General features: G+C 33.2%; 43 protein-coding genes. 36 read left to right on the forward strand and 7 right to left on the reverse strand.

All coding sequences use genetic code 11. The features are described from left to right. Positions 1 to 541 precede the first annotated feature (541 nt). The 9 genes from hemA (at position 542) to ACFSSE_RS10655 (ending at position 9,653) form a co-directional block, all read left to right on the forward strand. Positions 542 to 1,771: a glutamyl-tRNA reductase gene (hemA, locus tag ACFSSE_RS10615; protein ID WP_379045354.1), complete on the forward strand. Its 1,230-nt coding sequence runs from the start codon at positions 542 to 544 to the stop codon at positions 1,769 to 1,771. An 81-nt stretch (positions 1,772 to 1,852) separates the two neighbouring features. Continuing rightward, positions 1,853 to 3,445, forward strand: a complete 1,593-nt coding sequence (hemC, locus tag ACFSSE_RS10620) for a hydroxymethylbilane synthase (protein WP_379045350.1) — start codon at positions 1,853 to 1,855, stop codon at positions 3,443 to 3,445. A gap of 71 nt (positions 3,446 to 3,516) precedes the next feature. Then, a complete protein-coding gene (gene hemB / locus ACFSSE_RS10625) occupies positions 3,517 to 4,488 on the forward strand; it encodes a porphobilinogen synthase (RefSeq protein WP_379045347.1) in 972 nt (323 codons plus the stop codon). Positions 4,489 to 4,529: 41 nt separating this feature from the next. After that, the gene (hemL, locus tag ACFSSE_RS10630; RefSeq protein ID WP_379045344.1) at positions 4,530 to 5,900 is read left to right on the forward strand and encodes a glutamate-1-semialdehyde 2,1-aminomutase; all 1,371 of its coding nucleotides are present in this window, start codon (positions 4,530 to 4,532) and stop codon (positions 5,898 to 5,900) included. Between the two features lie 2 nt (positions 5,901 to 5,902). Then, positions 5,903 to 6,772 (forward strand): sensor histidine kinase, encoded by an 870-nt coding sequence (locus tag ACFSSE_RS10635; RefSeq protein ID WP_379045341.1) that lies wholly within the window; start codon positions 5,903 to 5,905, stop codon positions 6,770 to 6,772. A gap of 11 nt (positions 6,773 to 6,783) precedes the next feature. After that, positions 6,784 to 7,491 (forward strand): response regulator transcription factor, encoded by a 708-nt coding sequence (locus ACFSSE_RS10640; RefSeq protein WP_379045338.1) that lies wholly within the window; start codon positions 6,784 to 6,786, stop codon positions 7,489 to 7,491. Positions 7,492 to 7,494: 3 nt separating this feature from the next. Then, entirely contained in the window at positions 7,495 to 8,010 is a 516-nt protein-coding gene (locus tag ACFSSE_RS10645) for a tetratricopeptide repeat protein (protein ID WP_379045335.1), read from the forward strand. Further along, entirely contained in the window at positions 8,007 to 9,032 is a 1,026-nt protein-coding gene (gene hemE, locus ACFSSE_RS10650; protein WP_379045332.1) for a uroporphyrinogen decarboxylase, read from the forward strand. The genes ACFSSE_RS10645 and hemE overlap by 4 nt, the downstream gene beginning before the upstream one ends. An 84-nt stretch (positions 9,033 to 9,116) precedes the next feature. Next, on the forward strand, positions 9,117 to 9,653 hold the full coding sequence (locus ACFSSE_RS10655) for a CopD family protein (RefSeq protein ID WP_379045329.1): 537 nt from the start codon (positions 9,117 to 9,119) through the stop codon (positions 9,651 to 9,653). A gap of 200 nt (positions 9,654 to 9,853) precedes the next feature. On the opposite strand, the gene ACFSSE_RS10660 is transcribed toward ACFSSE_RS10655, so the two are convergent. After that, positions 9,854 to 11,506 (reverse strand): SUMF1/EgtB/PvdO family nonheme iron enzyme, encoded by a 1,653-nt coding sequence (locus tag ACFSSE_RS10660; RefSeq protein ID WP_379045326.1) that lies wholly within the window; start codon positions 11,504 to 11,506, stop codon positions 9,854 to 9,856. A 148-nt stretch (positions 11,507 to 11,654) separates the two neighbouring features. Here ACFSSE_RS10660 and porU point away from each other — a divergent pair, with 148 nt between their 5' ends. From porU to egtB, 4 genes are all read left to right on the forward strand, one after another. After that, complete coding sequence (gene porU, locus ACFSSE_RS10665) at positions 11,655 to 15,494, forward strand: type IX secretion system sortase PorU (RefSeq protein WP_379045322.1); 3,840 nt, start codon at positions 11,655 to 11,657, stop codon at positions 15,492 to 15,494. A 42-nt stretch (positions 15,495 to 15,536) separates the two neighbouring features. Continuing rightward, complete coding sequence (gene porV, locus ACFSSE_RS10670; protein WP_379045319.1) at positions 15,537 to 16,721, forward strand: type IX secretion system outer membrane channel protein PorV; 1,185 nt, start codon at positions 15,537 to 15,539, stop codon at positions 16,719 to 16,721. After that, positions 16,722 to 17,204 (forward strand): 2-C-methyl-D-erythritol 2,4-cyclodiphosphate synthase, encoded by a 483-nt coding sequence (gene ispF / locus ACFSSE_RS10675; protein ID WP_379045316.1) that lies wholly within the window; start codon positions 16,722 to 16,724, stop codon positions 17,202 to 17,204. It begins immediately after the preceding gene. 206 nt (positions 17,205 to 17,410) lie between these two features. Then, complete coding sequence (gene egtB / locus ACFSSE_RS10680) at positions 17,411 to 18,565, forward strand: ergothioneine biosynthesis protein EgtB (protein WP_379045313.1); 1,155 nt, start codon at positions 17,411 to 17,413, stop codon at positions 18,563 to 18,565. Positions 18,566 to 18,781: 216 nt separating this feature from the next. Here egtB and ACFSSE_RS10685 read toward each other — a convergent pair whose 3' ends face one another. Beyond that, positions 18,782 to 19,645 carry an OmpA/MotB family protein gene (locus tag ACFSSE_RS10685; RefSeq protein WP_379045310.1) on the reverse strand — a complete coding sequence of 288 codons (864 nt, stop codon included), beginning with the start codon at positions 19,643 to 19,645 and terminating at the stop codon, positions 18,782 to 18,784. A gap of 197 nt (positions 19,646 to 19,842) precedes the next feature. Here ACFSSE_RS10685 and ACFSSE_RS10690 point away from each other — a divergent pair, with 197 nt between their 5' ends. Genes ACFSSE_RS10690 through ybeY form a run of 3 tightly spaced genes read left to right on the forward strand, consistent with a single transcriptional unit; the run spans position 19,843 to position 24,037 of the window. After that, positions 19,843 to 23,175, forward strand: a complete 3,333-nt coding sequence (locus ACFSSE_RS10690) for a hypothetical protein (RefSeq protein WP_379045307.1) — start codon at positions 19,843 to 19,845, stop codon at positions 23,173 to 23,175. After that, a complete protein-coding gene (locus ACFSSE_RS10695; RefSeq protein ID WP_379045304.1) occupies positions 23,172 to 23,603 on the forward strand; it encodes an ATP-binding protein in 432 nt (143 codons plus the stop codon). The genes ACFSSE_RS10690 and ACFSSE_RS10695 overlap by 4 nt, the downstream gene beginning before the upstream one ends. After that, on the forward strand, positions 23,603 to 24,037 hold the full coding sequence (gene ybeY, locus ACFSSE_RS10700; protein ID WP_379045301.1) for an rRNA maturation RNase YbeY: 435 nt from the start codon (positions 23,603 to 23,605) through the stop codon (positions 24,035 to 24,037). The genes ACFSSE_RS10695 and ybeY overlap by 1 nt, the downstream gene beginning before the upstream one ends. On the opposite strand, the gene ACFSSE_RS10705 is transcribed toward ybeY, so the two are convergent. The 3 genes from ACFSSE_RS10705 to hflX form a co-directional block, all read right to left on the reverse strand. Beyond that, entirely contained in the window at positions 24,034 to 24,729 is a 696-nt protein-coding gene (locus ACFSSE_RS10705) for a peptidoglycan DD-metalloendopeptidase family protein (RefSeq protein ID WP_379045298.1), read from the reverse strand. The genes ybeY and ACFSSE_RS10705 overlap by 4 nt on opposite strands. Beyond that, a complete protein-coding gene (rbfA, locus tag ACFSSE_RS10710) occupies positions 24,730 to 25,098 on the reverse strand; it encodes a 30S ribosome-binding factor RbfA (RefSeq protein ID WP_379045295.1) in 369 nt (122 codons plus the stop codon). It lies immediately after the preceding gene. A gap of 142 nt (positions 25,099 to 25,240) precedes the next feature. Beyond that, complete coding sequence (gene hflX, locus ACFSSE_RS10715) at positions 25,241 to 26,443, reverse strand: GTPase HflX (protein ID WP_379045292.1); 1,203 nt, start codon at positions 26,441 to 26,443, stop codon at positions 25,241 to 25,243. A 147-nt stretch (positions 26,444 to 26,590) separates the two neighbouring features. Between hflX and ACFSSE_RS10720 the strand changes: the two genes are divergently transcribed. The 20 genes from ACFSSE_RS10720 to ACFSSE_RS10815 all read left to right on the forward strand — a co-directional run bounded on the left by ACFSSE_RS10720 (position 26,591) and on the right by ACFSSE_RS10815 (position 56,042). Beyond that, positions 26,591 to 26,743, forward strand: a complete 153-nt coding sequence (locus tag ACFSSE_RS10720; RefSeq protein ID WP_379045289.1) for a DUF2256 domain-containing protein — start codon at positions 26,591 to 26,593, stop codon at positions 26,741 to 26,743. A 46-nt stretch (positions 26,744 to 26,789) separates the two neighbouring features. Then, on the forward strand, positions 26,790 to 28,088 hold the full coding sequence (locus ACFSSE_RS10725; RefSeq protein ID WP_379045286.1) for a DASH family cryptochrome: 1,299 nt from the start codon (positions 26,790 to 26,792) through the stop codon (positions 28,086 to 28,088). An 86-nt stretch (positions 28,089 to 28,174) separates the two neighbouring features. Beyond that, positions 28,175 to 29,713 (forward strand): cryptochrome/photolyase family protein, encoded by a 1,539-nt coding sequence (locus ACFSSE_RS10730; protein WP_379045283.1) that lies wholly within the window; start codon positions 28,175 to 28,177, stop codon positions 29,711 to 29,713. A 67-nt stretch (positions 29,714 to 29,780) separates the two neighbouring features. Further along, on the forward strand, positions 29,781 to 30,662 hold the full coding sequence (locus ACFSSE_RS10735; protein WP_379045281.1) for a MerR family transcriptional regulator: 882 nt from the start codon (positions 29,781 to 29,783) through the stop codon (positions 30,660 to 30,662). Positions 30,663 to 30,780: 118 nt separating this feature from the next. Further along, positions 30,781 to 33,579, forward strand: a complete 2,799-nt coding sequence (locus ACFSSE_RS10740) for a 2-oxoglutarate dehydrogenase E1 component (protein ID WP_379045278.1) — start codon at positions 30,781 to 30,783, stop codon at positions 33,577 to 33,579. A gap of 24 nt (positions 33,580 to 33,603) precedes the next feature. Next, the gene (gene odhB / locus ACFSSE_RS10745; protein WP_379045275.1) at positions 33,604 to 35,139 is read left to right on the forward strand and encodes a 2-oxoglutarate dehydrogenase complex dihydrolipoyllysine-residue succinyltransferase; all 1,536 of its coding nucleotides are present in this window, start codon (positions 33,604 to 33,606) and stop codon (positions 35,137 to 35,139) included. A gap of 80 nt (positions 35,140 to 35,219) precedes the next feature. Then, positions 35,220 to 36,239: a hypothetical protein gene (locus ACFSSE_RS10750; protein WP_379045273.1), complete on the forward strand. Its 1,020-nt coding sequence runs from the start codon at positions 35,220 to 35,222 to the stop codon at positions 36,237 to 36,239. Positions 36,240 to 36,335: 96 nt separating this feature from the next. Further along, positions 36,336 to 36,878 carry a sigma-70 family RNA polymerase sigma factor gene (locus ACFSSE_RS10755; protein ID WP_379045270.1) on the forward strand — a complete coding sequence of 181 codons (543 nt, stop codon included), beginning with the start codon at positions 36,336 to 36,338 and terminating at the stop codon, positions 36,876 to 36,878. A gap of 74 nt (positions 36,879 to 36,952) precedes the next feature. Then, positions 36,953 to 37,951: a FecR family protein gene (locus ACFSSE_RS10760; protein WP_379045267.1), complete on the forward strand. Its 999-nt coding sequence runs from the start codon at positions 36,953 to 36,955 to the stop codon at positions 37,949 to 37,951. A gap of 123 nt (positions 37,952 to 38,074) precedes the next feature. After that, on the forward strand, positions 38,075 to 41,137 hold the full coding sequence (locus tag ACFSSE_RS10765) for a TonB-dependent receptor (RefSeq protein WP_379045264.1): 3,063 nt from the start codon (positions 38,075 to 38,077) through the stop codon (positions 41,135 to 41,137). Positions 41,138 to 41,140: 3 nt separating this feature from the next. After that, positions 41,141 to 42,409 carry a fibronectin type III domain-containing protein gene (locus tag ACFSSE_RS10770; protein ID WP_379045261.1) on the forward strand — a complete coding sequence of 423 codons (1,269 nt, stop codon included), beginning with the start codon at positions 41,141 to 41,143 and terminating at the stop codon, positions 42,407 to 42,409. 159 nt (positions 42,410 to 42,568) lie between these two features. Further along, positions 42,569 to 43,168, forward strand: coding sequence for an RNA polymerase sigma factor (locus ACFSSE_RS10775; protein WP_379045258.1), 600 nt, complete (start codon positions 42,569 to 42,571; stop codon positions 43,166 to 43,168). A gap of 72 nt (positions 43,169 to 43,240) precedes the next feature. Further along, positions 43,241 to 44,185, forward strand: a complete 945-nt coding sequence (locus ACFSSE_RS10780) for a FecR family protein (RefSeq protein WP_379045255.1) — start codon at positions 43,241 to 43,243, stop codon at positions 44,183 to 44,185. 117 nt (positions 44,186 to 44,302) lie between these two features. Beyond that, the gene (locus tag ACFSSE_RS10785; protein ID WP_379045252.1) at positions 44,303 to 47,806 is read left to right on the forward strand and encodes a SusC/RagA family TonB-linked outer membrane protein; all 3,504 of its coding nucleotides are present in this window, start codon (positions 44,303 to 44,305) and stop codon (positions 47,804 to 47,806) included. 16 nt (positions 47,807 to 47,822) lie between these two features. Beyond that, positions 47,823 to 49,409, forward strand: coding sequence for a SusD/RagB family nutrient-binding outer membrane lipoprotein (locus tag ACFSSE_RS10790; protein ID WP_379045249.1), 1,587 nt, complete (start codon positions 47,823 to 47,825; stop codon positions 49,407 to 49,409). 32 nt (positions 49,410 to 49,441) lie between these two features. Continuing rightward, on the forward strand, positions 49,442 to 51,028 hold the full coding sequence (locus ACFSSE_RS10795; RefSeq protein WP_379045246.1) for a DUF5689 domain-containing protein: 1,587 nt from the start codon (positions 49,442 to 49,444) through the stop codon (positions 51,026 to 51,028). Between the two features lie 67 nt (positions 51,029 to 51,095). Beyond that, on the forward strand, positions 51,096 to 52,511 hold the full coding sequence (locus tag ACFSSE_RS10800) for a calcineurin-like phosphoesterase C-terminal domain-containing protein (RefSeq protein WP_379045243.1): 1,416 nt from the start codon (positions 51,096 to 51,098) through the stop codon (positions 52,509 to 52,511). Between the two features lie 234 nt (positions 52,512 to 52,745). Next, the gene (locus ACFSSE_RS10805; RefSeq protein WP_379045240.1) at positions 52,746 to 53,657 is read left to right on the forward strand and encodes a glycerophosphodiester phosphodiesterase family protein; all 912 of its coding nucleotides are present in this window, start codon (positions 52,746 to 52,748) and stop codon (positions 53,655 to 53,657) included. Between the two features lie 37 nt (positions 53,658 to 53,694). Then, complete coding sequence (locus tag ACFSSE_RS10810; protein WP_379045237.1) at positions 53,695 to 54,894, forward strand: T9SS type A sorting domain-containing protein; 1,200 nt, start codon at positions 53,695 to 53,697, stop codon at positions 54,892 to 54,894. After that, positions 54,894 to 56,042: a phospholipase D-like domain-containing protein gene (locus tag ACFSSE_RS10815; protein WP_379045234.1), complete on the forward strand. Its 1,149-nt coding sequence runs from the start codon at positions 54,894 to 54,896 to the stop codon at positions 56,040 to 56,042. The genes ACFSSE_RS10810 and ACFSSE_RS10815 overlap by 1 nt, the downstream gene beginning before the upstream one ends. A gap of 179 nt (positions 56,043 to 56,221) precedes the next feature. On the opposite strand, the gene ACFSSE_RS10820 is transcribed toward ACFSSE_RS10815, so the two are convergent. Both ACFSSE_RS10820 and ACFSSE_RS10825 read right to left on the reverse strand, forming a co-directional pair. Continuing rightward, entirely contained in the window at positions 56,222 to 56,881 is a 660-nt protein-coding gene (locus ACFSSE_RS10820; protein WP_379045231.1) for a hypothetical protein, read from the reverse strand. A 228-nt stretch (positions 56,882 to 57,109) separates the two neighbouring features. Next, entirely contained in the window at positions 57,110 to 57,394 is a 285-nt protein-coding gene (locus tag ACFSSE_RS10825; protein WP_379045228.1) for a hypothetical protein, read from the reverse strand. Between the last annotated feature and the right edge of the window lie 208 nt (positions 57,395 to 57,602).

Raw genomic sequence — 57,602 nt, forward strand, 5'->3', positions numbered from 1 at the left:
TATAAATCTAATTAATGCTACTCAAAAAACAATAATCTGACAATAAAAAACCTCTAATAAACTATTGCAATTCCAAATTGACGATATGGACTTTACACAACAACAACAACAACAACAACAACAACAACAACAAATTTCAGCAATCTTTGACGATGTAGAATCGGAAGGAACGGCTATCAAGAATTATTAAGAATGACTTTTGAGGCTACTATGTGCTCCGAGCGAAAAGAGTTTAAAGAAGTTAACTCGTATATAGGCAACGGTAACTGTAGGAGCGGGCTGCTTCCTTTAAAATACTTACTCTCTGCGCTATCGTAAATTGTTTTTTTATTGTCCTCATTAGGTTTAGAGTTAAACCTTTGTCAGTATTCTGTCTAGTGATTTAGTGGTCTTGAACAAAAAATATGATTAAAATCATTGTAAATGATTTTAATCATAAAACACTTATTTATATTTCTTCTAAATTGGTTCAATTGACAAATGATTGACATAATCTATTAGTTGCAAGGTTACTTTTGTAACGGTTTAAAATTATTCATTTTTGAAGTATTTAAAGGTTATAGCGTTTACACACAAACAGATTGATTTGAAAGAATTAGGTTGTTTGGTGTTATGTAATGAGGCTATTGAAGAGCGACTTCATTTTGTGAAATCTAAATTTGATATTCCTGAAATTTTTTATTTAGCAACTTGTAATAGGGTTGAATTTGTATTTACTGCGGAACAGCATTTAGATAGAAAATTTGTAAGATCTTTTTTATCAACTTTACATGGTGAGCATTTGCTAACAGAGCAATTAGAATTAGTAGTTGAGAAGGCTTTGATTTTTGATAAAGAGGACGCATTGAATCATTTAATGCGTGTTTCTAGCTCTTTAGAAAGTTTAGTAGTTGGTGAGAAGGAAATATTAGCCCAAGTTAGGAAAGCTTACGAAGGTTGTAGAATTAAAGGTTTTACTGGTGATTATTTAAGATTGGTAATGGAGCGGGTTGTTAAAACAGCAAAAGAAGTTTATACTTATACCAATATTTCTAAACATCCAATTTCTATTGTTTCTTTGGCTTACAGGAGATTGCGAGATTTAAAAGTATGTTCCAATTCTCAGGTATTAATTATTGGAGCAGGAGAAACAAATCAGAATATTGCAAAGTATTTGAAAAAGCATACTTATACTAATTTTTCTGTTTTTAATAGAACTTTAAGCAAAGCGCAAGCATTAGCTAAAGATTTAGGAGGTGAGGCCTTTGAATTACACGAATTGCAATCATTTAAAAAAGGTTTTGATGTTATTATAACTTGCACAAGCGCTACAGATCCTATTATAACTGAAGAATTATATACTAAATTGCTTAATGGTGATAACTCACCAAAAACAATTGTTGATTTAGCTATTCCGAATGATACAGCCGCTGAGGTATTGGTTAATCATAAAGTTCAATACATTGAAGTAGAATCTTTAAAAGAAACTGCTGAAAAGAATTTACAAGAGCGCTATCAAGAGTTAATTAGTGGCGAGGCGATTATTGAGCAAAACATTAAAGAGTTTAGGCCGATATTAAAACAAAGAAGAGTGGAACTAGCAATGAGTGAAGTTCCACAAAAAATAAAGGAGATAAAAAGCAGGGCATTAAATGCTGTTTTTGTTGACGAGATAAATGGTTTGGATGAAAATTCTAGATTGGTATTGGAAAAAGTGATGAATTATATGGAGAAAAAATACATCAGTGTTCCGATGGTAATGGCCAAAGATATTTTGGTAAACAACGACTAAATCATCTCGCTTTATCAAAATAATTAAATATTTTGGCATCTGTTTCTTAATCCTATTTTTGCATTTTAATAGCATTGTATTTTGGATAGAATAATAACTATAGGAACAAGAGGAAGTGACCTTGCTTTATGGCAAGCTAATCATATAAAAGATAAATTAGCTAAGATTAATATTAAAACTGAGTTAAAAATAATTAAAACTCAGGGTGACAATATTTTAAATCTTAGATTAGACAAATTAGAAGGAAAAGGTTTTTTTACTAAAGAGCTTGAAGAACATTTGTTAGAAAAATCTATAGATTTAGCCGTACATTCTCATAAAGATTTACCCACTGTTAATCCCCCTGGATTAATAATAGCTGCAGTTTCTGAAAGAGAAAACCCGTCTGAGATTATTTTAATTTTAAAGGATTGTGTTGATAGTTCAAAAAAACTTTCCGTAAAACATAATGGAACCGTTGGCACATCATCTAACCGTAGGCAATCTCAATTATTAGCTGTACGTCCTGATTTGGAGTTTGAAAACTTACGTGGAAACGTGAACACTAGAATTCAAAAGTTAAGAGATGAAAATTATGATGCTATAATTATGGCTAGAGCTGGAATGAGTAGATTGAAATTAGACTTGTCTGAATTCTATATCGAAGAAATTGAACCTACAGCAGAATTAGTTCCTGCGCCTTCTCAAGGTGTCTTGGCAATTCAAATTAGAGAAGAAGACAAAGAATTATTTGATATTTTGCAGTTGATTAATGATGCTGACGTTGCCGAGCAAATTGCTGTAGAGCGTAAAGTATTAAACCTTTTTGATGGTGGCTGCCACATGCCTTTAGGGTGCTATTGCAAAAAAGACGAAGAAAGTGTTTTTCATGTTTGGACTACAAAATCTATTGATCAGGACGAATTTCCAGATAGGTTATACATTACTTCTAAAACAACTGAGGATTTAGCAGAAAAGATATTATCAAAATTTGATATTGCAAATAGAAAGCTACCTAAAAAAGTTTTTATATCAAGAGAATTAAGTGAGCATAGTTATTTCAGAAGATCTTTAGATAAGCATGAGATTGAGGTTGAAGCTCGTTCCTTAATCAGAACAGTTCCAACTATTCATAAAATAGATCCTTATATCTTTAAACATGTAGATTGGATTTTCTTTAGTAGTAAAAACGGTATTGAGTATTTTTTCAGTTTGATGCCTCTTTTATCGAAAGAGATTAAATTTGGTGTAGTAGGCAGAGGTTCTGAAGAAGCTTTACGCCAATTAGGAAGGACTGTTTCATTTGTTGGAGAAAGCAGCGACACTCAAGAAATTGCAGAGGAATTTGCAGCAATAGCAAATGGACAGACTATTTTATTTCCGTCCGCTAAAGACTCTTTACGTACCATTCAAAACGGACTTTCTGCAGAAACTAAAATCATAGATTTAACCATTTACGAAACTATTTTAGAAGAAAATGTAAATGAAAGCTTTGCTGATGTTTTGGTTTTTACCAGTCCATCTAATGTGGATGCTTATTTTGCAGATAATTTGCTATCCCCTGGACAACAGATTGTGGCGATTGGAAAATCGACTGGTAAAAAGTTTGAAGAAATGGGAGTAGATTATATTTTACCAGCTTCACCTGATGAGATTGGATTAGCTGAGGTGGTTTTTGGGATAGATGTAAATTAGTATTGAGTAGAGTGTATTGAGTATTGAGACTGATTGAATAGTATAAAGCTCAAGACCAAAAAATTATAAAAATGTTAAACAGACCAAGAAGAAATAGAATATCGCAGGTGATTAGAGACATGGTGCAGGAGAATCATCTTCATGCTTCTGACTTTATTTTTCCATTATTTATAATCGATGGAAATCAGAAAAAAACCGAAGTGGCATCTATGCCAGGTATTTTTAGGTATTCTATTGATAATTTATTACATGAAGTAGAAAGTTGTTTAAAGTTAGGTTTAAAATCTTTTGATCTCTTTCCAAATTTGGAAGAATCTTTAAAAGATAAAACCGCTTCTGAAAGTTTAAATGAAAATGGGCTATATTTAAGAGCTATTAAAGAAGTTAAAGCTCGTTTTCCAGAAGTTTGTGTGGTTACAGATGTAGCTATGGATCCTTACAGTTCTGATGGACATGATGGATTGGTAGAAAATGGACAAATCATCAACGATAAAACATTGAAAATATTAGCCAATATGGCTGTGGCTCAGGCTCAAGCTGGAGCAGATATTATTGCACCATCAGATATGATGGATGGTAGGGTGCAGTACATACGAGAAGCTTTAGATGGTAATGGGTTTTCTGATGTTTCTATTATGTCTTATACAGCAAAATATGCAAGTGCATTTTATGGCCCATTTAGGGATGCCTTAAACTCGGCACCTAAATTTGGGGATAAAAAAACTTATCAAATGAACCCTGCAAATCAGCGTGAAGCTTTAATAGAGGCTACTTTAGATACACAAGAAGGAGCCGATTTTTTAATGATAAAACCTGCTTTAGCCTATTTAGATGTGATTAAATTATTAAAAGATAATTTTGATTTACCTATTGCGGCTTACAATGTTAGTGGCGAGTATGCAATGATTAAAGCAGCCTCACAAAATGGTTGGTTAAATGAAGAAAGAGCCACAGTTGAAACACTAATGGGAATAAAAAGAGCTGGTGCTCATGTGATTTTGACCTATCATGCTAAAGAAGTTTTAAAAAATAACTGGATTTAATATGCTTTCGGCTTTAAGCCTTAAGTTTTACGCTCAATAATATGTTTGATTCTATAAAAAATATCTTCAATTCAAATGATGAACCCAATTTGGTTTATGGTGAAAAACCAGACATCGTAAGAGAAAAATCTGCTGAATTGTATGAAAAAGCTAAACAATATTTTCCAGGAGGAGTAAACTCTCCGGTTAGAGCTTTCAAATCTGTTTTCGGTACGCCATTATTTATTGAAAAAGGAGATGGTTGTCGCTTATGGGATGCAGATGGAAACGAATTTATAGATTTCTGCTGTTCTTGGGGGCCACTAATTTTAGGGCATAACCATCCGAAAATTAGAGAAAAAGTGATAGAGGTGATGCAAAACGGAATGTCATTTGGCGCACCTACCTCTTTAGAAACTGAATTGGCAGAGCTGATTGTCAAAAATAATCAATTTTTAGAAAAAATAAGATTTACAAGCTCTGGCACAGAAGCAGTAATGTCGGCAATTAGATTAGCAAGAGGCGCTACTAAAAGAGACAAAATCATCAAGTTTGAAGGTTGTTATCACGGACACAGTGACTCGCTTTTAGTAAAAGCAGGTTCGGGGTTAGTTACATTTGGAGAAACTTCTTCAGCAGGTATTCCAAAAGCTTTTGCTGATGATACAATTGTAGTTTCATTGAACGATAAAAACGCTTTAAAAGAAGCTTTTAGTCAGTTTAAAGATCAAATTGCTTGTGTAATTATAGAACCAGTACCAGCAAATAATGGTTTATTATTACAGGATAAAGATTATTTAGAGTATGTACGTTCAATTTGTACAGAAAACGGCGCATTATTAATTTTTGACGAAGTGATTTCTGGCTTTAGAGTAGGTTTTGAAGGTGCTGCTGGTTATTATCAAATTCAACCAGATATCATTACTTACGGGAAAATAATTGGTGGTGGTTTGCCCGTGGGAGCTTACGGGGGATCTTCAGAAATCATGTCAAACATTTCTCCGGAAGGAAGTGTTTACCAAGCTGGTACTTTATCAGGCAATCCTGTGGCTATGGCGGCAGGAATTGCACAATTAACTGAATTGGCTAAATCTGGTTTCTATAAAGAATTAAATAACAAAACAGAAGAGTTCACCGCATCTATTCAGCGTTACGCAGCTTCAAAAAATTATAAATTTAAGGTTTTCACTATTGGGTCTATATTTTGGTTTGCTTTTACTGATATGGAAAAAGTTCAAACTTCGGAGGCTATTGACCCAGCAAGTATGGATAAATTTAAATCAATGCACCGCGAATTACTAAACAGAGGTATTTATTTTGGACCTTCTGGTTATGAAGTAGGGTTTATTTCTGCTGCACATAGTAAAATGGATTTAGAGAAAGCAAAAAGAGCTATATTTGATTGTTTAGACATTGTTTTTAAGAATAAATAAATATGTCTTTTAAACCCATAACCATATTTTACGCATTAGCTTTTTATGTTTTTGCCCAACTTTTTTGGTGGGCAACTTTGCTTGTAGAGTTAGAACCTGCTAGAAGAGGAATGGTGATGGGCGAGGGATTTGTTTTCTTATCTTTAATGACATTTGGTATTTATAAACTACATCAAGCAATAAACAAAGAGAAAAAAATTAGTTCGCAACAAAAAAACTTTCTTTTATCTGTTACTCACGAGTTAAAATCGCCTTTGGCATCTATAAAGCTCTATTTACAAACCATTAATAAAAGAGAATTAGATAAGGAACAACAACGTAGTTTTATTACAAAATGTTTATTGGATGTTGAACGTTTAGACGATTTGGTAGAAAATATGTTGCTGGCAACTAAAATTGAGAATAAATCTTATAGTTTTCCTAAACAAGAGTTAAATTTATCTGAAATGGTAGAAAAAATTGTAGCTCGCTTGCAAATACATGTTTGTAGCAAAGAAGCAATTGTTACCTCCATAGATCCTAATATTTACATTACTGGAGATCATTTTTCGATGGCATCAGTAATTACTAATTTGATTGAAAATGCTGTTAAATATTCTCCAGACTGTATGCCTGTTCATATAGGTTTACATCGTAAAGAAAACGGTATAGTGTGCTTTAATGTAACAGATTTTGGAATAGGAATTCCGGATATTGAAAAGCCAAAAATCTTTAATAAATTTTACCGAGTAGGAAGTGAGGATACGCGTAAAACAAGAGGGACTGGTTTGGGTTTATTTATTGTAAAACAAGTACTTGATCATCATCAAGCGCAAATTAAAGTTAAGAATAACCAACCAAAAGGAACGGTTTTTGAAGTTTCTTTTAATTAAATAAAAAGAACATGTCAGTAAAACAAAGAATATTATTGATGGAAGATGAAGAGCATCTTCTTGAGGCCATTAAATTAAACCTTGAATTAGAGGGTTATTTTGTAAGAGCCGTTACCGATGGTAAAAAAGCACTTAAAGTTTATAAGGAAGAAAAATTTAATCTTATTATCTTGGACGTAATGGTTCCAGAAATTGATGGTTTTCAGGTTGCAGAAACTATTCGTTTAGAAAACAGTGAAGTACCTATTATGTTTTTAACTGCTAAAAACACTTCAGAAGATAGAATTACAGGTTTAAAAAAAGGTGCAGATGACTATTTGACAAAGCCTTTTAATTTAGAAGAATTAATTCTTAGGGTTCATAACCTAATAAAAAGAAGTATGAAAGGAGATGATTTAAAAGAAATCAACTCTTATAAAATTGGAGATAAAACTATTTATTTTAATTCTTTTGAGTTGAAAAACGATGATGGAACTATAACTCCTTTAACAAAAAAAGAAACTATGCTTTTAAAGCTTTTAATTGAGCGTAAAGATGAAGCAGTTTCGAGAGAACAAATTTTAGAAACGGTTTGGAATTATGATGTTTATCCATCAACCCGTACCATTGATAATTTTATTTTGACGTTTAGGAAGTATTTCGAGCCAGATCAAAAAAATCCAATTTACTTTCATTCTATACGAGGGGTAGGTTATAAATTTACCGACGGGCATTCATAATTTATGTTTACTAACAAGGCGAGAATTGCTGTTTCATGTTTGTTATTTTTGGTAGCTGCTTTTGCAGCCTATTTAAAAGTTTATGAAATTGCAGCTCTTGCTTTAATGTTTATTGCCTTAGTAATTTGGGGTTATTTTAAAGAGGGCCCAATTATTTTAGCCGCAAAGCAGCATAAACTTAAAAATTACCAAAAAGCCAAAGAACTACTTTTAAGCATTAAAAGACCTGCTTTGCTAAATAAAAGACGCAAGCCTTATTATGAATTTATGTTGGGTTGTATTGCTGTACATCAATTAGATTTTGGTAACGCAGAGTATCATTTAGGTAAAGCAGCAGTTTTAGGTTTAAGAGCTAATGATTTAGGCGTAGCATTGATGCATTTGGCAAATATTAGTTTACGTAATAAAGATAAAGAAAAAGGGTTGGAGTGGATTAGACAATCCGAAAAACTACCGTTAACTGCTAAGTACAAAAGCATTTTAAATAATATTGAAAAAGAAATACAAAAAATTAGATGAACAATTCCTTATTTATAAAATCAGCATTTTCAGAACAAACAGAACGTCCGCCAGTTTGGATGATGCGCCAAGCAGGTAGGTTTATGCCCCAATATTGGGAAATCAAAAACAAATATTCTTTTTTGGAGATGTGTAAAACTCCAGAAATTGCGGCTGATGTAACCATGTTACCTGTAGATTTATTAGGAATTGATGCAGCTATTTTATTTTGCGATATTTTAGTAACAGGTGAGGCCATGGGAGGAGATTTAAGTTTTACCCAAGGTATAGGGCCAAAATTTGCTAACCCAATAAGAAACGCACAAGACATTGACAATTTACGTGTTGATGTAATGGGCGAATTGCAATATGTTGCCGATGCCATTAAAGTTATTCAACAACGTTTAAATGGTTCTATTCCATTAATTGGTTTCGCGGGAGCGCCATTTACAGTGATGAGTTATTTAATTGAAGGTGGGTCCTCAAAAGATTTTAAACTAACCAAACTTTTCATCCACAATCACCCAGATTTAGCGCATAAACTATTAAGCAAAATAGCTGCCGTTACTGCCGATTATTTGAATCTTCAAATTGCTGCTGGTGTTAATGCAGTTCAATTGTTTGATAGTTGGGCTTTGGCTTTATGTTGGGATGATTACAAAGAATTTTCTCATAATTATAACGCAGAAATCATTTCAAAATTAAACAGAAAAGATGTTCCGGTAATTTCTTTTTGTAAAGGAAGCTCAGTTTTTGCACCATTAATGGCAGAAGCCAAACCTGATGTAATTTCAATTGATTGGAATGCTGATTTGAAAGATATTAAACAACGTTTCTCATCAAATTTAGCGGTTCAGGGGAATTTAGATCCTCATATTTTATATGCAGAAAAGCATGTGATTAAAGATAGAATTCATCGTTTATTTGAGCGTATGCGTGGTGAAAATGGTTTTATATTTAATTTAGGACATGGTATAATGCCTGATATTCCTTTTGATAATGTGAAATATGCTATAGATGTAGTTAAAGAATTTAGGTATTAGTGGCCTCATCCTAAATCCTTCTCCGAAGGAGAAGGACTTTGACTTGCTAATTTTTTACTTTGCACTTTTAACTTTTCATTTAAAATGTATAAATATGTACTCGCCGTTCATATCATATTTGTAGTAAGCTGGATGGCAGGCTTATTTTACATTGTGCGTTTATTTATTTATCATACGGAGGCTAATCAGAAGCCAGAGGTAGAAAAAGAAATTCTCCAAAAACAGTTTCAAATTATGGAAACCAAGCTTTGGAATATCATTACCACACCAGCTATGGTTTTATCCGTTGCTGCGGGTGTTACCATGCTATATTTAAATCCATATTTAATTCAGGCGGATTGGATGCTGGTTAAATTAGGGTTTGTAGCAGGTCTGTTAGTTTATCATTTTATTTGTCAAAGAATTATTAATCAACTTAAGGTTGGTAAATTTATAATGACAAGCACTCAACTTCGATTATGGAATGAATTAGCTACAATATTTTTAGTAGCTATCGTATTCACAGTTATCCTTAAAAATGCTGTAGATTGGATTTATGGATTGATTGGTCTTATTGTTTTTTCTGCTGTAATTATGTTAGCTGTTAAAGCCTATAAAAATTCGAGAGAGAAAAAGAAATAGGAAGCTCTAAATATTAATAAATATTTGGAATTGATTAGGCTACTAATAAAAACTACCTTAATATGATTCTAAAAATAAGAATCGCCCTTAAATCAACATTGGAATATTAATTGGTAAAGCGCTACAAATAATAAAAAAAAACACCACAAAAAAAGGCTAAACCATAATGGTTTAGCCTTTTTTAAAATCTTTTTTAAATATTATTTACCTCTAAATCCAACTCTTGATTTTGGTTGTTTAAATTGAGGGGTACTCTTTTTATTTATTTGTGGATCACCAACACTACTCATTGCACATCTAAAACCAATTTCAGAACTTGCTTCGCCTTGGTCTAAATATCTTCTAGTACCTGGATTTAACCAATATGCTCTATCATTCCAAGAACCACCTTTATAAACTTTAGAACGGTCATTCACTAAAGTAATTTTACCGTATAAGTCCAAGTTTTGTTGATCTAAAGCACCTCTTTGATCTGCACTAAAAGTTGGTTTTAACATAGGCATTTTAGTAGTATCTATAGCGTCTGGTGTTGAAGGACTTAATTCTGTTACATTACCATACTTACTAGCTTGAGCGGCATAAGAATCTTTTTTACCAGATGTAGCGTTAACTTTAATAGGTACATTACTTTTACCTAAGGTTTCAATTTTACCGTTAGTATCGTATTGGTTATTTTCAAAATCGTTACCTCTAAATGGGCTAAAATCTTCTACTTTATCAAAAGACATTTGGCGGTATGTATCTAAAACCCATTCGCTCACGTTACCAGCCATATTATATAATCCAAAATCATTTGGCATGTAAGCATTTACAGGAGCTGTAATATCTGCACCATCATTTAAATAACCAGCAACCCCCATATTGTCTCCGGCACCTCTTTTAAAGTTGGCATATATTAAACCTCTTGTATTTTTATTTGCAGATCTAATTCCTAAACCATCCCATGGATATATTTTGCTATTATTAACAATATTATTGTTTGCAGTTCCAATTAAAGCTAAAGCAGCATATTCCCATTCTGCTTCAGTTGGTAATCTATATCTACCAGGTGTAAATACTCCATCCTCAATTTTAGCAAATCTTTGCTCTGCACCAGCTTTTTTTCCTCCTGCGGCAGGGGCATTCCCTGTTGGGTTTAATACTTTTGGAGCACCTTTTCCTTTATCATCATACTGGCCATTTAAATACATGTCTAAATTAAACGGATCAGTACTTACTTTTGCAGCACCAGCTTTTGGAGCACCTTTACCGGTAACACCACTTTTAGCAGCTGAATATGACTTCCAATCACTTAAAACACCTTTATTCCTTAATAAATTTTCGTTAACAACGTTAGTTCTCCAATCAGAATAGGCTACTGCTTGTTCCCAAGTAACACCAACAACTGGGTAATCTTGGTAAGCAGGATGTCTTAAGTAGTTATTTACGTAAGGTTCATTATAAGCTAAAGGGCTTCTCCAAACCAAAGTATCTGGTAAAGCTTCGTAATACCATCTTGGGTCTTGTGGAACTTCTCTTATCCAGTTTAAATATTCTAACCAATCAACGTTAGCTACTTCTGTTTCATCCATGTAAAATGTTGCAACAGTAACTCGTCTTTTTGGTGCAGCGTAATCAAATCCAATATCATCAATATTTGAACCACCCATCACGAAAGTACCACCTTCAATGTGTACTAAGCCTGGGCCTGGTGTTGGTTTAACTTTATTAGATACTTGAAGAGAGCCTGGTCTTTTAGCATTATATGCCGCTCCAGTTTTTTTAGAACCAGAACTACCAGATTTTTTGCAAGAAGATATCACCATAGTTAGGGCGACAAATGCAGCAAGTACAGGTAAAATAATTTTTCTCATGTGCTTTATTGTGTTTCCAAAGCTAAAAATAAAAAATTATGATTAATCACATTTGATTAATTAAAATTACACTAAGCTTCAATAATTTTATATATTCAAACGTTTAAAACTAACTAATAGTTACAATAAAGATAAATAAAATTTTATTTTGAAAAGCACTGTATATAAGCTAATTATCATAGTTAATGTTTTTTTTATCCATTTAGCTTCTGTTTTCGCACAAAATCAGCCAGAAAAATATATTATTAACTGGGCATCTGATAGTGTTTTGAGCAATAAAATTAAAAAAAACTCTAACACCAATTACTTTCCAAGATACCAACCTTCCCAATTTGCAGATTTTCCAATGGTTTATCTCAAAATCCCAGTAAGTAGTAAAAAAAACAGGGTTAGTGTTGTATTAAATGAAACCTCAGCGGCCATAATTGATAAAAATTATTCTCAATTATCAGTAATAAAAAATGATGTTCAGATAAATTACCATACAGTTTTAGAGAAAAAGCAGGCCTATTTATTGGTTAGTTTTCTGCCAATCGTTAAAAATACTGATGGAAGTTTTTCTAAAATAGATAGTTATAGCCTTTTAATTAATGCCTTAAGAGAAGATGCAAACATAAGTTTTTCAGCTAATACTTATAAGAATACCTCTATTTTGGCTTCTGGAAATTGGTTTAAAATAGCTGTTAAAAATGAGGGAATTTATAAGTTAAATAGCGATTTTTTTAGAAAAATGGGTATTGATGTAAATTTAATTAACCCCAAAAACATTAGAGTTTATGGTAATGGAGGTTACCTTCTGCCGCAAAGTAATAGTGCGGTAAGAGTAGATGATTTACAAGAAAATGCTATAGAAGTTTTTGGTGAAGCAGATGGTAAATTTGATAATACTGATTATGTGTTGTTTTATGCCCCAGGCAACACAAAGTGGGAATTAAAAAACAATCAATATTTTGAGCATAAGCAAAACTTTTATACTGATAGTTCTTACTATTTTATTAATGTTGATTTGGGTTTGGGTAAAAGAATTATTCAAAATTCCAGAATTACGCAAACTCCAAATTATACAAGCAACAGCTTCAATAATTATCAGTTGTACGAGCAAGATTTATATACTTTAATTACTTCTAGTATGAAATCGGGAAGAAATTGGTATGGCGAGGACTTTGAGTTTAACAGCAATAGAAATTTCGATTTCAATGTTTCGGGGTTGCAAAGTACAGCGCCATTTTATGTTAAAACCAACATGGCTATTAGGGCAAATGTAGTTTCAAATGCTACTGTTAAAGTTAATAATCAAAATTTGTATAATTTAACTTCAACAGCGGTGCCTCAAAATTTTGAAACAGATTTTGCAAAACCAATAAGTAGTATTTATAATATAACAGGAATAGTTGGAAATACTGCAACTGTAAATATAACTTATAATAAGCCTAACTCTACCGCAAATGCTTGGTTAGATTATATTGAGATTAATTGCAAGAGAGCATTTACAGATTTTAATGGTTATTTAAGGTTTAGAGATTTAGATGGTTTTGCACCGAATAACATCAGTCTTTTTAATTTAAATGTACTAACTACAGATGCTAAAGTTTGGGATATTACAGATTTTTATAATCCTAAAAATGACGTTTTAAATTTTAACGGCAACAGTGCTAATTTTGTTGCCAACACGCCAACTTTAAAAGAATATGTGGCTTTCAATCAAGTTGGCACTAAGGAACCAACATTTGTAGGTAAAATTCAAAATCAGAATTTGCATGCTTTGCCTCAAGCAGATTTTTTAATTGTTACCGCAGCACAGTTTTTTAATGAGGCTAAAAGATTGGCAGATTACAGAAAAGCAACACAAGGAATCAGCTACAATTTAGTAACAACAGAACAAGTTTTTAACGAATTTTCATCAGGTGGAAGAGATGCAACTGCAATTAGAGATTTTGTAAAAATGTTTTATGATAGGGCAGGAGTTAATACGGCATTAATGCCAAAATATTTACTGCTATTTGGGAAAGGTTCTTTTGATAATAGAATGCTAAAATTCAAAGAAAATAACTTTGTGGTTACTTATCAGTCAGAAAATTCACTATCACCTACACAAAGCTATACCTCTGATGATTATTTTGCATTGTTAGATGATAGTGAAGGTGCTTTTCCAGAAGATTTTGTTACTAACCCAGGTTTGTTAGATATTGCCGTTGGGCGTATTCCGGCAAAAACAATTACGGAAGCTAAAAATGTTGTTGATAAATTGATTGATTATGAGAAAGCTGGCAGTTTTGCAGATTGGCGTAACCAAATAACTATTGTTGCGGATGATGAGGATAATAATTTGCATTTAAATCAAGCGGAAGCAAATGCAAATTTAATAATGCAAAACTCGCCAAATCAAAATATTGATAAAATTTATTTTGACGCTTACCAGCAAGAAAACGCAGCCGGGGGTACAACTTACCCAAAAGCGAAAGAGGCGCTAAATCAAAAAATAAATTCAGGTACTTTTTTAGTTAATTACACAGGGCATGGAGGCGAAAGTGGTTGGGCACAAGAAAGGGTATTAACATTAAACGATATACATGAATGGCGAAATCCAGATAAATTAGCCATAATATTTACAGCAACTTGTTCTTTTAGCCGTTGGGACGATCCGGAAACCGTATCAGGAGGAGAGCTTTCTCTTATCAATAAAAGCAATGGAGTGCCGTCAATATTTAGTACCACTCGTATTGTATTTGCATCCTATAATTTTGATCTGAACCAGAGCTTTTTGAGGGCACTTTTTAACCCGGCAAACAGTACAAAAAAAGTTAGCTTTGGACAAATATTTTTGCAGGCTAAAAACAATAATGTTGGGGGTTTAAATATTAATTCAAGAAACTTTACGCTATTAGGAGACCCAACGGCATTGTTTCCAATTCCTATAAATAAAGTGATAACAACCACTTTGCCAGATACTTTGAAGGCAGGGCAAAAAGTAACTATAAAAGGATTTGTTGGAGATGAGAATGGTCAAATTAGATCTCAATTTAACGGGGTTGTTTATCCTACAATATTTGATAAACCATCAAAAATAAGCACATTAGGGCAAGATAATCAAGTTAATGGGAGCTTTGTTCAGGCGTTTGAGCTTCAAAAAAATATTTTATATAAAGGTAAAGCAACAGTTTCTGATGGCAGTTTTAGTTTCGAGTTTATAGTACCTAGGGATATTAATTTACAAGTTGGTAAAGGTAAAATTAGTTATTACGCTAATAATAATGTTTTAGAAGCAAGCGGAGCAAATTCAACTATAAATATTGGTGGTTTAGCTGCTAATGCAGATAATGATAAGCAAGGACCAACCATTCAGACTTTTTTAAATGATGAAAATTTTGTTTCGGGGGGAATTACAAACGCAAATCCAATATTACTAGTTAATTTGAATGATTTAAGTGGAATTAATACTACCGGTATTGGAATAGGACATGATATTGTTGCTACTTTAAGTGGCGTTGACATGAATGATAGAAGTATTATATTAAACGAATTCTATCAAGCAAATTTAGATTCTTACCAAAGTGGAGTGGTTAAATATCAATTTAATGGTTTAACCGCAGGGCTATATACCTTAAAAGTAAAAGCATGGGATGTTTTTAATAACTCGGCAGAACAAATTATAACTTTTGAGGTTAAAGAAACAGCTGCATTAGAATTGGCTCATGTTTTAAATTACCCAAATCCGTTTACAACACGTACAAGTTTTCAGTTTGAACATAATTATCCAAACCAAGATTTAGAGGTTCAAATTAATATAAGAACCATTACTGGGCGTTTAGTTAAAACCATCAATCAAACTATAAATACTGCAGGTAATAGGGTAAATAATATATTTTGGGATGCAAAAGACGATTTTGGAGAAAAAATTGCCAGAGGTATATACATTTATGAACTGAAAGTACGTTCTACAACCGGCGGTATTACTGCTAAAAAAACTGAAAAACTATTAATACTTTAACGTTAATATTTAAAATTCACATAATAATTTTAGTTTTACAATATGAAAATAAAGCTTTACTTGTATTTTGTTGCGATTACGTTTGTAGGAATAAACGTTCAAAAGGCTAGAGCCCAAGGTACAACACCAGATGGGAGAGACGGAAGACAAGGGAATACCATTACAACAGCGGTTCCTTTTTTATTGATTAACCCTGATGCAAGATCTGGTGCAATGGGTGAAGTTGGAGGTGCTATTTCACCAGATGTTAATGCCACACATTTTAATCCGGCTAAATTAGCGTTTGTTAAAGATCCTTACGGCTTTGGTTTATCATATAGTCCTTGGTTGCAAAGGTTAGTGCCTGATATTAATTTAGCTTACTTAAACGGGTTTTATCGTATAGATGATAGAAATGTACTTGGTTCATCTCTACGTTATTTTTCTTTAGGAAATATACAATTTGTTGATGTTAACCAAGTTGCACAAGGTGAAGCAAATCCAAATGAATTAGCATTTGATGTTTCTTACGCTCGTACTTTTGGTGAAAATTTCTCATTAGGTACGGCCATTAGATATATCTATTCTAACCTAACCGCAGGGCAAACATTTAGCGACCAGCAAACGCAACCAGGTACAGCGTTTGCTGCTGATGTTTCTGCATTTTATACAAAAGACGGAGAATTATTTGGAAAAAAAGCCACCAATTCTTTTGGTTTAGATATTTCTAATATAGGCACTAAAATGAGCTATTCTGATGGCGGTCCTAGATATTTTTTACCAACAAATTTAAGAATTGGAGGTTCATCAACCATTCATGCAGATGATTATAACGATTTCTCTTTTTCTTTAGACCTTAATAAACTTTTAGTGCCTACAGACCCAATAAGAGACATTGATGGAACAATTATAGCGGGTAAAGATCCAAACAGATCTGTGCCAGCAGGTATTTTTGGTTCGTTTTCTGATGCGCCAGGCGGTAGTAAAGAAGAACTTCAAGAGGTTAGCATTTCAACTGGTTTAGAATATTGGTACAACCAACAATTTGCAATTAGAGCCGGTTATTTTTATGAAAACCCTAATAAAGGAAACAGACAATACATAACATTGGGCTTAGGCTTAAAATATAATATTGTAAACTTAGATTTCTCTTATATACTAGCCAACCAGCAAACATCTCCTTTAGCAAATACACTTAGATTTTCTTTGTTGTTTAATTTTGCTGATGCTTCTAAAGTAGTAAGATAAATGAAAATTAAAGTCGGTTTCGGGTTTGATGTTCATCAGTTAAAAGCTGGGCATCCTTTTATTTTAGGCGGAGTGCATTTAGATCATCATAAAGGTGCATTTGGGCATTCGGATGCTGATGTTTTGGTTCATGCAATTTGTGATGCCTTATTAGGAGCAGCAAATTTAGGAGATATTGGGCATCATTTTAAAAATACAGATGAGCAGTGGCGAGGAATTAGTAGTTTAATACTTTTAAAAGAGTGCGTTAAAATGCTAAAAGAAAAAGGCTTTTCTATTAATAATATAGATGCGATGCTTTGTTTGGAAGCTCCAAAAATTAATCCACATGTGCCTGCAATGAAAAAGCATATTGCTTTAGCTATGAATATTGATGAAGAAGACATATCTATTAAAGCTACTACAAATGAAACTATGGGTTTTATAGGCAGAGAAGAAGGCGTTGTGGCTTATGCCGTTTGTTTAATTCAGAAAGAAAGATAATTTTTTACACAAATATTTTCAGAGCCTTGTTATTTTAAAATAATGAGGCTTTTTGGCTTAATATTGGTTGCGTTAGGTGGGCGGTTAAGGCTTTGGAAAAGCCTGTTCTTTTTTATGATTTTTCTTCATAAAAAAAACCGAAGCGTAGCGAAGTACAAAGTACACCGACCATTAGGTAACGCTCATAAAGCAACAAATTTGATAAAATGAACTTATTAGAAAAGTACCTTACCACAAGAAAACTTACAGAAAATATTTGTCAGCCTTTACAAACAGAGGATTATGTTGTGCAACCCATTGAAGACGTAAGTCCGCCTAAATGGCATTTAGGGCATACTACCTGGTTTTTTGAAACTTTTATTTTACAAGCTAATTTTAACTTGTATAAAGATTTTGATCCAAATTATAATTATGTTTTTAATAGCTACTATGAAACCGTTGGGGCAAGGGTTATACGTACAGATAGAGGCAATTTGAGTCGCCCAACTGTAATGGACGTTTATAAATATAGAGCTTATGTTGACGAGGCGATGGTTAAGTTTTTAGCCTGTGAGCCAAGTGAAGAGGTAAGCAATTTACTGCAATTGGGTATAAACCATGAGCAACAGCACCAAGAATTATTATGGTATGATATAAAGTATATTTTGGGTCATAATCCGCTTTTTCCTGCTTATGCTGATGAAAACATAGAAAGTGAATTAAAAATAAATGTTTTAAACAATGAATTTTCTTGCATAAAAGCAGGTGTTTATGAAATTGGTTATAACGGTGATGATTTTTGTTTCGATAATGAGTTAGGTAGGCATAAGGTTTACATTAATGATTTTGAAATTTCAAACTCTTTGGTTACCAATAAAGATTATTTGACTTTTATTGAGGCTAATGGTTACCAAAATTTTAAATATTGGCATGCAGAAGCTTGGGATTGGGTAAACAAACAACAAATTAAAGCTCCTTTGTACTGGCATTTGGAAAACGGAGAATGGTTTAGGTATGGATTATCAGGCTTAAAACCAATTAATTTGGACGAACCTGTTTGCCATTTAAGTTTTTACGAGGCTGCAGCTTTTGCATCTTTTATGGGTATGCGTTTGCCTACAGAATTTGAATGGGAAGTTGCTGCTAGCAATTTTGAATGGGGCAAGTTATGGGAATGGACAGAAAGTGCTTACTTGCCTTACCCAGGTTTTGAAAAAGCACCCGGAGCTATTGGAGAGTATAACGGAAAGTTTATGGTAAATCAAAAAGTATTACGTGGTGCTTCATTAGCAACATCGCCAGCACATGGTAGGCCAACATACCGCAATTTTTTTCATCCGCATTTAAGGTGGATGTATAGTGGACTAAGATTAGTGAAATAACCTTAAACTTTATAGCGTGTTAATATTAGCATAACAAAGCTAACTTACCTTTGTTGAATATATAAACAAGCATAATTTGTTTCATATAAATTGTTTAGGTTTAGTTAAGAATGAGCTATTGTAATGATAGCTCATTTTTTTTGCGATTTTTAACGAAAAAAAAGGACCAAAATCTGAGTTTTGATCCTTATATTAAATTTGTTATTTCTTAATTTATTATTTTTTTGGAGTTTCTAACAATTTAAAGAACTGATCTAATTGTGGTAAAATCACAATTCGTGTTCTTCTGTTAGCAGCTTTTCCATCAGCATTATCATTAGAACTTACAGGTACAAATTCACCACGACCAGCAGCAGTCATTTTTGCAGCAGGTATGTTGTATTGGTTTTGTAAAATCCTAACAACAGATGTTGCTCTTTTAACACTTAAGTCCCAATTATCTGTAATTGCACCGCTTGATTTATAAGGAACATTATCTGTATGCCCTTCTACCATAAACTCAATATCTGGTTGGTTTAATAATACTTTGGCAACTTTACCTAGAACTGTTTTAGCGCCATCGTTAACATCATAACTTCCGCTTTTAAATAAAAGTTTATCAGAAATATCTATGTAAACAACACCTTTATCAACCTTAATATTGATGTCTTTATCATCCATATTACCAATAGCACCCTTTAAATTCATAACCAAAGCCATGTTTAAAGAATCTTTTCTAGCTATGGCCGATTGTAAATTCATGATGTAATTGTCTTTAGCGCCAATATTTTCTAAAGATTTATTGATGCTTTCAGCTTGTTTTCCTGTAATTACAGAAAGATCTTTTAACTGACCAACCATTTGATTATTGTTGGTTTTGATATTAGAAAGTTGTTCATTAAGGTTTTTAATACGCATTTCATAATCAGCACTACTGCTTTTACTTGCGTTTTCACAAGCCATTAACTGATTTTGTAAATCTCTGTAAAGACTGTCTAATCTTACGTTTTCTGCTTGAGCTTCTCTTAATTTTCTTGGTGCCGAACAGGATGCCATAAATAACGCAATTCCTGCAAAGGCAAGTAATAATTTAATTTTCATGATGCTTATAATTTAATTAGTCAAAATTTTATTGAATTAAGCAATAATAGTGCAATCAAATAAATTGCCTGATAGAGCTAAGTTTAACAGATTTACAGTGTCCTTTTTTAGAGACTATTCTTCAAATTGTTTAAATAACTATTTTAAATTATAGGTTTGGGCAATAGCAAACAGTTTCTTATGTTTAAGCTTTATATATGAGCTCCGTTTATAATCAATTAATACACAAAATAGATGATTTTATAAGGAAGTACTACCTAAACAAAGTAGTGCGTGGGCTAATTTGGTGGACAGCTATTTTTTTGCTGAGCTATTTATTCATTATCGTATCTGAATATTATAGTTACTTCAATATTACTACAAGAAGTATTCTTTTTTATAGTTTCATTATATCTCAAGTTATTTTATGCTGGTTTTTAATTATTAGGCATTTAATAGGGTATTTTAAATTAGGGATAATCATCAATCATCAACAGGCTTCCTCAATTATTGGCAGCCATTTTCCAGATGTTAAAGATAAATTGCTGAATACTTTACAATTAAAACAGTTAGCAAATGAAAATCCCGCTCAGCAAGCTTTAATTGAAGCAAGTATTAATCAAAGAATTGCTAGTTTAAAACCCATTCCTTTTGTTGCGGCAGTAAATATAGCTGCAAATAAAAAATATATTAGTTATGCTTTAGTTCCAGTTGTTATATTGGTTTTAATTGCATTTACAGCTCCATCAATATTAAAAGATGGAACAGATAGAATAATAAATCACCAAGTTTATTATAAAAAGAAAGCTCCATTTGTATTTAAAGTACTCAACAAAAATTTAATTGCAAACCAAGGAGATGATTTTACATTAGAAGTTAAATTAGAAGGCAATGAAATACCTGATGATTTATATATAGAAGATGGTGTGAATACATTTAAACTCGATAAAAAAGACATCATTAACTTTAGTTACCAGTTTAAAAATTTACAACAAACTAAAAGCTTTAGGTTAATAGGTAACGAATTTTACTCGGACGAATATGCTGTGCAAGTAAAAAAGAAACCTCTACTATTAAGTTATCAAGTAAGTTTAATATATCCTTCTTATTTGGCTAAAAGTAAAGAAATAATCCAAAACCCTGGAGATTTAACCCTTCCAGCTGGTACAATTGCGCAGTTTACATTTAAAACCCAATTTGTTAATGAGGTTGCTTTGGCAATAAATGAAAACCTAATAATTGCTAAAAACCAAAAAAATGAAAGTTTTTTTACACAGGATAAAATTTTAAAAGGCGGTAAATATAATATTATATTAAGCAATCAAGAATCTTTAACAAAAGACTCTTTAAGCTACCAAATAAATGTAATTGTAGATGAATATCCAAAAATAGAAGTGGTACAAAAAGCAGATTCTGCAAACTCAAATGCGCTATACTTTATAGGCAATAGCAGTGATGATTATGGCTTAACAGCTTTAAATTTTCACTATCAGATATTAAAATCTGAGGATAAAAGCAGAGAAGGAAAAGCTTTTAAATTACCAGTAAACTTTAATAAAGGCGCTACAAAAAGTAATTTTTTGTATTTATGGCCAATTAAAGAACTCGGCATTAAAGCAGGTGAAGAGGTGCAATATTATTTTGATGTTGCAGATAATGACAGGGTAAATGGCTCAAAACACACAAAATCTGTTAAGTTGGTTTATAAGCTTGATTCTAAAAAAGAACAAGTTGAAAAAATTGAAGAGCAAACTGTTGCCATAGAAAAGAAAATGGAACAAGCTATTAAAAAGGCCGAAAAGATACAGCGGGAAACTAAAAAACTAAATCAAGATTTAATAGAACAAAAAACTTTAGGCTACGAGCAGAAAAAACAAATAGAGCAGTTAACTACAGAACAGAAAGCTTTAGAAAAACTAATTAAAGACATACAAAAAGAAGGAAAACAAAACTTAGAGCAATCAAAAGATTTAGAGAATCAAAACAAAGAGTTGTTAGAAAAGCAAAAGCAAATTCAAGATTTGTTTGACAATGTTTTGGACAAAAAGACCAAAGATTTATTAGAAAACCTGCAAAAAATGGTTGACAAAAACCAGAAGGAGTTAAGTCAAGAACAATTGCAAAAAATGCAAATGGATAATAAATCTTTACAAAAAGAGCTAGACCGAATATTAGAACTTTACAAGAAATTAGCTTTAGAGCAAAAATTAAATAACACTATTGACCAGTTAGAAGAGTTAGCACAAAAACAGGAGAAGTTGGGTGAAAACAATGCTAACATACCAAAGGATGAGCTTAAAAAAGAACAAGAGAAGCTTACTAAAGATTTTAATGATATTAAAAAAGATTTAAAAGAGCTTGAACAGAAGAATGAATCATTAGAAAAGCCTACGGATTTTAAAAACCCCGAAGAAGACCAAAAAAATATAGATAAGGACTTAAATGATGCGGATAAAAGCTTAGAAGATAACAAAAAGCAAAAGGCAGCTCAATCACAAAAAAGTGCTGCTCAAAAAATGCAGAATTTGGCTAAGAAAATGAAAGAGGCTCAGCAAGGTGGGCAGCAAGATGAAAATCAAGTAAATGAGCAAGAGTTAAGAATGATTTTGAAAAATTTACTTAAATCTTCTTTTGACCAAGAAAAAGTGTTGTTAGATTTGAAAAACACCAACCAAGACAGTCCTAGTTTTGTGAAACTTGGGCAAAAGCAAAGAGAAATTAAAGATAATTTAAAAATGGTTGAAGATAGTTTGTACAGTTTAAGCAAAAAAGTGCCTCAAATACAATCAACAGTAAATAAAGAAATACAAACTATTAATCAACAGATTAATAGTTCATTAGAACAAATTACAGAATTAAAAATTGCTGAAGCCAATAGAAGCCAGCAGTATGCGTTAACTTCTATAAATAATTTGGCTTTAATGTTGAGTGAGGCATTACAACAGTTGCAAAATGCGATGAAGAATGCAAAACCTGGAGGTAAAGGAGGTAAACCTAAGCCAGGTTTATCAGAACTTACAGAAATGCAGCAGCAATTAAATAAAAATATGCAAAAGGCAAAAGACCAAATGCAACAACAAGGCATAATGCCAGGGCAAAAAGGGTCTAAAGAGTTTTCTGAAAGTTTGGCTAAAATGGCGCAACAACAGCAAATGATAAGGCAAGCTTTACAAGAAGTTAACAATACTTTAAACAAAGATGGTACGGGTGGTTTGGGTAATTTGGAAAAAATAATTAAACAAATGGAACAAACTGAAACGGAACTCGTAAACAGACGTATCACTCAGGAAGCAATAAATAGGCAGCAAGAAATACAAACAAGAATGCTTGAAGCTGATAAAGCAGAACGAGAGCGAGAACAAGACAATAAAAGAGAAAGTAAAGCAGCTAAGGAGTTTTATCCAAATTATAACTTAATTTTGGAAGAGTATCAAAAACAAAAAGCGAAAGAGCTGCAACAAATAAAGACAGTATCACCAAATTTGAATTATTTTTATAAATCAAAAATTAGTGAGTACTTTAATCAATTAAATTTGGGAGGGCAAAAATGAACAATTTGACAGAAACTATTATGGATAACGGATTATATTCTTTACAACTTCCTTCTAACAGTGAAAGCGTTGCAGTTTTAGAAAACTTTGTTGATGATTTGGTAGCACAGCTAGAAATTGGCGAAGACGTTTATGCAAACTTAATGACTTGCTTAAACGAAGCTATTACAAATGCCATTTACCATGGTAATAAGCAAGATCCTACTAAAAAAGTGTATGTTAATTTAGAAGTTATTTTAAATAAGCGCTTGGTATTTACTATAGCGGATGAAGGAGATGGATTTGATTTTACGCAGATACCAGACCCTACAGATTTAGAAAACTTAGAAAAATTGACTGGTCGTGGTGTTTATATTATGAAAAGACTAGCTGATCAATGTATTTTTAATACAAAAGGAAATGAGGTTGAATTGCATTTTAAATATTAATGAGTAGTAACGTATCTATTTTTTTTTTTAGTGAACAAACAACATATAAACCCAAACAAATTAAAGCATTAAAAAATTGGGTTTTAAGTGTTATAAATGCTGAAAATTTTCAACTACAAGAACTAAATTTTATTTTTTGTTCTGATGATTACCTTTTAAAAATAAATAGGGAATACTTAAAACACGATACCTATACAGATACCATCACTTTTGATAACTCAGAAAATAAGGAAAACGTTTTTGGGGATGTTTTTATAAGTGTTGATAGAGTTAGAGAAAATGCAAAGCTATTTAAAAATTCTTTAGCAGACGAGTTACACAGAGTGATGGTGCATAGCACACTCCATTTGTTAGGTTATAAGGATAAGAGTGCAAAAGATAAAACCTTAATGACCGATAAAGAAAATGAGTATTTAGCCATCAGAAACTTCTAAAACCTAAGCAGCAAATTAGCGTCTGGTATTTTATTAGCCCACAATTCTTTCTCAGAAAATTTACCAACTCCTGGATAATCGCCTTGTTTCCCATCCATTGTTGTCATTAATTGAAAATGGAGATGCGGAGGCCAATGTCCGTTTTCATCTGGAACGCCAAAATCGCAGAAATGAGTTCCTTTTTTTATTTCTTTGCCTTTGTTTAAACCTGCTAAACTTTGTAAGCTTAAATGCCCGTATAAGCTGTAAAATTTATACTCATCTAACTCATGTTCTAAGATTATAGTAGCTCCATAATCTCCAAAATTGTTATTATTTGCAAAGCTGTGTATTTTAGCATCCATAAAAGAATACACAGGTGTTAAAGCATTGCCCCAAATATCAACACCTAAATGTAGTCGTCTGGGTTCTCCTTCTTCACCATCAAAGTGTTTACTCCGGGCATAAACCGTACGATGCTCTAAATAACCACCAACTCCAAACTTTGCATTATTTGCAAGAAGAGCGGCATTTATATATTCGCAAAAAAGGTGGGTATTATTAATTATTTCGGCTGTAAGCGATGTATTTTGAGCAGTAAAATCTAAATTTAAAACACTTTCATACTTTTTATCAAAATCAACAATTGATGCAAAAGTATGATTGTGTTTTATCAAAAGCTTATTAATAATTGAGGCATTTGTTATGCTCATTTATTCAGTTTTAGTTTCGTCGTCTTTTTGAATGCGAGTAAAAATTTTATCTATCCTGTCCACATACTCATTGGTGTCATCTAAAAAAAACTCTAATTGAGGAATGCCCCTAACATTATCTTTTATGCGTTTACCTAAATTGTATCTAATTTCAGATGTGTGTGACCTTATGGTTCCTATAGCTTCATCAGGGTTAGGAGCATTAAAAAAACTTAAATAAACCCTTACAATTCCTAAATCTGGTGTTGCCCTTACTTTGGTTACAGTTATCATAGCATTAGGCAAAAACGTATTTCCATCTCTCTGAAAAAGCTCTCCTAAATCCTTCTGTATCACTCTCGAAAATTTTTGCTGTCTTTTTGATTCCATTGTTTTAAAGTATAAGGTTTTAGTATTGAGTATTGAGTATTGAGTATTGAGTATTGAGTATTGAGTATCAAGTATCAAGTATCAGGAAAACTTAAACAACGTTTAGGTTTTATTACTTGATACTCTTTCTTGCGGCTAATTTCTAGTATAAAAAATTATTAAAAGGATAAATTTTCTGATTAACGGCTTTCACACTTTCGTAAATACGTTCTCTAAATTCATCAACATTTTCTTTTTCTGTAGCTGATATAAATATAGCTGGGCTGTTGTGTTTTGCCATCCAACTGTTTTTAAAATCTGCTAAAGTCATTTTAGCTTTTTCTTCGTTTTCAACTTCCCAATCTTGCTCAACTTCAACTTCTTGGTAATTATCTATTTTATTAAAAACAGTAATCATCTCCTTGTCAATAGCGCCTAATTCTTTCAAAGTTTCGTTAACAGTAAAAATTTGGTCTTCAAAATTTGGATGCGATATATCGACTACGTGTATTAAAATATCAGCTTCACGCACTTCATCTAAAGTAGATTTAAAGCATTCTACCAAATGGTGAGGTAATTTTCTGATAAAACCTACTGTATCTGAAAGCAAGAAAGGTGCGTTTTCTAAAACAACTTTTCTAACTGTGGTATCTAAAGTAGCAAACAGTTTATTTTCTGCAAAAACCTCAGATTTTGAGAGCATATTCATAATAGTTGATTTACCAACATTGGTATAACCAACCAATGCAACCCTTACTAATTCATTACGGTTTTTGCGTTGTGTTTCGTTTTGTTTATCAATCAGCTTCAATTTATCTTTAAGGATAGAGATTTTTTCTTTAATCATCCTTCTATCACTTTCAATTTGCGTTTCACCTGGCCCACGCATTCCAATACCACCTTTTTGACGTTCTAAGTGAGTCCATAATCTGGTTAAACGAGGTAGTAAATATTGTAGTTGAGCTAATTCTACTTGTGTTTTTGCTTGTGCAGATTGCGCCCTTTTAGCAAAAATATCAAGAATTAAATTGCTTCTATCTATTACTTTAACTTTTAATTCTGCCTCAATGTTTCTTATTTGCATTGGGCTTAGTTCATCATCAAAAACTACTAAGTCAATCTCTTCGGCTTTAACGTAAACTCTTATTTCCTCTAACTTTCCTGTACCAACAAAAGTTGCCCTTTCTGGCTTTTGCATTTTTTGAGTAAAGCGTTTTTCTGTTATACCGCCAGCAGTGTCAACTAAAAAAGCCAATTCATCTAAATACTCTTTTTCCTGTTCTTCCGTTTGGTTTGCGGTAATTAAACCAACTAAAACTGCTCTTTCTTGTTTAAGTTCTGTATCGTAAGTTTTTAATTTCGGCATGTTTTTCCTCCTGTTTACAAATATACAATATGCTTGCCATTTTGTTAAATGTATATTGATTGTAATACACACCTGTTTTTTAACAAAAGTTTAAACATATTGAAATCAAATATGTTCTATTAACAGTATAACAAACATTTTTAATAAGTGCAAAACAAAAAAGGTAAAACCATTGCTAAAATTAATTTGCCTCAGAAAGAATGTTTAGGCTGTAAAAAGCCATTCACTTGGCGCAAAAAGTGGGAAAATTGTTGGAATGAAGTAAAATATTGCAGTAAATATTGCCAAAAAGTTAAATAATCTGCAATATTGTAACAAATCAATTCCTAATTAAAATTAAGGCATAATGAGCAAAAAAACAATACTGGTATGGTTTAGGAACGATTTACGTATTCACGACAATGAAATATTGTTAGAGGCTACGCAAAAAGGGACTGCTATTGTTCCAGTTTATTGTTTAGACCCTAGATATTTTACTACAACAAATTACAACACCAACAAAACAGGTAATTTTAGGGCTCAATTTGTTTTAGAAAGTTTAGCTGATTTAAAAAAATCTTTCCAAAATTTAGGTGGCGACTTACTGATTGCTAGCGGTAAACCAGAAGAATTACTACCGGAAATTTGTAAAAAATACGAAGTAGATGAAGTTTATCATCATCGCGAAGTTGCATCAGAAGAAACAGAAATATCATCAAACGTTGAGGATGCACTTTGGAAAATGCAAATTAATTTAAAGCATTTTATTGGTCATACTTTATACCACAAAGAAGATTTACCATTTCCCATAAAAGATATTCCTGATGTTTTTACCAGTTTTAGAAAGAAAGTAGAAAGAGAAGGCGAAATACGCACATCTTTTGCAACTCCAACTCAAATAACTGTTCCGTTAAATTTAGAGCAAAGTATAGTGCCACCAATATCAGAACTTGGTTTAGAAGTGCCTGAGAAGGATGTTCGCATGGTTTGTGATTTTAAAGGAGGCGAAACTGAAGGACTGAAAAGACTGAAATATTATTTGTGGGATACTAATTTACTGCTTACCTATAAAAAAACCAGAAATGGTTTAATTGGAGGTGATTATAGCAGTAAATTTTCCCCTTGGTTGGCTGCCGGCTGCTTATCGCCAAGAGAAATTTATTGGGAAATTAAAAAATTTGAAAAAGAAAAGGGCGCAAATGATTCTACCTATTGGTTAATTTTTGAGCTACTTTGGAGAGATTACTTCAGGTTTATGTTTAAAAAACGAGGAACCAGTTATTTTATGGAATCGGGTTTTAAAGGTGTAACACAAGAACTGGCTCCAAACCAAGAAGAACTTTTTGAGAAATGGAAAAATGCCGAAACTGGAGTTCCATTTATTGATGCCAACATGAAAGAATTAAACCTTACTGGTTTTATGAGTAACAGAGGTAGGCAAAATGTAGCATCTTATTTAGTTAAAGATTTACATGTAAACTGGACTTTAGGTGCAGCTTATTTTGAAGAGAAATTAATAGATTACAGTCCTGCAAGTAACTGGGGAAATTGGGCTTATGTTGCCGGCGTAGGTAACGACCCAAGAGAAAACCGTTATTTTAATATTGAAAAACAAGCTGCAGATTACGACCCAAAAGGAGAATATGTTGATTTGTGGCTTTCTTAATTTATGAGTTGTTGTTTTTTTAATGTACTCTTTAATAAAAAATATTTCTTGCAAAAACACAATACCCCATTGTTTGTTTAGCAGTTATGAGCAAAACTTTACGTTTAATTCTTGGCGATCAATTAAACATCAATCATTCTTGGTTTAAAGAAAACAATGCTAACATCACTTATTTAATGGTGGAGGTTAACCAAGAGCAAGAATATGTAAAACACCACATTCAAAAAATTGTTGGTTTTTTTATCGCAATGCGAAGTTTTGCTGATAATTTGAATGAATTAGGGCATCAAGTTGTTTATCTAAAATTAGATGATTTATACAACAAACAATCTTTTGAAGCTAATATTAAGCAGCTTATTAAAAAATTAAAAATCCAAAAATTTGAATACCAATTACCTGATGAATATAGGTTGGATGTACAATTAAAAGAAATTTGTGAAAATTTAGAAATAGCAACTAAAAGTTTTGATACCGAGCATTTTTTTACAAAACGTGAAGATGTTTTAGCGTTTTTTAGCGGTAAAAGGCAATATTTAATGGAAAATTTTTACCGAGATATGCGTAAAAAACATAAAATATTAGTTGATGAAGATTTAAAGCCTATTGGAGAAAAATGGAATTTTGACCATGAAAACAGGAAAAAATACGATGGTAAAGCCCCTCTGAAATTTCCTTTAACTTTTAAAAAGGACGTTTCTGAAATAGTGAAATTGTTAAATGATAATGGTATAAAATATTTCGGAACTATTAACGAAAAGGCATTTGGACACCCAACCACAAGAGGAGAAGCATTAAAAGTATTAACTTATTTTTGTAAAGAATTGCTGCCCAACTTCGGCAAGTATGAAGATGCCATGCTAAAAGAACATCATACTCTTTTCCATTCTTGTTTGTCTTTTGCGCTAAATATCAAACTAATATCACCAAAAGAAGTCGTTACCGAAGTTTTAAAAACCTATAAGCAATCAGAAAACACAATTGATATAGCAAATGTAGAAGGTTTTATTAGGCAAGTAATAGGCTGGCGAGAGTATATGCGTGGAATTTATTGGGCAGAAATGCCAAGCTTTGCCGATACAAATTTCTTTAATTATAAAGCAGCATTGCCAACATGGTTTTGGGATGGTAAAGTAAAAATGAATTGTTTAAATCATTGCATCAATAATTCTTTAAACAATGCTTATGCACACCATATTCAACGCTTAATGGTTATCGGTAATTTTACACTATTGGCAGGCATTAACCCTACGGAAGTTGATGAGTGGTATTTGGGAGTTTATATAGATGCAATGGAATGGGTGCAAATTACCAACACTCATGGCATGAGCCAGTTTGCAGATGGTGGAATTGTAGGTTCTAAACCTTATGTAGCTTCTGCTAACTACATCAATAAAATGAGTAACTATTGCGAAGGTTGTTCTTACAAAAAAGACTTAAGATATGGCGATAATTCTTGTCCGCTTAATAGTTTATATTGGAATTTCTACATAGAAAATGAACATCTTTTAGCTAAAAATCCAAGAATAGGGATGATGTATCAACTCATAAAAAAAATGGAAGCCCCAGAAAAAGAGGCTATAAAAAAGCTAGCAAATTTTTATTTAAACAATATCAACAAATTATAATGTTTCTAAATTAAACAAAGCAGTTGTAAATTTGTTAAGATAATATTATTAAATAAAATTAAGAGGTTTGAAACGTTTTTCTATAAGTGATATTGAAAGTTTAACAGGTATTAAAGCACATACCATTAGGGTTTGGGAGCAGCGCTATAATTTTTTTACCCCTAAAAGATCAGAAACGAATATTAGGTATTATAGTGATGATGATTTATGTACATTCTTAAATATTGCCACCCTTAATGATAATGGATACAAAATAAGTAAAATATCTAAAATGAGTTCCGAAGAAATTATTTCTTTGGTTAAAGAATTACAATCAAACCATCACGATAGTCATATACAAATTCAAATGCTGTCTAATGCAATGGTTAAATTAAATGAAACCGAATTTGAAGAGATTATAAATACTTCTATAAATGATATAGGCTTAGAAAAATCAATGCAAGAAGTAATTTTTCCATTTATGCGTAAAGTGGGTGTAATGTGGCAAATTGGTAGCATAAACCCTGCCCACGAGCATTTTGCTACTCATAAAATAGAGCAAAAAATAATTGAGGCCACCTACAAAATACCATTTAAAACAAAACCAAGTTCAAAAAAATACGTACTTTTTTTACCACCTAATGAGCAACATGAATTAGGTTTGTTGTTTGCTCAATATCTTTTAAGAAAACACGAACAACAATGTTTGTATTTAGGGCAAAATTTACCTTACCAAACGCTATCAGAAACTGTTGAATATTACCAACCCGATTTTGTGTTTACTGTTTTAACTTCCTCATCATCAGAAGATAAGCCTGATTTTGTTTTAGAACGAATAAAAAAAGCTATTGGCAATGTTCCGCTTTTTATTACTGGTGGGCAAGCAGTTGGCTTGCAATCTACTGAGGATGGTTTCACATATATTATAAAAGATATACTTTCATTTATTAACATCATTAGCGGTAAATAATACCAATAAGTTGATTATTTAAATGCTATCAGATATTTATAATGTAATTTAATCCCATTTAATTAGTAGTTTACGAAGCTATTTTTTTACTTTTGCAAACTCAACATATTAATTTTTGATGGATAGCTTATCGTATCTTAGCAACGCAGATTCAGCCTATATAGACTCTTTATACCAATCTTATAAAGAAGACCCACAATCCGTAGATTTTGGGTGGCAAAAATTTTTTGAAGGTTTTGATTTCGGACAAGAGTCTGATTCAGAAATCTCAGGACAAACAACAGGCGCTAGCACACCTGAACATGTTTTAAAAGAAATAAATGTTTTAAACATGATTAATGGCTACCGCCAAAGGGGGCATTTGTTTACCAAAACTAATCCTGTAAGAGAAAGAAGACAATATTTCCCAGGTAAAGAGTTAGAAACCTTTGGTCTTGCACAGTCTGATTTAGAAACCGTTTTTAATGCTGGTGTTGAAGTTGGCTTAGGCCCAGCTAAGTTAAAAGACATCCATAAACTATTAGAAGATACTTATAGCCAGTCTATAGGTGTTGAATACAGATACATGCGTAATCCAATCAAACTAAAATGGTTTGAAGAGCGCATGGAGAAAACTCGCAATACTCCAAATTTCGACATAGAAACTAAAAAAAGGATTCTGAAAAAGTTAAACCAAGCAGTTGCTTTTGAAAACTTTTTAGGAACAAAGTTTTTAGGTCAAAAAAGATTTTCTTTAGAAGGTGCAGAGGCTTTAATACCAGCATTAGATTCTGTAATTGAAAAAGGTGCAGACTTAGGAATTGAAGAATATGTAATAGGAATGGCACACCGTGGTAGGTTAAACGTTTTAACCAATATTATGGGCAAAACCTATAAAGATGTTTTTTCTGAGTTTGAAGGAAAATATAACAAAGACCTTCCTTTTGGTGGTGATGTTAAATACCATTTAGGTTTTTCTTCTGATGTGGTAACCTCTTCAAATAAAAAAGTTCATTTAAGTCTTTGCCCAAATCCATCGCATTTAGAAACAGTAGCTGCCGTTGTAGAAGGCATTACACGTTCTAAAATGGATTTAAAATATAACAGTGATTATAAAAAAATAGCACCAATTTTATTACATGGTGATGCTTCTGTAGCCGGTCAAGGTTTGGTTTATGAGGTATTGCAAATGGCTAAATTAGATGCTTACACCACTGGAGGAACCATCCACCTAGTAATTAACAACCAAGTTGGTTTTACTACCAATTATAAAGATGCTCGTTCATCAACTTACTGTACAGATATTGCAAAAGTTACACTTTCTCCAGTATTTCATGTAAACGGCGACGATGTAGAAGCTGTTGTTTACGCCATTAATATGGCTATGGAATACCGTCAGCGTTTCCACAACGATGTTTTTATAGACATTTTATGTTACCGTAGATATGGCCATAACGAATCTGATGAGCCACGTTTTACACAGCCATTATTATATAAAACTATTGAAAAACACCCAAACCCAAGAGAAATTTATGTTGAAAAACTACTTTCTTCTGGTGCGGTAGATAGCAGCTTAGCTAAGCAAATGGAAAAGGAATTTAAAGACCTTTTGCAAGAGCGTTTAAACGAATCTAAAGAAGATAAAGGTGCGCCTGTTAATCCAGCATTTTCTGGCGCTTGGAAAGAGCTTGGATTTTCTAAACCAGAAGATTTTGATCAGTCGCCAGAAACAGGAATTGATAAAGATACTTTGCTGAAAATTGCAGCAAGTATTTCTCAGCTACCAGAAGATAAAAAATTCTTATCAAAAATTGATAGGTTATTTAAAGAGCGCTTAAAAATGGCAACCGAAACCCATGTGTTTGATTGGGCAATGGGCGAGTTAATGGCTTATGGCAGTTTAGTGAACGAGAATAAAAGGGTAAGAATAAGCGGACAAGATGTTGAACGTGGAACATTCTCTCATCGTCATGCTGTGGTTAAAATGGAAGATTCTGAAGAAGAATACACTCCTTTAGAACATGTTAGTGCAAACCAAGCTAAATTTGAAATTTACAATTCGCATTTATCAGAATATGGTGTTTTAGGTTTTGAGTATGGATATGCAATGGCAAACCCTAATGCTTTAACCATTTGGGAAGCTCAGTTTGGAGATTTCTTTAACGGCGCACAAATTATTATCGACCAATATATTTCATCTGCCGAAACTAAATGGCAGAGAGCAAATGGTTTAGTGATGTTATTGCCACACGGTTATGAGGGGCAAGGTCCAGAACATTCATCATCAAGGATTGAACGTTTCTTAGAACTTTGTGCCGAATACAACATGCAAGTAGTTAATTGTACTACACCAGCACAGTTTTTCCACGCTTTACGTCGCCAATTGGCTCGTAAAATTCGCAAGCCTTTAATTAATTTCTCTCCAAAAAGTTTATTGAGATCTCCTAAATGCGTATCGCCATTGGTAGATTTTACAGATGGAAAGTTTCAAGAAGTAATTGATGATGCTGAAGCGAAACCAGCGAAAGTGAAAAGAGTTTTAATTTGCTCGGGTAAAGTTTATTACGATTTATTAGAACAACAACAGACTGATAAACGTGTAGATGTTGCCATTGTAAGGTTAGAGCAAATGTACCCTACACCGTACAAACAATTAGATAAAATAAAAGCTAAATATAAAAAAGCTGAGTTTATTTGGGTGCAAGAAGAACCAGAAAACATGGGGCCTTGGCCGTTTATTTCACGTATTTTCAGGAAATCAGACTTTAATTTTGAAGTTATTTCTAGAAAACCAGCAAGTAGCCCAGCAACAGGTTTTGCTAAGCAACATATTGCAGAACAAACTGCTATAATTGCTAAAGCTTTCGAGCTAAAAAATGTGGAGGAAGCCAAGGAGTTGATTAAAGAAACAACGGCCGAGGCTAAAAAATTTGATTAAGGTTAAAAAAATAAAGCAATATTCATGAGCTTAGAAATTAAAGTACCCGCAGTAGGCGAATCTATTACAGAAGTTATCCTTTCTAAATGGATAAAACAAGATGGCGACCATGTTGAAATGGACGAGGTTATAGCCGAGCTAGAATCTGATAAAGCTACTTTTGAACTAACTGCAGAAAAGCCTGGAACGTTGAAATTAGTTGCACAAGAAGGTGATACACTTGAAATTGGACAGTTAGTTTGTAAAATTGAAGATGGTAGTAATGTAGAAAACGAAAAGCCTAAAGCTGAAAACAAAGAAGAAACTGTAGAAGAAAAAAAACCATCTTCTGAAGAAAAATCTGAAGTTAAAGAAACTACCATTAAAGTTCCTTCAGTAGGTGAATCTATAACAGAGGTTACACTTACAAAATGGTTGAAACAAAATGGTGATAGCGTTGCTTTAGATGAAGTTATTGCCGAGTTAGAATCTGATAAAGCTACTTTTGAATTGCCTGCTGAAGTTGCTGGTATTTTAAATACTGTTGCTAAAGAAGGTGATACTTTAGAAATTGGTGCTACTGTAGCTACAATTACTGGTGGCGTGAAAGCTGAAGGCTCAAAGCCAAAGGCTGAAAGCTCAACTACTGAAGCTAAAGTTTCGGGTGGTGCTTCTTATGCTGATAAATCTCCGTCTCCTGCTGCTGCTAAAATTTTAGCAGAAAAAGGAATTGATCCTAAAGATGTTAAAAGCACTGGTGTGGATGGTAGAATTACCAAAGAAGATGCAATGAATGCTCAAAAAGCTGAAGCTCCGAAAGCAAAAGTGGAAAGTGCACCTGCAAAAGCTAGTGCTCCAGCTGCACCATCTGTTTCTGGTGCAAGAGATGAGCGCAGAGAGAAAATGTCTTCTTTAAGAAAAACCATTTCTCGTCGTTTAGTTTCTGTTAAAAATGAAACCGCTATGTTAACTACTTTTAATGAAGTAAACATGGCGCCAATTATGGAGCTAAGAAAAAAATATAAAGATTCTTTTAAAGAAAAACATGGTGTTGGTTTAGGTTTCATGTCTTTCTTTACAAAAGCGGTAACAGAAGCTTTAAAAGATTTCCCAGCGGTTGGTGCAAGAATTGAAGGTGAAGAACTGGTTTATAGTAATTTTGCTGATGTTTCAATTGCGGTATCAGCACCAAAAGGATTAGTTGTGCCTGTTATCAGAAATGCAGAAAGCATGACGATGGCAGAAATTGAGAAAGAGGTGATAAGATTGGCGTTAAAAGCCAGAGATGGGAAATTGGGAATTGAGGAAATGACAGGTGGAAACTTTACCATTACTAACGGGGGTATTTTCGGGTCGATGCTTTCTACTCCAATTATTAACGCACCACAATCTGCAATTTTAGGAATGCATAATATTGTTGAACGCCCAGTTGCAGAAAACGGACAAGTGGTTATACGTCCAATTATGTACGTTGCCCTTTCTTATGACCATAGAGTAATTGATGGTAAAGAGTCTGTTGGTTTCTTAGTAAAAGTAAAACAACTTTTAGAAGACCCTGCAAGGTTACTATTAGGTATATAATTTAGATATTATAAGATAGCAAAACCTCTGTACTCTATAGTTCAGAGGTTTTTGTTTTTAAACTGAATAAGCATTATCGGATGAAATTGAAAAAATACCTATTTATTTTATTATTACTAATTGTAGTTGATCAAAAATCAGCTCAAGCTCAGCAATTAGAAACCGCTATTAATTTTCATGGTTTTGTTGATAATAGAGAGTATGCAAAATCAAATCGCTTATCTCAAACTATTTTTGGAGCCAGGTTTTCGCCAGAATTGGGTTTAATGATTGATAGCGTACATCGCTTCAGAGTAGGAGCAAATTTTTTAAAAGAATTTGGCTCTAAAAATTTTACCGATAATATTGCACCAGTTATTTATTATCAATATCAAAAAGAAAAAAACAATTTCTTTATTGGCGCTTTTCCACGGTTGAATTTAATTGACGATTATCCACGAGCTTTGCTTGCAGATACTCTAAATTATTTTAAACCCAACATGGAAGGGATGTTTTACCAGTATAAAACCAATAATTTTAAACAAAATGTTTGGATAGACTGGACAGGGAAACAAACCGCTACAGATAGAGAAACGTTTTTATTTGGATTTTCTGGAAAATACCAAAAAGGATTATTTTACGCAAGCAATTATGCATATATGTATCATAATGCATTATCGGCAATATCACCGCCAAATCAATTTTTGGAAGATAACGGAGCTATACAATTACAATTGGGTTTAGACTTTGGTAAAAAAACCTTTTTAGATTCTTTAACCTTTAGCGCAGGCGCTATGATGTCTGTAGAAAGAGTAAGAAGTTTAAATAATTTAAGAACTCCAGTTGGGTTTATTTCTTATTTATATGCAGGCTATAAGAATTTTAGCTTGGCAAACACTTATTATAACGGAGAAGGACATTATTTAATTAATGGAGATGCTTTTTACACTGCGAAACAATATAATCGTTTAGATTTAGGATGGAATCCTATTCAATTTAAAAATATACAAGGCGGGTTTACTTTTAGTTTCCACTTTGTTGATGGGATTATTGACAGCCAGCAAGCATTTTCTTTGAGGTACAAGTTAGCTGGTAAAAAGGATTTAAATGGTTGGTTATAGCTTTTAATTTTAAGCTTAATCCAAATCATAACATCCGATTAACACTTAATTTATATTGTGTATGCACTTTTGATTGGGAAATAAATTTTTTCAAAAGTGCAAGAGTCCTACGAAAGTGAAACAGCAGTTAGTGATTGGGATTTAGTATATTTCGAATCTCTTTACAAAGAATTAAGTATAAGCCTGCAAAACTATGCTGATTATTTTTTACAAGACTCCGAATTAGCTTTTACTGTTGTAAATGATTTATTTGTGAATTTATGGTTTAGTCCTACAAAGCCTGATAATTTAAAAGCTTACCTCTACAAATCGGTAAAAAATCAATCCCTTAATCATTTAAAAAAAAATAAAAAGAATTTTCTTTCCTATCTTAATCAGCCAGATTTAAATCAAGTTGCAGAATTGATTGCTGAACCTATTGGGCATGATGAAGAGTCGGACCAACTTGTTTTCCTTCAACAAATCATCAATATGCTACCAAAAAAAAGGCAGTTGGTGTTTAAGATGTATCGTTTAGAAGGCTTTTCTTATGCTGAAATTGCTGATTTACTTCAAATTTCTACAAGAACAGTTGAAGACCATCTAATGAAAAGTATGCAGTTTATACATGCAAAAGCGAAACATTTAGTTGATAAATAATTAACAAAATAGTAACAGAACTCAGCCCGTATTTCTTCTTCCTTAATTTGTCTTTACAGTAACAAACAAATACTATGAAAGAAGAAATTTGGGAAAGTGCTATTAAACGTTTAACCAATAATGAAACGGATGCTTCGGCATTAAAATTAAATAATTGGTTAAAGGAGGATATTAAGCATCAGCAAGAGTTTAATAGCTTAAAAGCTTTATGGGATTTAACTGGAAAAATTCCAGCAGATAAAATAGAGCGTTTTAATGGATTAGAATATTTAATTCACCAAAAAGAAAGTCCTAAAAATAAAAAATTCTTACAATGGTGGTACGGTATTGCCGCAGTAATTATAGGTTTATTGATGCTCAGTACAGTTTTTGTTTTTCAGCACTCCAAGCAACCTTCTCAAACTACTGCCGAATTAATTAAAAAGAAGGCAAATGTGGGCGAGGTTTTAAAACTGATATTACCTGATAGCTCTACAATTTGGCTAAATGCAGAAAGTGAGGTTTCTTTCTCTAGTGAGTTTACATTAGCAGATAATCGAGTAATCAATTTAATTGGCGAGGCTTATTTTGAAGTGAAGCATGATGAATCACATCCTTTTATTGTAAAAAGTGGGGAGCTGATAACCACCGTTTATGGTACTAGTTTTAATGTTAGGGCATACCGCAATGATAGTGAAATTTCCGTTGCGGTACAAAGCGGAAAAGTAGGCGTAAATCATTTATCCGGAAAACAAGTAACCCAATTTTTGTTGCCCAAGGATAAATTAGTGTATGAGTTAAATAGCAAGTTGTTTAAAAGGAAAAACATTGCTGTTGAAGAAGTTAATTCATGGATTGAAGGAGCTTTAGTTTTTGATCAGACTCCAATTAATGAAGTTTTTCAAACATTATCCAGAAAGTTTGGGGTTCAAATCAATACCGAAAAACTTATTGCTAAAGACTGTAAGCTTACAGCAAAATTTGAAAATAACTCATTAACAAAAGTGCTTGAAACTTTAAAGTTATTGATGAATATCCAATCGAAACAAATTGATAAAACTATTTTCTTAGAAGGGGGGAGTACATGTAAATAATTTACAAAAAAAAAGTCATTTCTGCGGTAACAGAAATGACTTTAAACTTAGATAATCATTTGACTACGAATCAATTGTTTATCATTTAAATAATTTAAATCGGAATTTAAACATCACAAATTAATGAAAAAAATTAATAAGGCAAGTAAACTTGCCCAAATTATTATGCGTACCAGTTTAATTGTCAGCATTTTCTCCAGTTTACTGCTTAGCTTGGTACATGCCTCAGAGGTTAAAGGGCAGCAAGGGCTAGATCAACAAATTAATATCCATGTAAAAAACGTTTCTTTTAACCAGTTATTAAGAGAAATTGAGCAAAAAACAGGGGTGAGTTTTGTTTATACAAATAAAGAAAACGTATTAAAAACAGTATCTGTAAATATCGAAAATAAGACGGCTAGGGCTATTTTAACACCGTATCTACAAATTAACCAACTTGCTTTAATTGAAAATGGTAAACAAGTTTTGTTAAAGAAAGATTATTCTATAAAAATAATTAAGCCTAGTGTTTTAGTGGGTTACGTTAAAGACAAGGCAAATAAACAGACACTTCCTTATGCAAATGTTACTGTAAAAGGGAAAAATATTAAAACTACCACAGATGCAAATGGATATTTTGTGTTTGCTAATTTAACAGATGCAAAAGTAACACTTCAGGTAAGTTATATTGGTTATAAAACCTCAGAATTTGTAGTGAGTTTAGAGGAAGGAAAAACCACCACTTCAGAATTATTGTTGGAGGGTGCAAGTAATAACTTAGATGGTATCACCATTACAGGTATAAGAAGAGGAGAGGCTGTTGCATTAAGTAATATGCAAAATGCAGATAATATGAAGTATGTTTTATCTGAAGAGCAAATTGAACGATTTCCAGATGCAACAGTTGGGGAAGCTATGCAAAGAGTACCCGGTGTAGCTATGGATTATAGCTATGGCTTGCCTCGTAACATTATTATTAGAGGTTTAGATCAAAGTTTAGGTTCTGTTACTTTAAACGGAAACAGATTGCCATCTACGCAAACTAACTCCAGAGATATTGATTTAAACGGAATATTATCAACCACGGTTGAAGCTATTGAAGTTAATAAAACTTTAACACCCGATATGGATGCTGATGGTACTGCCGGCTCAGTAAATATCATTTCAAAAACTCCAAAAATTGGTTCAGAGCAATTGCAAGTGAAGGGCTCTTTTGGGAATAATTTTTTGTTAAGTAAGCAAAATTTCGATGGCGCCTTTAATTATAGTAAACGAGCTAATAAATGGGGTTATTTATTAGGTGCAAATTATAGCAATACCAATAGAGGAGAAGATAGAGTAAGTTATGATTATGATACTTTTGAGATTAACGGTGTAGATCAAGTTTTGTTGGCAAACTTAGGCTTAGAAGGAACTGAATTAAATAGAGAAAACATTGGTTTACAAACAGAACTTAGTTTTTTTCCAAACGAGAAAAGTCAACTGTTTTTCAGAGGGTCGTACAACAAATTTTATGAACTTCAAACAAGAGGTACTAAAAACTATAACATCGGAAACTACAGCAACCTCAATACAGTCACTGGCTTAACAATTGGTTCAAGTGGTAGTCCTAGAGATTACAACAGAGATTTGTTTAGTATTTCTGTTGGTGGTAAAACTGTTTTAAAAGAATGGAAGGCCAATATAGATTTAACTTATTCTAGTGGATTATATGACCAGCCTACTTACTACGATGGTGTATTTAATTATAGCAATTTAACGGCAGGTTTAGATGCCGCTAACCCAAGTGTACCGCAATTTTCATTTAGCGATGCAAGTGATGTAAACAACCCGGCCAACTATTCGGCTAGAACTTATAATAACAGGTTACAAAATGCACATGATAAAGATGGACAGGGTTCGGCAAACATTTACCGCATTTTTAATTTAGGGGCTAAAAATAGTTTGCTTTTTAAATTTGGTGGCAGGTACAGGTATAAAGAAGACGATCATACCAGAGATTATTTTCAATATACATTAAAAACTGGCACATTAAGTCTCAGTAACTTTTTATCTGATTATTCAAGAGATGATTATTTTGATGGAAACTACAATCTCTCTGGAGCAATTCCAAACGGTTATCTAGTGGAAGATTATTATAGAGCTAATCAAGATTTATTTCAAGGTAATGAAACCTTTACCCGCCAAAATACTGATCCCGACTCTTACACAGGTAAAGAAAATTTGGCTGCTGGCTATATTATGGGTAAACTAACTTTAAATAAGCTAGATATTACAACAGGTTTAAGGTACGAGAGAACAGGATTTAATTACAATGGTAATATAGTTTCTTTTGATGATAGAGGAGCTTATGTTAGTACTGTTAAAGTAGATTCAAAATCTTCATTTGATGGACTTTTTCCTAGTTTAAATTTAAAATATGCCTTAGATAAGCAAACCAATCTTAGGGCAGCTGTTACTAGGTCATTATCTCGTCCGGGTTATTATGATTTAGTTCCTTGGCAAGAAGTAGAAACCAGAAGAAAAAGGATGAAAATTGGAAATCCTAACTTAAATCAAGCTACCTCTACCAATGTTGATTTTCTTTTTGAGCATTATTTAAAATCTCTTGGGTTAATTTCTGGTGGTGTATTTTACAAAGATGTAAGTGATTATATCTACGAAAGCATATACCTACAAAAAGGAGGTCAATTTGATCAATATCAAGTTACCCAAACGGTTAATGGTGCAAATGCTCAGGTTTATGGATATGAAATAGCATGGCAACAACAGCTAACTTTTTTGCCGGGTTTTTTAAATGGATTTGGTATTTATGGAAATTACACCCAAATACAATCAAAATTTAAAGTGCCAGGTTTAGTGAGCGAAAGAACTGTTCGTTTACCAGCAATGAGACCTAAAGTGGGTAATGCTTCTCTATCTTACGAAAAATATGGTTTTTCAGGCCGTTTATCTTTAAATTTCTTTGATACTTATACCGAAGAGTTGGCGGATACTGAAGCAAATGATGTTTTAGAGAAAAGAAGAACACAATTAGACTTTTCAGCATCACAAAGAATCAATAAGAAGTTAACCGTGGTAATGAGTATTAGTAATATTAATAATGCTCAAAATATTCTTCTTTTTGGAGACGGAAGACCTAGTGATCATAAATATTTTTCTTCGTGGGGGAATATTGGTATTAAATACAATCCATTTATTAAATAAAATATGTTAAACAAGTTAAAATTAGTTTTTGTTGTCTTAGTTTTAGGTAGCAAATTCACAATTGCTCAAGATTTCAAAGCATCGGCTTACCCCGATAGAATAATCTTGACCTGGGCTGAAGATCCAACAACCACTCAATCTGTAACGTGGAGAACTGATAGCACAGTAAGTGAAGCTTATGCGCAAGTGGTAAAGGAGGAGAGCGCTCCTAAAATAGAAAAGCCTTTAGCTAAAGAGTATACTGCTATTACTACACAGTTAAAAGGAGCAAATTACGAGAAGAGTAATTACCATAGCGTCACCTTTACCGGTTTAGCTCCCAATGAAATTTACACTTACAGAGTTGGAAGTGGAGAAAACTGGAGCGAATGGTTTCAGTTTAAAACTGCTCCAGCTAATGAAGGAGAGACTTTTTCTTTCATTTATTTAGGAGATGCCCAAAACGATATCAAATCTAAATGGTCTAGGGTAATTAGAAAAGCTTTTGCTACAGAAGGAGAGGCTAGATTTATTGTACACGCCGGAGATTTGATCAATAGATCTAACAATGATAAAGAATGGGGCGAATGGCATTATGGCGGAGGGTTTATAAATGGGATGATACCTAGCATCCCATCCTCTGGTAACCACGAGTATTTTAGAGATGAAAATAAGGTTTTAACACTTGATCCGCATTGGGAAGCACAATATACTTTGCCGAAAAATGGCCCCGAAGGCTTAAAGGAATCTGTTTATTATATAGATTATGCAAATCTAAGAATGATTTCTTTAAACTCGCAGATGATTGTTTTAGATAGCAATTCTATCAAAATACAAGCAACTTGGTTAGAAGAAGTTTTGAAAAACAATCCTAAAAAATGGACTATGGTTACCTATCATCATCCAATTTATTCAACGGCTAAAGGAAGAGACAATAAAGAGTTTAGAGATTTATTTAAGCCATTGTTTGATAAATATCATGTAGATATTTTGTTACAAGGGCATGACCATACTTATAGTAGAGGACAAAATTTACCAATAGGTGTTTCTGGAAAAGTAGGAGGTCCTATGTATGTAGTTTCCGTAGCAGGGCCAAAAATGTACAAAATTGATGTAGAGCCTAGATGGATGGATGTATTTAAGGAGGATACTCAATTGTTTCAAGTAATAAGCATTAAAGGAGATGATTTGTCATTTACTGCTTATAAAGCATCAGGAGAAATATTTGATTCTTTTAAATTGAAAAAGACAGCTAAAAACAAAGCAGCAGAGTTTATTGGAGTAAGAAAATAAGATGGAATTTAATACCCAATAGCGGTTTTGGGTGTTAAATTTTTATTTTTTTAGCATGATTAACATTTGAGTTAATCATGCTTTTTAGGGTTAGTTTATCTATTAGGATACGTAAACTTAAAATTAGGTTAACATTAGAGCGTCTATTTTTGTACGAAAATGGAGACGTTCATATTAACAGATCAAGATTTGCTTTCGCTGGTAAAAAACGGCGAGCCTTATGCTTTTGAGGTGATTTTTGAAAGGTATTGGGACAAGCTATTTAAAACTGCCGCAGCTCGGGTTAATAATGTTGATGATGCTAAGGACATTGTTCAAGAATTATTAATTAGTTTTTGGAACAGAAGAGAGAAGCTGAAAATACAAACTACTATAGAAAACTATCTTTTTGGTGCACTTAAGTTAAAGATCATCAGTCACTTTAGATCAGAAAGAGTTTCAGAAATAAGTTTAGAAGATGCAGCTGAGAGGTTAAGCATTTTAGAAGATTCTGTAACGGATGTAGAAGATTATTTAGAGTTAGAAAATGTATTGGAAGAAGCATTGATATTAATGCCTGAAACTTTAAGAAGAATATACATTTTAAGGTGCGATAATGTGCCTGTTAAAGAAATAGCCTTGAAGTTAGGCTTAGCAGACCAAACTGTTAAAAATTATATTGCAGAAGTGATACGAAGATTGCGTACTGTAATAACTGAAAAATATCCAGAAAAGCATTTAACCTACCTCTTGGTTTTAATGCACTTACTTAACAAATAGGTAATATAAGTTTAACTTAAATTATAAGTACCAAACGGTAATCTGTGCGACATATATACAGAAACCGTTACTATGGAACAAAGTAAATTTAAAGAGTTATTAGATCGTTTTACCAAAGGGAAAGCTAACGAAACAGAATCTGCGTTGGTGGATGCTTGGTACAAATCTTACCAAGCTAATGAAGATGAAATTTCTATAAATGAGGTTGAAAAAACAGCCATAAAGCAGTATTTAACTTCCAAAATCAAACAATCACCAATAAATCCTAACAAAAGTATTATTCCTATTTATTACCGAATAGCAGCAGCTATTGCGATCATATTCACTGCTGGTATAGTTTTTCAAAATTGGAAATCAAAAAAATTAGAAACTCCTGCCAGTTATAATTTGGTTTCTACAAAACTGGGACAGATCAAAAAAGTGACGCTACCTGATAGCTCTATAGTTTGGTTAAATGCCAATAGTGTGATGCGTGTCAATTCAAATTTTGAAGCAGGTAGCAGAGAAATATTTTTAGATGAAGGGGAAGCTTTTTTTAAAGTCACCAAAAACCCCAAAAAACCTTTTATAGTTCAACATAATGAAGTTAGCGTAAAAGTTTTAGGTACTTCATTTAATGTTAAAGCCTATAAAAATCTTCCAGATTTAAAGGTTGCAGTTAGTACAGGTAAAGTTCAAGTTAAAAGTGAGAAAAATGCGGTTCTCTTATATCCAAAGCAAGAGGCTGTATATCATTCTTCAAATAAAAGCTTTGAAACCCATCAGGTAAACGATAATGAAGTGAGTTTATGGCGTGAAGGTAAGATTTACCTACACCAAGCCAATTTTAAAGAGCTAGCATTAATCCTGTCAAATAACTTTAAAATTAATTTAAAGGCGGCCTCTTCTGCTGTTCTTCAATATCAATTTACATTAAATATATCAACAGACATGAAGGAAACTGAGCTATTGAAAATTATCAGTTCTATACATAATTCTAAATATAGGAAGGAGGGAAATTCAGTGATTCTTTACTAAAAAAGCCGGCAATGGTGCAACAAAGCCGGCTCATCATTAATTTTCTGAAACCCAAAAGAGTGCAATCTTAAAGGTTTCATCGCTATAAAAGCTTAACAATAATCATTAATCAAAAGTATGAAAATTTATTTATTGCTAATTAAAAAGTACACACAGCTTATGCGTATCACTTTTCTAGCCTTATGTATAGTAGCTACAGCAGCAATTTCTGCAATGGCTACCAAATCCGAAGCTCAAATTCTCAACAAAAAAATAAGTGTGAGTTTTGAAGCCGATAACCTGTATTCGGTAATTAAAAAACTAGAAACAGAAACCAATAGTGTTTTTGCTTATGATGCAAGTTATTTGAATTTAAAGTCTAAAACAGTTAAATCCATAACCTTTACCAATGCCAGTTTAGGAGATATACTTCAGACAATATTAGCAGGAAGCGGTATATCGTTTAAAGAAGAGGCCGGGAAAGTTTTATTAAATAAAGCTTTAAGTCAAGTTCAAGAAAGTATTAAAATTGTAGGAAAAGTGGTAGAGGAGGAAACTGGTTTTCCGTTACCGGGAGCATCTGTTATAGGTGCAAATCGTAAACTTTTAGGTTTAACAGATGCAAACGGAAATTTCTCTGTTTATGTAGAAAAGGGCACTGAAATATCTTTCGAAATGTTGGGATTTAAACCATTTAAACAAGTTGTTAACGCCACAGCAAGCAATTTGGAAATTAAAATGGTTGAAGCTGTAAATGCTTTAAATGAAGTTGTTGTAACGGCTTTAGGGATTGAAAGAGAAGAGAGAGCTTTAGGATATGCCATTACTACTATAAAAGGAGAGCAATTAACTGATGCAGTTTCTGGCAACTGGACCGATGCATTATCTGGTAAAGTAGCAGGTTTAAATTTAGTAAGGTCTAATAGTGGTCCAACAGGTTCTAATAAAATAATTTTACGTGGTGAAAACAACCTAACAGGCGATAATGAAGCGTTAATTGTTTTAGATGGCGTGGTTATTAACAATGGTAGTGGAAGAAGAACTGCTGTACAAGGTGAAGCCGTTTACGGCGTAGGAAGTGATAATATGCCTGCTGATTATGGCAGTACAATAAATGATATCAATCCTGAAGATATTGAAAGCGTAAACGTTTTAAAAGGACCAGGAGCAGCTGCACTTTACGGACAGCGAGGTATGAATGGAGCTATAATCATTACAACAAAATCTGGAAGTAGCAAAAGAAAAGGTTTAGGTATCACATTTAATTCAAACGCAGCATTAGAAAGCGTAAACCGCTGGCCCGATTTACAATTTGAATATGGGCAAGGTTTGGATGGAGCTGCTTACTACTCTTATGGAACTACAGTTGATGGACCAAGTACCAGCGGAACAAGTTCTGCTTACGGACCACGTTTTGATGGACAAAGTTTTTTTCAATGGGATCCTACAACGCAACGAGTTGGCACAGAACGTACACCTTGGATTCCTTACACCAATAAAATTCGTGATTTTTTTGAGGTAGGACAAACCTTAACAAATTCGATAAGTGTGGATGGTGGTACCGATAAAACAAGTGCTCGTTTTTCGGTAACTAATGTAAAAAATAACTGGATAACTCCAAATACTGGATACGGAAGAAACTCGGTAGCTTTATCGGTAAACTCTAAAGTAAACAACAAACTAACCATATCATCCAAAGTTAATTACAATAATAAATTTAGCGATAACTTACCTGGAGCTGGGTACGGAAATCAATCTTTAATGTATTGGTTTATTTTTTGGCAACCGAACGCTGATTTAGATGGCTTGAAAAACTACTGGCTAAACGGACAAGAAGATCGAAGAATACATTATCCATTCAGTACTTTTCCAGAAAACCCATATGCTGTGTCTTATGAGTTTATCAATCGATCGAATAGAAACGCAATTATAGGAAACGTACAAGCAAACTATAACTTTACAAAAGAACTAAGCCTTTTAGTAAGAACTTCTTTAGATTTTGGTTACGAACAAAGATCTCAGGAACGTCCTTATGATGCTGGTTCTCGCTTACCACGAGGTTCGTATCGTACACAAAATATTTATTCGCAAGAAGCTACTACTGATTTCCTATTAAAATATAACAAGAAAGTTTCTAAAGATTTCGATTTATCTCTCACAGTTGGAGGAAGTAATTTACAAAACAACTATAATAAAGATGAGCTTAGAGCCGATTCGTTAACTTTTCCGGGAAAATATAATTTAGCTAATGCAGCAGGACCATTGGTAACTATACCAGATAAAAGTCAATATGTTATTAACAGTTTTTATGGCTTATTTACTTTTAGTTACAAGGATTTTATATATCTTGATTTAACAGGAAGAAAAGATTGGACTAGTGTTTTAGCTACAACAACAAGAACTGATAATGTTGGCTTCTTTTATCCGTCGGCCAATGTAAGTTTTATTGCTTCAGAGATTCTTAATCTCCCTAAATCATTCAGTTTTGCCAAATTTCGAGCTTCAATATCAAAGGTAGGAAATGGCGGAACAACTCCCTACAGAACATCTTACAATTACAATACGGCAGGCGGAGGCTTGTACCCAGGTGGTGCACTACAAAACCCAACTGCATTTCCAAACCCTGATTTAAAACCTTTATCAAATACAACTATAGAATTTGGTACCGACATTAGAATGTTTAAAAACCGATTAAACCTTGACGTTGCTTATTATAAAGGAAACACCAAAGATCAAATTTTAACCAGAATTGTCGATCGATCATCAGGTTATAATTCAGTTATAATAAACGCAGGTAAAGTTAGTAACGAAGGTTTTGAAGTTGCCGTTGGAGGTTCGCCAATAAATGTAAAAAATGGTTTTAGATGGAATACCAATTTCATTTTCTCATCAAACAAAAATAGAATTGAAGAACTAGCCGATAGCTCGGTAGTTTTAAGAACTGGGCCAGTAGGCGGTGGCCAAATTGTTGCCAAAGTTGGTGGTAGCATGGGCGATTTATATGGCAGAGGATATGTTCGCTCACCAGATGGACAGGTGGTTTATGATGAAACTACAGGTTTTGCGAAAATTACCAGCGATGTAGTTTATTTAGGTAATACTATTCCAAAGTTCAGAACCAGTATTGTCAATGACTTTTCTTACAAAGGCTTTAGGTTAAATGCTTTGTTTGATGCACAAGTAGGTGGTGTTGCACATTCATTAACCAATTATAAATTAGCCGAACAAGGTAAAACAAAAGTTACGCTCCCTGGTAGATATAACGGAATTATTGGTAACGGTGTAATTCAAAATGGCGATGGCTCTTTCCGAAAAAATGATGTGATTACTTTTGATGTTGATGAGTACTATCGCTCGCACATGGGAATTGATAATGCTGAAGGTAGCACTTTTAAAACCGATTATATTAAATTTAGAGAGGCAAGGCTAGATTACACTTTTACCTCAAAATTTAACAAATTACTAGGTTTGCAGCGTACAACAATAGGTGTTTATGGTCGTAATTTATTCATTTGGTCGCCTTGGCCAGCTTTCGACCCAGAGTTTGGTACACTAGCAGGAACAGATATCGTAACTGGGTTTGAAACTGCTCAATTCCCATCAACCCGCACATTTGGTATTAACCTAACAATTGGTATTTAATTAAGCGCTTTAAAAAATGAAAAAGATTACAAATAAAATAACGGCAATTCTTTTATCAAGCCTTTTGTTTACAGTTTCTTGTAAAGAAGGCTTTGAAGAAATTAATACCGACCCAATAAGTACTCCAAACGCTTTACCTCAACAGTTATTAGCACCTGCATTAGTAGGCACCTTAACCCCAAACATGATTCGTAATAGAAATTTCAATAACGAATTGATGCAGATAACCGTTAATCAAAGCGATGGTGATGCTACAGTATTTAGGTATGAATATAGAAACAACATCTCTGATTATACGTGGAATAACTGGTATATTCAACTTACCAATTTTAAAGATTTATACAACATTGCCAATCAGCCTATAACGCTTAATAACTCCTACAAAGGTATTGCGCTAATTTGCGAGGCTTGGATCTATTCTTTACTAACTGACACCTATGGCGATATTCCATATTCAGAATCTAACCAAGGGGCAAATAAAGTTTTTGAACCAAAATTTGATAACCAAAGAGATGTTTACTTAGGCATTTTTGCAAAATTAGAAGAAGCTAACACCTTATTAACAACAAATACTGCTATAGTAGCAAGTAGCGACCCTGTATTCAATGGAAATGTTGCTAGGTGGAGAAGATTTGGAAACAGCTTATATCTAAGATTATTGCTTCGAGTATCTGGCAAGGCTGAAATTGCAAATGAGGCAATTGCTAAAATAAAAGACATTGTAGATACTAATGCAAGCACTTATCCAAAAATGGCGAATAATGATGATTCGGCTATTTTAAGATGGACTGGTTTTGGCCCCTACACATCGCCTTATCAAACTGGGGTTAGGGTTCAGGATTTTAGAGATCCTGCTATTGCGAATTTCTTTATCGATAATTTAAGAGACTGGGCAGACCCGCGTATCGACATTAGTACTTACGGAACTGGCGGTGTAAATAGATGGGGAATCTCTCAAGGTGCAAATGGTTTTGCAGGCATTCCGAGTGGTTATGTTCCCGGAACAGGTGCTACAAAACAGTCTGGTTTTTACTCATCCGATCAACGAACTGTTTCTTTACAAACCGACCCTTTAACCGGAATAATGATGACTTATGCTGAGTATCAGTTTATTTTGGCTGAGGCTGCTACAAAAGGATGGATCGATGGTTCAGCTGAAAGTTTTTACAAAACTGGTGTGCTTTTTAGCATTACGCAATGGTTGCCAAATTGGCCTAATGCAACATCATCTGGCGTTGCACCTAGTCCAGCTATTTCAATTAATAGCCAAGCTTTTCTTGACTACTTAACTACCGCCGAATTAAATTGGGACGATAGTTTGCCAATTGACGCACCTTTTGGAAGCGATAGTAAAATGGAAAAAATTCATATACAAAAATACTATTCTATGTTTTTAGCCGATATGCAACAATGGTTTGAGTACCGTAGAACCGGTCATCCGTTTATTGAAAGAGGCCCTGGTTTAAGAAATGGTGGGGTAATGCCAGCCCGAATGACTTATCCTGTTTATGTACAATCTGCAAATCCAACAAATTACAAAAACGCAATTGCAAACCAAGGAGCTGATGTAATAAGTACACAAGTTTGGTGGCAAAAACCTTAATTAATTATTGAATTGATTTTAAAATAATTGACATGAAAAAATTCATTTTATACGCATTATTTTTATTTAGTGCAGCGGTAACTTTTACCGGTTGCGATGAAAGTAATTATCCCGGCGGTACCATAAGTCCATACATTCCAATTTACGATTTAAGAAATATCTATAAAGGAACTGATGTTAACTTAAGCATAGACAACATGTTTGGTTCTAACCAAGTAACTGGAGTAGTTGTTTCAGACCATTCAGGAAATAATTTGCCAAGTGGATTATTGGTTATTCAGGATAGGCGAAGACTAAACCAATTAAGAGGAATTTCGATTACTATTGGGGCTGAGGCGGCTAACTATATTCCTGGCGACTCTGTAAACGTGAAAATTGATGGAGGAATTTTAAAAAGAGTAGATGGACTACTACAAGTAACCAATATACCCGCTAGTGCGGTTACAAAAGTTGGGTCAGGAAAAAACATTCCACCTAATAGAGTTCCAAGTAGTTATATTTTAGCCGATCCAAATCGTTATGAAAGCACTTTAGTTGCAATTGTTAAAGGCGGTTTTGATCCTCTGCCCCAGCCTACTGATGTATTATCTGGCGAAAAAACTTTGAATGATGGCTTTGAAAACATCACATTAAAAACAGATGCAAACGCAACCTTTGCAAATAAAAATAATTTACCGGTTTTAGGTAATTTCTTCGGAATAGTTTTTAACACCTTGGTTAACAATGAAATAGTGCCACAAGTTCGTTTACGTACAGAAAGTGATATCATCTACCTAAGTTCAACCATTGAAATTTCCCCTATCATTATTAGTGGATTTATGGCTGATCCTGTAGGAGGCGACGGAAACTACGAGTACATGCAGTTTTTAGCAACTAGAGATATCAATTTTGCTGTTACTCCATTTTCGGTTGTTGTAACAAATAATGCTGGCGCATCTTTGCCAACCGGCTTTCCTTCAAGAGGGTGGGCAACTGGTTCATTAGCAACGTCGGGAGCTGCAAGAACTTATCAATATAACTTAACAAGTGGTTTTGTTGCAAAAGGTACTTTTTTTTATGTTGGAGGCTCAACTAAATTAATAAACGGAGCTGGTTCGCCTAATATTAGTGCTGCAAATTGGATAACTGCAATTAATTATACCACCATTGATGGAGCAAATGGAAACGGAAGAAGAACCACCAATGTGATAGGGAATAGTGGAAATGCATCAGGTATTGCTGTTTTTGAAGGAACAAATGTCAACGTTAATACCAAACCTGTTGATGTAATATTTATTGGTAGTGGAGGAAGTTTATTTACCGCTGGTCCACCACCAGTGGGTTACAGAATTGCGAATACTGATTTTTACGACATCGTTAATCCAATTACACTTGAATCTCAACCGTTTTACAGAAACGGCTCTAATACCCTTAATTTTAATTACCTACCATCAAATTTAGGCTATTTTAATAAACTGGGAGGAATTTATAATGCTGATTTAGGTAGATGGGTAAAAGCAAGGACACAAACTGGTGTGCTTTTAACATCTACATCAACACTTACTGAATTAGAGGAGAATTTTCCTGTTGGACCTACACCAGATGATCCCGGCACACCTGCAACATCCTTAAAACAATAAAAACCATTTAACATCAGTAACCTAGGTTGCTGATGTTAAAATAATCCAAAAATTTTCAAAATAAATTATGAAAAGAAGAAGTTTTATACAAAGTTTAGGTTTAATTACTGGTGGTGCATTCATTAGTTTAAATGCCAATGGGCTTACTAAACTTAAAAGAAATGAAACCATTACTGGGCGAGTAAGCAGTAAAAATAAAGGGATTGCAAATGTGGTTATTTCTGATGGCTATAGCGTAGTAGTAACAGATACGGATGGTAATTACAGCATCACTCCAAATGAAAAATCCACAACTATTTTTATGAGTACCCCTGCTGGTTACGAGTTTAAAACCAGTTATAATATTGCTACACAATACGAGAAATTAGGCGCTCGAAATCAATATAATTTTGATTTAATAGCGTTAAATCAAGACGATAAAAATCACCACTTTATCATTTGGGCCGATCCTCAGGTTCGTAACAAAAAAGATGTGGCGCAAATGATGGCTACATCTGTTCCTGATACCAAAGCGCACATCCAATCTTTAGGGAAAGATGCTTTGGTGCATGGCATTTGTGTGGGAGATATTGCTTGGGATTATTTAGAATATTTTCAGGATTATAATAAAGCAGTTGCAGAAATGGGCATTCCTTTTTTCCAAGCTTTAGGTAACCACGATATGAATTTTAAAGAAGGTGGCGATGATACTTCAGACCGTACTTTCAAAGAAGTTTTTGGACCAACTTATTATTCTTTTAACCGCGGACAAGCACATTATGTGGTTTTAGATGATGTAAGGTATTTAGGTACCGAGAGAGATTACGATGGATTCATTACTCAAAATCAGCTAGACTGGTTAAAAAAAGATTTGCAATATGTGCCAAAAGATACTTTATTAATCATCAATCTTCATATCCCAGTTCATAATACGGTAATCAATAATGAAGATTTATACCGTATTGTTAGAGATTTCAAAAATGTCCATATCATGTCGGGGCACACCCATTTTAATGTAAACAACATCCATAAAAATGTTTTTGAACATAATCACGGGACAGTTTGTGGCGCATGGTGGACAGGCCCAATTTGTACCGATGGTACACCACGTGGTTACGGAGTTTATACTGTAAAAGGCAATGAGTTAGAATGGTATTATAAACCAACAGGTTTAGAAAAAGACCATCAACTTACTGCTTATGTGGATACTTTAACCAACCAAAAACGCTTATTGGTAAACGTTTGGAACTGGGACCCAGAATGGAAAGTGAAGTACTCGATTGACGGCAAAAAACTGAAAGACATGGAGCAGCAAACAGGTTACGATCCACTTTCTGTAACACTTTACAAAGGCGATAAATTACCAACCGGACGTACTTTTCCAGAGCCTTCACAGATTGATCATCTATTTATGGCACATTTTGGTCCTGATGTTAAATCAGTTAAAGTAGAAGTAACTGATAGGTTTGGAAATGTGTATAAAAAGGAGTTGACAGACATTTAAAAACATTGAGTATAGGCTATAACCACAAAGAACACAAAGAAAAGCACAAAGGTTACAGAACAACATGGCAATAAACACCCAACTCTGTGACCTCCGTGTACTCTGTGGTTGAAAAAATAGTAGAATAACCACAAAGCACACAAAGCACACAAAGCACACAAAGCAACATGGCAATACAACATCTCTGTGGTTTAAAACAAAACTCACGTTGATTAAAATAAAACAAATATGAAGATGTCAACAAAAATCAACTTCCTATTTTCATTAGGCTTAGGATTGTTTTGCGCTTGTAAAAGCAGTAAGCTGAGTACTAAAAATGGGGTTAATTTCCCCGCTTTTGACGTTGAAGCTCATCGAGGAGGTAGAGGTTTATATCCAGAGAACACCATCATAGCCATGAAAAATGCTGTTGATTTAGGTGTTAACACTTTGGAAATGGACACCCACATTACTAAAGATAGTGAAGTAGTGGTGACCCATGATGATTATTTAAATGCTGATTTTATCCTTAATAAAGACGGAACTTTCTTTAGCAAAGCAGAGGGAAAAGAAAAGCTGATTTATCAAATCAATTATCAAGAGCTTAAAAGCTACGATGTAGGATCAAAATTTTACTCCAGCTTTCCGCAACAGCAAAAGGTAAAAGCATATATTCCTCGTTTGGCAGATTTGATTGATAGCGTTCAAAACTATCTTCAAACCAATAAAAAGCCGCAAGTGTTTTATAATATCGAAACAAAGTGCAGCCCAAAAGGGGATGGTGTTTTGCATCCCAATCCTGATGAATTTGTTACCCGACTAATCAGCGTGATTAAAGATAAAGGCATCACTCCGTTTGTTATCATTCAATCTTTTGATAAAAGAACGCTTCAAATTATCCATCAAAAACATCCCGAAATTAAAACTGCCTTTTTAGTTGCTCAAAAAAACACTTATGAAGCATACATTTCCGATTTAGGTTTTAAGCCATTTATATTAAGTCCGGCTTACAAAATTGTAGATGAAGAATTGGTTCAAAAATGCCATCAAAATAATATCAAAATTATCCCTTGGACGGTAAACACTTTAGAAGAAATCAAGCAAATGAAAAGCTTAGGTGTAGATGGCATTATTACAGATTACCCAAATCTTTTAACCACAAAATAGTCTAAAAAAAAACAAAAATTCTAAAAAAGAGAAAATCATGAAAACAACTTTACACAGTATTGCAGTATCGGCTTTAGCCGTAATTTTAATTGGCTTCAGTTTAAATACTTATGCTCAAACAACCTTGCTGTCTTGGCAATTTGGTGTTCCACAATCATTAGGAAATGAGCCAACCTATTCTTCAACAACTACACATGCGAGTGCAGCTACATCTTTATTGAGTAGAGGAAGTGGCTTAACACCTAGGGCTTTACAAAGAGGGTTTTCAGGGGAATTTATCAATTGGGTAGCAACAGGAACTACCAAAGCAAATGCCATAACAAATAACGATTATTTTGAATTTAGTTTCACAGCCAAAACAAACTACACTGCCAATTTAGGGTCAATTGAAAGTAGATTACGCCGAAGTAGTGCCGGGCCAAACGCTTATCGTTGGATGTACAGTATTAATGGTGCTGCATTTATTGAAATTGGAGTAGCTGATGTGAGCTTTACAGACAGTAATGGAGAAGGAGTTATACAGCCATCTGTTGATTTATCTAATATTCCAGCTTTGCAAAATTTATCTTCTACAAGTACTATAAGATTCCGTTTATATGTTTGGGGAGAAACTACCAACACAGGTACTTTTGCAATTGCTCGCTACCCTGCTGCTTCAACCACACCTTCTTTAGAATTAAAAGGAACTGCTACTTTACCCATTTCTTTAATTTCTTTTACTGGTGAAAATGAAAACAATGCAGTTAAATTAACTTGGCGAACAGCTTCAGAAAGAAACAATTCACATTTTGAGGTTTTACGTTCTAGTGATGACCAAAAGGAAGAAAGCATTGCTATAGTAAATGGGGAAGGTAATAGCAATTCTGTAAATGCTTATTTTTTTACAGATTACAATCCATTAAACGGAAACAATTATTACACTTTAAAGCAGTTTGATTTTGATGGAAAGGCAACCACCGTAGGTGTATGCGCAGTAAACACCCCTTTTCATACAAATCAATTTCAAGTGCTAACTAACAATGATCCAAATGCCATTTCATTTTCTGTAAATAGCGATTTCTCTGGTGCTTCTACCATTCAAATTATTGATTTGGGCGGACAAGTTAAGGCAACTTCTATCCTAAATTTGCAAAAAGGAACCCATCAAATTGCAGTTCCAATAACATTAGCTAAAGGTATTTATGTTGCCACTTTTAGCAATGCTAAAGAGCAAATGACATTTAAATTTTCTAAATAATGTTAAAAAAAATCTATTTTTCTTTAATGTTGTTAGCTTTTCTTAGCTCCTGTAAAAAAAGTAATCAACCGGAAGCGGTTGCTAAAGTTGAACTCAATTTTCCATCTGCTTATTTCACAGAATTGAGTTTGGTAGGTAAAGCAAATGCTTCTCCAGTGATTATGGATAAGCTGATAGCAATGATTGATGCAACACCTAAAAATGCATCTATCAATTTAGCCATTTACGGTTTTAGCCATCAAGGAATAATCGAGGCTTTAAAAAGAGCATCCATTAGGGGTGTTAAATTATATTTGTTGATTGATTATAGTTTGACGGAGACTCAGGATGAAAACAGGCCAACCGTTATTGCTATTAGGTCTTTTTTAAATTCAGATTCTGAAGTTTTAACCGTTAAAAACGACGCAACTGCTTCATCAATCCAACATTGCAAGTTTGTATTGTTTTCTGAATTAAATACGCAAAACGGCTTAGTGAAAGATGTAGTTTTCTCTACTTCACATAATTTCAATATAGCCGATAGTAAAAAAATTCAGGATGCGATAGTATTGAATCAGCCCGCTTTGTATCAAGCCTTTTTAACGTATTTTAATGAGGTTAAAAGCAGAGCAGCAAGTGGGATGAAAAACTATAGTTACCAACAGTTTATTGATGAAAAGAATGGATTGGAGGCTCAATTTTACCCAAAACGTAAAAATGGTGTAGCCTTAGGCGATGATAGCGTAATTGAATTATTAGATGGAATTACCGAACCTTCAACTGCCACGGTAAGAGTTGGTATGTCTGATTGGACAGTAAGCCGCTTAAATGTGGTTAATAAATTGCAAGATTTAGCCAATAAAGGTGCAAAAGTAGAGGTAATTGCAAAAAGCAAAGCTGATGCTGGCATTTTAGCTGGGTTGGAGAATTTAAGAAAAAGTGGTGCATTTGTTAAAGTGTATAACATTAGCCAAACCAATATTCATTCTAAATTTTTTATGATAGAAGGAAAATGGAAAGGTGTACAAGCTAAAGTATTAGCAACAGGTAGCCATAATTTAACCGGAAATGCATTAAGAAACAACAATGAAGTTCTACTAATTTTGAAGAATTACAATACTTTGTATGATAGTTATGTGAACTATTATGATGAGATGAAGAAGTTGTAGTTTAAGATAAAGAGTTGTTTGTCGATTGATAAACAACTCTTTTTTTTTTGACGATGTGAATTACATTAATGAAAAAATTGTGTTTGTTGCTGTATATTCTTAATGCTCTGTAAGCATAAGCCTCCGAAGTTATTCCTAAAGAAATTCTCTGGTTTTCTAAATTAAGTATTCAATTGGTATCAATTATTTATTACTACAGTGGTATCGGTACCAAGAATATCATAAATATGTTCATTCTTTTTAAAGCTATTGGTTCCTTTATTGTAAAACATGCTGGTAGCAAAAATTTTTGTTAGCCTTGGCACTTTAAAATTTAAAGTAGTGTCTTTAGTAATTCTTAGACTATCCACCTGATAGTTGATGCAATTACAGCTGGCAGAATTTAATCTAAAAGTATTGAAATTGTAGTTTGAACTGTTTTTTAGGTTTATTTTAAGATTGATGAGTTTTTTGACTTTAAAATCTATGGTATTGGTTTTACCTATTTCCAGTTCTTTTCTACTTGAAATATTATATTCTTCTAATAAACCATATTTTCTTAAATCGTAATCTTTGAAATATATAGTAAATGTACCAGGTAAAATAGGAGTAAAATTTAGATGATACTCACCTTTATTGTCAGTTACTACAGTATCAAAATCTTCATAACGTGATCCTCCAAAACCGAATCGTTCTCTCGTAATTTGTAAAGGAATATTGCTGTAACCCTCATTAGTTATTGCGTCATAGACTTTGCCATTTACTATCGTTTGTGGCCCTTCCTGGTCTGCGCATTCTGACATTGAAGTCAAAATAAATAAAGATGTTATCAAAAGGATGTAGTAGGTAAATGTTTTCATTTTAATATGAGCTAGATTTTTGTTATTGTTGCCCTAGTATCAAAAATATTTAGAATTATAAATTCTGAATCTGTAAAGCGGTAGAATAATTTATTGTGCTTCGTGATTAAAAAAAACCTTATTTGTTCTTTTTCTAAAGAGCCTAAATATGGATAATCACTTAACAAATCAATAATTTTAAAAGTCCTGATGATGAAATTCTTGGTAACATTATCTCCCCAATGTTTTTCAATATAATTTATTACAAGAGTGAAATTTAAGCTGTCTCTTTTTGTCCAGACTATTTGTTTTGCTGTACTTATTTTTTACTTCTTGATTGCTTATAAGGTTTCCGGGATTAAAGCTCTCTTCGTAAGAGAATATTAATTCTTGCTGCTCCTTTACTGTTAAACTATTAAAAAGCTTACCAGTTTGCTGTTGGTTTAATTCTTTTATCATACCTAAATACCCTCTTAAAAGATTTTCATCTTCAATTTCATCAATAAACTGATGTAACGTTTCTTTGCTAGTCATAGCTGTTTTTTTTAACTAATTTAAGGTTAAATGTTTGGAAACGAAAATGTTTGATTTTTCAGGAGAAATAAACTCTTAAAAAAATCAGTAAATAAAAAAAGCCATCTTTAAAAGACAGCTTTAAATAATTTGTTGTAAAAAATCATAACTGTCCGAACAAATAATATACAAAAAAGGCCTGTATAATTCTAATTTTGAGTTGCGAAAC

It is taken from the genome of Pedobacter alpinus (assembly GCF_042684645.1).
Taxonomy (GTDB): Bacteria; Bacteroidota; Bacteroidia; order Sphingobacteriales; family Sphingobacteriaceae; genus Pseudopedobacter; species Pseudopedobacter alpinus.

Bases quoted from the DNA above. Each gene is read 5' to 3' on its own strand.
- ACFSSE_RS10645 (WP_379045335.1), top strand. From the start codon at position 7,495: ATGTTTACTAACAAGGCGAGAATTGCTGTTTCATGTTTGTTATTTTTG.
- ACFSSE_RS10750 (WP_379045273.1), top strand. From the start codon at position 35,220: ATGAAATTGAAAAAATACCTATTTATTTTATTATTACTAATTGTAGTT.
- ACFSSE_RS10815 (WP_379045234.1), top strand. From the start codon at position 54,894: ATGTTAAAAAAAATCTATTTTTCTTTAATGTTGTTAGCTTTTCTTAGC.
- hemL (WP_379045344.1), top strand. From the start codon at position 4,530: ATGTTTGATTCTATAAAAAATATCTTCAATTCAAATGATGAACCCAAT.
- hemB (WP_379045347.1), top strand. From the start codon at position 3,517: ATGTTAAACAGACCAAGAAGAAATAGAATATCGCAGGTGATTAGAGAC.
- ACFSSE_RS10825 (WP_379045228.1), bottom strand. From the start codon at position 57,394: ATGACTAGCAAAGAAACGTTACATCAGTTTATTGATGAAATTGAAGAT.
- ACFSSE_RS10685 (WP_379045310.1), bottom strand. From the start codon at position 19,645: ATGAAAATTAAATTATTACTTGCCTTTGCAGGAATTGCGTTATTTATG.
- ACFSSE_RS10795 (WP_379045246.1), top strand. From the start codon at position 49,442: ATGAAAAAATTCATTTTATACGCATTATTTTTATTTAGTGCAGCGGTA.
- ACFSSE_RS10765 (WP_379045264.1), top strand. From the start codon at position 38,075: ATGAAAAAAATTAATAAGGCAAGTAAACTTGCCCAAATTATTATGCGT.
- ybeY (WP_379045301.1), top strand. From the start codon at position 23,603: ATGAGTAGTAACGTATCTATTTTTTTTTTTAGTGAACAAACAACATAT.
- ACFSSE_RS10775 (WP_379045258.1), top strand. From the start codon at position 42,569: ATGGAGACGTTCATATTAACAGATCAAGATTTGCTTTCGCTGGTAAAA.
- ACFSSE_RS10635 (WP_379045341.1), top strand. From the start codon at position 5,903: ATGTCTTTTAAACCCATAACCATATTTTACGCATTAGCTTTTTATGTT.
- hemE (WP_379045332.1), top strand. From the start codon at position 8,007: ATGAACAATTCCTTATTTATAAAATCAGCATTTTCAGAACAAACAGAA.
- egtB (WP_379045313.1), top strand. From the start codon at position 17,411: ATGAACTTATTAGAAAAGTACCTTACCACAAGAAAACTTACAGAAAAT.
- ACFSSE_RS10705 (WP_379045298.1), bottom strand. From the start codon at position 24,729: ATGAGCATAACAAATGCCTCAATTATTAATAAGCTTTTGATAAAACAC.
- ACFSSE_RS10730 (WP_379045283.1), top strand. From the start codon at position 28,175: ATGAGCAAAACTTTACGTTTAATTCTTGGCGATCAATTAAACATCAAT.
- hflX (WP_379045292.1), bottom strand. From the start codon at position 26,443: ATGCCGAAATTAAAAACTTACGATACAGAACTTAAACAAGAAAGAGCA.
- ACFSSE_RS10760 (WP_379045267.1), top strand. From the start codon at position 36,953: ATGAAAGAAGAAATTTGGGAAAGTGCTATTAAACGTTTAACCAATAAT.
- ACFSSE_RS10820 (WP_379045231.1), bottom strand. From the start codon at position 56,881: ATGAAAACATTTACCTACTACATCCTTTTGATAACATCTTTATTTATT.
- ACFSSE_RS10805 (WP_379045240.1), top strand. From the start codon at position 52,746: ATGTCAACAAAAATCAACTTCCTATTTTCATTAGGCTTAGGATTGTTT.
- ACFSSE_RS10725 (WP_379045286.1), top strand. From the start codon at position 26,790: ATGAGCAAAAAAACAATACTGGTATGGTTTAGGAACGATTTACGTATT.
- ACFSSE_RS10810 (WP_379045237.1), top strand. From the start codon at position 53,695: ATGAAAACAACTTTACACAGTATTGCAGTATCGGCTTTAGCCGTAATT.
- ACFSSE_RS10695 (WP_379045304.1), top strand. From the start codon at position 23,172: ATGAACAATTTGACAGAAACTATTATGGATAACGGATTATATTCTTTA.
- odhB (WP_379045275.1), top strand. From the start codon at position 33,604: ATGAGCTTAGAAATTAAAGTACCCGCAGTAGGCGAATCTATTACAGAA.
- ACFSSE_RS10740 (WP_379045278.1), top strand. From the start codon at position 30,781: ATGGATAGCTTATCGTATCTTAGCAACGCAGATTCAGCCTATATAGAC.
- ACFSSE_RS10790 (WP_379045249.1), top strand. From the start codon at position 47,823: ATGAAAAAGATTACAAATAAAATAACGGCAATTCTTTTATCAAGCCTT.
- ACFSSE_RS10770 (WP_379045261.1), top strand. From the start codon at position 41,141: ATGTTAAACAAGTTAAAATTAGTTTTTGTTGTCTTAGTTTTAGGTAGC.
- ACFSSE_RS10690 (WP_379045307.1), top strand. From the start codon at position 19,843: ATGAGCTCCGTTTATAATCAATTAATACACAAAATAGATGATTTTATA.
- ispF (WP_379045316.1), top strand. From the start codon at position 16,722: ATGAAAATTAAAGTCGGTTTCGGGTTTGATGTTCATCAGTTAAAAGCT.
- rbfA (WP_379045295.1), bottom strand. From the start codon at position 25,098: ATGGAATCAAAAAGACAGCAAAAATTTTCGAGAGTGATACAGAAGGAT.
- ACFSSE_RS10780 (WP_379045255.1), top strand. From the start codon at position 43,241: ATGGAACAAAGTAAATTTAAAGAGTTATTAGATCGTTTTACCAAAGGG.
- ACFSSE_RS10660 (WP_379045326.1), bottom strand. From the start codon at position 11,506: ATGAGAAAAATTATTTTACCTGTACTTGCTGCATTTGTCGCCCTAACT.
- ACFSSE_RS10655 (WP_379045329.1), top strand. From the start codon at position 9,117: ATGTATAAATATGTACTCGCCGTTCATATCATATTTGTAGTAAGCTGG.
- ACFSSE_RS10640 (WP_379045338.1), top strand. From the start codon at position 6,784: ATGTCAGTAAAACAAAGAATATTATTGATGGAAGATGAAGAGCATCTT.
- ACFSSE_RS10785 (WP_379045252.1), top strand. From the start codon at position 44,303: ATGAAAATTTATTTATTGCTAATTAAAAAGTACACACAGCTTATGCGT.
- porV (WP_379045319.1), top strand. From the start codon at position 15,537: ATGAAAATAAAGCTTTACTTGTATTTTGTTGCGATTACGTTTGTAGGA.
- ACFSSE_RS10800 (WP_379045243.1), top strand. From the start codon at position 51,096: ATGAAAAGAAGAAGTTTTATACAAAGTTTAGGTTTAATTACTGGTGGT.